The 52452-nt window shown below is 52.6% G+C and carries 47 protein-coding genes; 18 read left to right on the top strand and 29 right to left on the bottom strand.

Features of this window, described 5'->3' with window-relative positions; genetic code table 11:
• The 15 genes from tnpA (LBJ36_05970) to LBJ36_05900 form a co-directional block, all read right to left on the bottom strand.
• Positions 1 to 270, bottom strand: a 270-nt coding sequence (tnpA, locus tag LBJ36_05970) for an IS200/IS605 family transposase (GenBank protein MDR1378582.1), incomplete at its 3' end; no start/stop codon positions are given.
• A 244-nt stretch (positions 271 to 514) separates the two neighbouring features.
• Positions 515 to 1141, bottom strand: a complete 627-nt coding sequence (gene yihA / locus LBJ36_05965) for a ribosome biogenesis GTP-binding protein YihA/YsxC (GenBank protein MDR1378581.1) — start codon at positions 1139 to 1141, stop codon at positions 515 to 517.
• Positions 1142 to 1147: 6 nt separating this feature from the next.
• Entirely contained in the window at positions 1148 to 3574 is a 2427-nt protein-coding gene (gene lon / locus LBJ36_05960) for an endopeptidase La (GenBank protein MDR1378580.1), read from the bottom strand.
• A 1-nt stretch (position 3575) separates the two neighbouring features.
• Positions 3576 to 4898, bottom strand: coding sequence for an ATP-dependent Clp protease ATP-binding subunit ClpX (clpX, locus tag LBJ36_05955; protein ID MDR1378579.1), 1323 nt, complete (start codon positions 4896 to 4898; stop codon positions 3576 to 3578).
• Positions 4899 to 4978: 80 nt separating this feature from the next.
• The gene (gene clpP / locus LBJ36_05950; protein ID MDR1378578.1) at positions 4979 to 5566 is read right to left on the bottom strand and encodes an ATP-dependent Clp endopeptidase proteolytic subunit ClpP; all 588 of its coding nucleotides are present in this window, start codon (positions 5564 to 5566) and stop codon (positions 4979 to 4981) included.
• Positions 5567 to 5570: 4 nt separating this feature from the next.
• Entirely contained in the window at positions 5571 to 6947 is a 1377-nt protein-coding gene (tig, locus tag LBJ36_05945) for a trigger factor (protein ID MDR1378577.1), read from the bottom strand.
• A gap of 135 nt (positions 6948 to 7082) precedes the next feature.
• A complete protein-coding gene (locus LBJ36_05940; GenBank protein MDR1378576.1) occupies positions 7083 to 7649 on the bottom strand; it encodes a 2-oxoacid:acceptor oxidoreductase family protein in 567 nt (188 codons plus the stop codon).
• A gap of 13 nt (positions 7650 to 7662) precedes the next feature.
• Positions 7663 to 8409, bottom strand: coding sequence for a 2-oxoglutarate oxidoreductase (locus LBJ36_05935; GenBank protein ID MDR1378575.1), 747 nt, complete (start codon positions 8407 to 8409; stop codon positions 7663 to 7665).
• 12 nt (positions 8410 to 8421) lie between these two features.
• Positions 8422 to 9486 carry a 3-methyl-2-oxobutanoate dehydrogenase subunit VorB gene (vorB, locus tag LBJ36_05930; protein MDR1378574.1) on the bottom strand — a complete coding sequence of 355 codons (1065 nt, stop codon included), beginning with the start codon at positions 9484 to 9486 and terminating at the stop codon, positions 8422 to 8424.
• Positions 9487 to 9520: 34 nt separating this feature from the next.
• Complete coding sequence (locus LBJ36_05925) at positions 9521 to 9736, bottom strand: 4Fe-4S binding protein (GenBank protein ID MDR1378573.1); 216 nt, start codon at positions 9734 to 9736, stop codon at positions 9521 to 9523.
• An 82-nt stretch (positions 9737 to 9818) separates the two neighbouring features.
• Positions 9819 to 10610 carry a hypothetical protein gene (locus LBJ36_05920; protein ID MDR1378572.1) on the bottom strand — a complete coding sequence of 264 codons (792 nt, stop codon included), beginning with the start codon at positions 10608 to 10610 and terminating at the stop codon, positions 9819 to 9821.
• Positions 10610 to 11551, bottom strand: coding sequence for a methionyl-tRNA formyltransferase (fmt, locus tag LBJ36_05915; protein MDR1378571.1), 942 nt, complete (start codon positions 11549 to 11551; stop codon positions 10610 to 10612). Before fmt ends, LBJ36_05920 begins: the two co-directional genes overlap by 1 nt.
• 45 nt (positions 11552 to 11596) lie before the next feature.
• Positions 11597 to 12115, bottom strand: a complete 519-nt coding sequence (gene def, locus LBJ36_05910) for a peptide deformylase (GenBank protein ID MDR1378570.1) — start codon at positions 12113 to 12115, stop codon at positions 11597 to 11599.
• Between the two features lie 173 nt (positions 12116 to 12288).
• Positions 12289 to 13140 (bottom strand): Cof-type HAD-IIB family hydrolase, encoded by an 852-nt coding sequence (locus LBJ36_05905; protein MDR1378569.1) that lies wholly within the window; start codon positions 13138 to 13140, stop codon positions 12289 to 12291.
• Between the two features lie 110 nt (positions 13141 to 13250).
• Entirely contained in the window at positions 13251 to 13703 is a 453-nt protein-coding gene (locus tag LBJ36_05900) for an OmpH family outer membrane protein (GenBank protein ID MDR1378568.1), read from the bottom strand.
• A 534-nt stretch (positions 13704 to 14237) separates the two neighbouring features.
• On the opposite strand from LBJ36_05900, the gene LBJ36_05895 reads away from it, so the two are divergent.
• Together LBJ36_05895 and LBJ36_05890 are read left to right on the top strand one after the other, a co-directional pair.
• On the top strand, positions 14238 to 16154 hold the full coding sequence (locus LBJ36_05895) for a YgiQ family radical SAM protein (protein MDR1378567.1): 1917 nt from the start codon (positions 14238 to 14240) through the stop codon (positions 16152 to 16154).
• A gap of 740 nt (positions 16155 to 16894) precedes the next feature.
• Positions 16895 to 17641 (top strand): class I SAM-dependent methyltransferase, encoded by a 747-nt coding sequence (locus LBJ36_05890; protein MDR1378566.1) that lies wholly within the window; start codon positions 16895 to 16897, stop codon positions 17639 to 17641.
• A gap of 76 nt (positions 17642 to 17717) precedes the next feature.
• Here LBJ36_05890 and LBJ36_05885 read toward each other — a convergent pair whose 3' ends face one another.
• Both LBJ36_05885 and LBJ36_05880 read right to left on the bottom strand, forming a co-directional pair.
• On the bottom strand, positions 17718 to 18680 hold the full coding sequence (locus LBJ36_05885; protein MDR1378565.1) for a DMT family transporter: 963 nt from the start codon (positions 18678 to 18680) through the stop codon (positions 17718 to 17720).
• Between the two features lie 303 nt (positions 18681 to 18983).
• Positions 18984 to 20213 (bottom strand): serine hydroxymethyltransferase, encoded by a 1230-nt coding sequence (locus tag LBJ36_05880; GenBank protein ID MDR1378564.1) that lies wholly within the window; start codon positions 20211 to 20213, stop codon positions 18984 to 18986.
• A gap of 244 nt (positions 20214 to 20457) precedes the next feature.
• Between LBJ36_05880 and LBJ36_05875 the strand changes: the two genes are divergently transcribed.
• Positions 20458 to 21123 (top strand): type 1 glutamine amidotransferase, encoded by a 666-nt coding sequence (locus tag LBJ36_05875; protein ID MDR1378563.1) that lies wholly within the window; start codon positions 20458 to 20460, stop codon positions 21121 to 21123.
• A 45-nt stretch (positions 21124 to 21168) separates the two neighbouring features.
• On the opposite strand, the gene LBJ36_05870 is transcribed toward LBJ36_05875, so the two are convergent.
• The gene (locus LBJ36_05870) at positions 21169 to 22362 is read right to left on the bottom strand and encodes a pyridoxal phosphate-dependent aminotransferase (GenBank protein ID MDR1378562.1); all 1194 of its coding nucleotides are present in this window, start codon (positions 22360 to 22362) and stop codon (positions 21169 to 21171) included.
• Between the two features lie 230 nt (positions 22363 to 22592).
• Here LBJ36_05870 and LBJ36_05865 point away from each other — a divergent pair, with 230 nt between their 5' ends.
• Positions 22593 to 24743 (top strand): methyl-accepting chemotaxis protein, encoded by a 2151-nt coding sequence (locus LBJ36_05865; protein MDR1378561.1) that lies wholly within the window; start codon positions 22593 to 22595, stop codon positions 24741 to 24743.
• Positions 24744 to 24857: 114 nt separating this feature from the next.
• Here LBJ36_05865 and LBJ36_05860 read toward each other — a convergent pair whose 3' ends face one another.
• Positions 24858 to 25826: a Gfo/Idh/MocA family oxidoreductase gene (locus tag LBJ36_05860; protein MDR1378560.1), complete on the bottom strand. Its 969-nt coding sequence runs from the start codon at positions 25824 to 25826 to the stop codon at positions 24858 to 24860.
• 377 nt (positions 25827 to 26203) lie between these two features.
• On the opposite strand from LBJ36_05860, the gene LBJ36_05855 reads away from it, so the two are divergent.
• On the top strand, positions 26204 to 28354 hold the full coding sequence (locus tag LBJ36_05855) for a methyl-accepting chemotaxis protein (GenBank protein ID MDR1378559.1): 2151 nt from the start codon (positions 26204 to 26206) through the stop codon (positions 28352 to 28354).
• A gap of 243 nt (positions 28355 to 28597) precedes the next feature.
• On the opposite strand, the gene aroQ is transcribed toward LBJ36_05855, so the two are convergent.
• The 9 genes from aroQ to LBJ36_05810 all read right to left on the bottom strand — a co-directional run bounded on the left by aroQ (position 28598) and on the right by LBJ36_05810 (position 38963).
• Positions 28598 to 29020: a type II 3-dehydroquinate dehydratase gene (gene aroQ / locus LBJ36_05850; protein ID MDR1378558.1), complete on the bottom strand. Its 423-nt coding sequence runs from the start codon at positions 29018 to 29020 to the stop codon at positions 28598 to 28600.
• Between the two features lie 24 nt (positions 29021 to 29044).
• Entirely contained in the window at positions 29045 to 30175 is a 1131-nt protein-coding gene (locus tag LBJ36_05845) for a chorismate mutase (protein ID MDR1378557.1), read from the bottom strand.
• Between the two features lie 77 nt (positions 30176 to 30252).
• Complete coding sequence (gene aroF, locus LBJ36_05840; protein ID MDR1378556.1) at positions 30253 to 31263, bottom strand: 3-deoxy-7-phosphoheptulonate synthase; 1011 nt, start codon at positions 31261 to 31263, stop codon at positions 30253 to 30255.
• Entirely contained in the window at positions 31260 to 32642 is a 1383-nt protein-coding gene (gene aroE, locus LBJ36_05835) for a shikimate dehydrogenase (protein ID MDR1378555.1), read from the bottom strand. Before aroE ends, aroF begins: the two co-directional genes overlap by 4 nt.
• Positions 32639 to 33724 carry a chorismate synthase gene (gene aroC / locus LBJ36_05830; GenBank protein MDR1378554.1) on the bottom strand — a complete coding sequence of 362 codons (1086 nt, stop codon included), beginning with the start codon at positions 33722 to 33724 and terminating at the stop codon, positions 32639 to 32641. The genes aroE and aroC overlap by 4 nt, the downstream gene beginning before the upstream one ends.
• Entirely contained in the window at positions 33721 to 35088 is a 1368-nt protein-coding gene (aroA, locus tag LBJ36_05825) for a 3-phosphoshikimate 1-carboxyvinyltransferase (protein MDR1378553.1), read from the bottom strand. Before aroA ends, aroC begins: the two co-directional genes overlap by 4 nt.
• Positions 35089 to 35112: 24 nt before the next feature.
• Positions 35113 to 36255 (bottom strand): 3-dehydroquinate synthase, encoded by a 1143-nt coding sequence (gene aroB, locus LBJ36_05820; GenBank protein ID MDR1378552.1) that lies wholly within the window; start codon positions 36253 to 36255, stop codon positions 35113 to 35115.
• 86 nt (positions 36256 to 36341) lie between these two features.
• Positions 36342 to 38453: a DUF262 domain-containing HNH endonuclease family protein gene (locus LBJ36_05815; protein ID MDR1378551.1), complete on the bottom strand. Its 2112-nt coding sequence runs from the start codon at positions 38451 to 38453 to the stop codon at positions 36342 to 36344.
• A 354-nt stretch (positions 38454 to 38807) separates the two neighbouring features.
• Complete coding sequence (locus LBJ36_05810; GenBank protein ID MDR1378550.1) at positions 38808 to 38963, bottom strand: hypothetical protein; 156 nt, start codon at positions 38961 to 38963, stop codon at positions 38808 to 38810.
• Positions 38964 to 39037: 74 nt separating this feature from the next.
• On the opposite strand from LBJ36_05810, the gene tnpA (LBJ36_05805) reads away from it, so the two are divergent.
• Together tnpA (LBJ36_05805) and LBJ36_05800 are read left to right on the top strand one after the other, a co-directional pair.
• On the top strand, positions 39038 to 39376 hold the full coding sequence (gene tnpA / locus LBJ36_05805; protein ID MDR1378549.1) for an IS200/IS605 family transposase: 339 nt from the start codon (positions 39038 to 39040) through the stop codon (positions 39374 to 39376).
• A 60-nt stretch (positions 39377 to 39436) separates the two neighbouring features.
• Positions 39437 to 39673: a hypothetical protein gene (locus LBJ36_05800; GenBank protein ID MDR1378548.1), complete on the top strand. Its 237-nt coding sequence runs from the start codon at positions 39437 to 39439 to the stop codon at positions 39671 to 39673.
• Between the two features lie 198 nt (positions 39674 to 39871).
• Here LBJ36_05800 and LBJ36_05795 read toward each other — a convergent pair whose 3' ends face one another.
• Positions 39872 to 40693, bottom strand: coding sequence for a nucleoside phosphorylase (locus LBJ36_05795; protein MDR1378547.1), 822 nt, complete (start codon positions 40691 to 40693; stop codon positions 39872 to 39874).
• A 378-nt stretch (positions 40694 to 41071) separates the two neighbouring features.
• Between LBJ36_05795 and LBJ36_05790 the strand changes: the two genes are divergently transcribed.
• From LBJ36_05790 to LBJ36_05740, 11 genes are all read left to right on the top strand, one after another.
• Positions 41072 to 41488, top strand: coding sequence for an ABC transporter permease subunit (locus LBJ36_05790; GenBank protein ID MDR1378546.1), 417 nt, complete (start codon positions 41072 to 41074; stop codon positions 41486 to 41488).
• A gap of 189 nt (positions 41489 to 41677) precedes the next feature.
• Positions 41678 to 42568, top strand: a complete 891-nt coding sequence (gene rapZ, locus LBJ36_05785) for an RNase adapter RapZ (GenBank protein ID MDR1378545.1) — start codon at positions 41678 to 41680, stop codon at positions 42566 to 42568.
• A complete protein-coding gene (yvcK, locus tag LBJ36_05780) occupies positions 42565 to 43674 on the top strand; it encodes a uridine diphosphate-N-acetylglucosamine-binding protein YvcK (protein ID MDR1378544.1) in 1110 nt (369 codons plus the stop codon). The genes rapZ and yvcK overlap by 4 nt, the downstream gene beginning before the upstream one ends.
• A 2-nt stretch (positions 43675 to 43676) precedes the next feature.
• Entirely contained in the window at positions 43677 to 44540 is an 864-nt protein-coding gene (whiA, locus tag LBJ36_05775; protein ID MDR1378543.1) for a DNA-binding protein WhiA, read from the top strand.
• 203 nt (positions 44541 to 44743) lie between these two features.
• On the top strand, positions 44744 to 45853 hold the full coding sequence (locus tag LBJ36_05770; GenBank protein MDR1378542.1) for an asparaginase: 1110 nt from the start codon (positions 44744 to 44746) through the stop codon (positions 45851 to 45853).
• Between the two features lie 79 nt (positions 45854 to 45932).
• Positions 45933 to 46967, top strand: coding sequence for a selenide, water dikinase SelD (selD, locus tag LBJ36_05765; GenBank protein MDR1378541.1), 1035 nt, complete (start codon positions 45933 to 45935; stop codon positions 46965 to 46967).
• A gap of 275 nt (positions 46968 to 47242) precedes the next feature.
• Positions 47243 to 47947: a response regulator transcription factor gene (locus tag LBJ36_05760; protein ID MDR1378540.1), complete on the top strand. Its 705-nt coding sequence runs from the start codon at positions 47243 to 47245 to the stop codon at positions 47945 to 47947.
• A gap of 13 nt (positions 47948 to 47960) precedes the next feature.
• The gene (locus tag LBJ36_05755; protein MDR1378539.1) at positions 47961 to 49373 is read left to right on the top strand and encodes an ATP-binding protein; all 1413 of its coding nucleotides are present in this window, start codon (positions 47961 to 47963) and stop codon (positions 49371 to 49373) included.
• A 131-nt stretch (positions 49374 to 49504) separates the two neighbouring features.
• On the top strand, positions 49505 to 50944 hold the full coding sequence (locus LBJ36_05750) for a Do family serine endopeptidase (protein MDR1378538.1): 1440 nt from the start codon (positions 49505 to 49507) through the stop codon (positions 50942 to 50944).
• Between the two features lie 522 nt (positions 50945 to 51466).
• Positions 51467 to 51955, top strand: a complete 489-nt coding sequence (locus LBJ36_05745; GenBank protein ID MDR1378537.1) for a hypothetical protein — start codon at positions 51467 to 51469, stop codon at positions 51953 to 51955.
• Complete coding sequence (locus LBJ36_05740) at positions 51924 to 52409, top strand: hypothetical protein (GenBank protein ID MDR1378536.1); 486 nt, start codon at positions 51924 to 51926, stop codon at positions 52407 to 52409. The genes LBJ36_05745 and LBJ36_05740 overlap by 32 nt, the downstream gene beginning before the upstream one ends.
• The last annotated feature ends 43 nt before the right edge of the window (positions 52410 to 52452 follow it).

Raw genomic sequence — 52452 nt, 5'->3', positions numbered from 1 at the left:
TACTCTTGCCGTATAGCTCTTGAGCTGTCGGACAATATAGTGAGGAGCGTTTATAGGCCGCGTTTTGACAAAGGCGTGAATGTGATCCGGCATGATCTCAAGCTTCGCAATCTGAACATTGATCTCATCAGCTTTCTCGTATAAAAGTTCTTTGAGTCGGATTTCTACATCACCAACAAGCACCTTGCGCCGATATTTTGGACACCAGATAAGATAATAGCCAATATTGAACACAGATGTGTTCGAATGAATCCATCGTTGATAAGCCATAAAAGGAGTTTAACATAAAAATAGACATATGGCAAGAAACCAAATACAAAACAAACGCCGCCAACGGCGGCGTTATAATTCTCATCCAACGGCTGAAGCCGTTGGCTTTCTCATCGCTTTATCGTAAAACAGGACGTTGAGAAGTGGCGTTCGCGAAAGATTATGACTTGCGAGGGTGCTCGGCTGGGCCCGACAGATAATCGGAACCCAAGCCGTCGCAGTTGATAGGAAAAAAGAATGGCCGCTATCGCGGATTCTGAATTGCCATAAAAGTTTTTGCCGCCTCGGCTACGTAGCTCTCCAAAAAAGACCTCAGTTCGTTGATGCCGAATCGCTCCTCGCCGGAAGTGACGATAGGCACGTCCAGGGATTTCAAACCGTCGCGAACATACTGTCGTAGCATCGTCTGCCTTTTACCCCTCGTGATCTTGTCCCCTTTGGTGAAGACCACCAGAATTGGCCGGCCGCACTCGCAAAGCCAGTCCTGCAATATTCGGTCGTTGCCCAGAAGGCCATGACGAAAATCCGCTAGGTGGCAGACCAAGATCAGAGATTTTCGCTGTCCCACGTAAGCAGTCGTAAGCTGCGACCACTCTTTTTTCTCGGACTTGCTGCGCTCAGCGTAACCATAACCCGGCAGGTCCGTCAAACGAAAGAGACCGCTCCCCGACTCCACGGAGTAGAAGTTGACGCTCCGTGTCTTCCCCGGCGTTCCTCCCACATGAGCAAACTTTCCTCCCAAAAGGGAGTTGATTAAAGTAGACTTACCCACGTTGGAGCGCCCAGCCACGGCAATTTCCGGCACGCCCTCGGGGGGGAAACGCGAAGAGTCGAACACGGTGGCCTCGACTCCGGCCTTCCACGTCGCCATGCCCGCCTACGCGGCCAGCGCCTTTTTGAAAACCGCCTCGACCTCGGAGGCGTAGTCAAATCGCATATTACCCAGTATTTCGACTGGTATCTCCTCCACGTCCACTTTATTCGCCTCAGGCAAAATCACGTGGCTGATACCATAGCGTTTGGCGGCTAGTAGCTTTTCCCGGATGCCCCCCACGGGAAGCACGTGACCCCGCAGGGAAATCTCCCCCGTCATGGCGATGTTGGGGTTCACCTTGCGTCCACTGACGGCGGACAGAATAGCCGTCGCCATCGTCACGCCGGCGGAGGGGCCGTCTTTGGGCACAGCTCCGTCTGGAACATGAACGTGAATGTCCACGGCCTTCCAGTTGAAGTTTCCGATTCCTAGGGCTTCGCTTTCCGCCCGAAGGAAACTCACTGCCGCCCGGGCGGACTCCTGCATCACGTCTCCCAGATTCCCTGTGAGGGCCAAATCTCCCTTGCCCTTCATGGTGACGGCCTCAATCAAAAGGACGTCGCCTCCAGCCTCCGTCCAAGCCAAACCCACCACGTTACCCTTCTGGGCGTTTTTGGGGATCTTCGTATCATAGAGCTTCGGAGGCCCAAGGTAGTCCTTGAGCTGGGAGGCCTTGACACTAACCGGCAGCTTGAATTTTTCTTTTTTGTCCGCGGCCTCCACCATATTCCGAGTAATCTTGCGAGCGATGGTGGAAAGTTCCCGCTCCAGACCTCGGACCCCCGCCTCCCGTGTGTAGAGGGAAGCGATTTGCGAGACCGTCGCGGCCGAGAGTTTCACCTGAGACGTCGCTAGCCCATGCTCCTTCAATACCCTTGGAAACAAGTACTGAAGGGCGATATTGGTCTTCTCTTGGTTGGTGTATCCCGATAGCTTGATGATCTCCATACGGTCAAGAAGCGGCTTGGGGATCGTGTGGGTGACGTTGGCCGTAGTGATAAACAAAACCTCGCTGAGGTCGAAAGGAACCTCCAGGTAGTGATCCGCGAAACTGTAGTTTTGCCGGGGGTCTAAAACCTCCAAAAGCGCAGAGGCGGGGTCACCCCGAAAGTCGTTTCCCAGTTTGTCGATCTCGTCGAGGAGAATCACGGGATTACAGCTTCCCGCCCGGACCAATTTCTGGATGATGCGCCCTGGCAAGGAACCAATGTAGGTTCTGCGATGCCCACGAATCTCGGCCTCGTCCCTAACCCCGCCCAAAGATACGTTCACAAACTTGCGGTCGAGAGCACGGGCGATAGAACGACCCAAGGACGTTTTACCCACCCCCGGAGGTCCTACGAAGCAGATAATCTGGGCCTTCATTTCGTCTCCTGCCTGACGGCGTACCGCCAAAAATTCGAGGATGCGGTCCTTGACCTTGTTCAGTCCGTAGTGATCCTCTTCCAGAAGCCGAGCGGCGTGGGCGATGTCCACGTTATCCACGGTCCGCAATCCCCAAGGCAGGTCAATTAGCCAATCCAGGTAATTGCGGACCACAGCGGCCTCAGGAGACATGGAGGGCATTTTAGCGAGGCGATCCAGCTCCCTTTGGGCCCTGGATCGGGCCTCTTCGCTCATGGCGGAAGTCTCGATTTTCTTCTCGTACTGAGCGAATTCACCCCCCTCTTCACCCCGGTTCTGCCCCAGTTCATCCTGAATGATGCGCAACTGCTCCCTCAGGTAATACTCTTTTTGCTGTTTGTCCACCACGGAGCGAACCTTGTCCTGAATATCGTGTTCTAATTCCAGGATGTCAATTTCCTCCACCAGCATTTTCAGCAGGACGCTCAGGGCTTCTTCCAGGTCCGCCTTCTCCAGGAGGCGCTGCTTAAACTCCGGCTTTACCGAAAGGTGAGAACCCACCAAGTTTACCAACTGCCCCACGTCCTCGATGGCGAGGATGGAGGACATGATCTCGCCGGGAATACGAGGCTGCAAAGAGTTATAACGCTCGAACCCATCCAGAACACGGCGCTTCAGAGCCTCCACGCTAACGGCACCTGAATTGCGCCAGGGCATGGGGAGAAGATGGGCTTCCAATACGCTGTCGTTTTTGCCGTTGCTCTCCAAGTAAGACTCAATCTTCATGCGGGTGATTCCCTCTACCAGCACCTTCGTCGTGCCGTCGGGAATGCGTACCATCTGTAAGATATTGCAAAGGGTCCCCGTGTCATAAAGGTCTTCCCGGTCGGGATCCTCGATGTCGATCTTTTTCTGGGCCACCACGAAGATTTTTTTTCCGCGCAACAAGGCGTTTTCGATAGCCTTCATGGAGCGGGGCCGTCCCACGAAAAGCGGAATGATGACGCCGGGGAAAATAACCACGTCCCTGATGGGCAATATGGGGTAAACGTCGTCCTCCTGATCCATAATGATCTCAACCCCAGAGTACGGCTCCCGTTGATCTTTCAGCGGGCCTTTTCGCGGGTTTTCCAGGAAGACGTTCATCTCACGCGACCTCCTTCTCCGTACCCAAAAGCTCGTAGAGAGAGAGTTTGTGGTCTATAAAATCCGCTGTGATTTCGATGCTGTCGATTTTTTTATCGGAGGAAGGCAGCTCATACATAATGTCTAGCATCAGGTTCTCCATGATGGAGCGCAATCCCCGGGCTCCCGTTTTCTTTTTCACCGCCAGAGAGGCCACCCGGGACAGAGCCTCCGTGGTGAAGTCCAGACGCACGTTTTCCATGGCCAGAATCTTTTTGTACTGTTTGACCAAGGAGTTGCGCGGCTCCAAGAGGATGCGAACAAAAGCCTCCTCATCCAAGTCTTCCAAGGCCACCAGAATGGGGATGCGTCCAATCAGTTCGGGAATGAACCCGAAGGCCATCAGGTCTTCCGGCTGTATCTTGCTGACGATCTCGTAGCGTTTTTGGGCGTTTTGAGCGGAAAGTTCCCCCCCAAAACCGATGGTGCGTTTGCTTTCGCGTCGCGCCACAATCTCCTCGATTCCCTCGAAAGCCCCGCCGCAGATAAATAGGATGTTGCTGGTATTCATTTGAATAAACTCTTGATGGGGGTGTTTGCGCCCGCCCTTAGGGGGGATGTTGGCCACCGTTCCCTCCAAAATCTTCAAGAGGGCTTGTTGTACTCCCTCCCCTGAAACATCTCGGGTGATTGAGGTGGACTCAGACTTGCGGGCTATCTTATCCAGCTCGTCGATGTAGATGACGCCACGCTCGGCGGCAGACAGGTCGTAGTCGGCCGCCTGCAAAAGGCGCACCAAAATGTTCTCCACGTCCTCGCCCACATAACCCGCCTCGGTGAGGGTCGTGGCATCGGCGATGGCGAAAGGCACGTTCAACTTGCGGGCCAAGGTTTGAGCGATAAGGGTCTTCCCAGAGCCCGTGGGGCCCAGAAAGAGCACGTTGCTCTTTTGCAGTTCCACGTCAGGGTCCCGTGTGTCAATATTGTTCTTCACCCGCTGATAATGGTTATAGACCGCCACGGAGACTACCCGCTTAGCCCGGTCTTGCCCAATCACGTACTGGTCCAGGAAAGCGCTGAGTTCTTTAGGGGTGGACAATGTTAACTCCCGCGCACCCTTCACGTTCACAGGCTGAGGAGTAGGAGCAATGCCCTTCCCTCGAGGGTGAGGAGCGTCTGGCCCCGCTTTCTCGTCCGCCAAGATGATGTTGCACAGGTTCACGCACTCGTCGCAGATGTAAACGCCCGGTCCAGAGATCAATCGGTAGATCTCGCTCTGGCCTTTACCGCAAAACGAACAGCGAACCTCGCGTTGTCCCTTGTCGTTGTTGCTTAATTTTTTCATGTCAACCTCCAGACACGCGCATAAGGAGATTTTTTATATTCCCCTTACACTACCAATCAATGGGCTTACCACCGATGGGCTCACCGAGTTTCAAAAACTTTGTCGATGAGCCCGTAGACCAGAGCCTCGTCTGCCGTCATAAAATTGTCCCTATCCGTGTCCATTGCGATTTTTTCGACCTTCTGACCCGTATGGACGGCCAGAATTCTGTTGATCCGCTCCCGCGTCTTCAGGATGTTGCGCGCGTGGATCTCTATATCGCTGGCCTGTCCACGGGCACCACCCATAGGCTGATGGATCAGCACTTCGGCGTTAGGAAGGGCGATACGTTTGCCCGCCGCGCCCCCCGCCAGAAGAACAGCGGCCATGCTGGCGGCCATGCCCAAACAGATGGTAGAGACGGGGCTCTTGATGTAATTCATGGTGTCGTAGATGGCAAATCCGGCCGTGACGCTGCCGCCAGGGCTGTTGATGTAAAGGTGAATATCTTTATCCGGGTCCTCGCTCTCCAGGAAAAGCAACTGGGCAACGATCACGTTGGCGATGTCGTCGTTGACTTCCGTGCCCAAGAAGACGATCCTGTCTTTCAGCAGGCGGCTATAGATGTCGTAAGCCCGCTCTCCGCGCCCTGTTTGTTCGATGACGTAAGGAATGCTGAAGTAGGACATGAGATTACTCTACTCCTCCTGACACAGCCGCTTCCGGCGCGGCCGCTTCTTCTTCTATTATAGACTCTGTTATTATAGGTTCCGTGGATAAAGGCGCTTCCGGCACGGTCCCGTCCACTTCTTTTATTTTGATATTCTTCATGATCGCCTGAGTCGATTTTATGTGGCGCAGTTCAGCGGTCATTTGATTCATTCGGTTTTTGTCCTTGCGAAAAGCGGCTTGGAGTTTGTCGATATTCACTCCCTGGGTAGGGGCGAGACGTATCAGTTCCTCCTCCACGTCCTTTTGCTCCACCTCGATATCAAATTTCTTCCTCACCGCGTCCAATACTAATTCTCGGCGCAATTCCTGTGTCGCCTGAACCCGCAACTGCTGCTCGTACTGGGAAAGAGTTATGGAGGCGCCGCGAAGATAATCCTCTAAACTCATATTATAGCGATTCTTGCAGTTGGCGGTATCTCTCTGTTGCAGATACTCGATCTGCCGGTTCAGAAGATTATCTGAGATTTCCAGCTCGGATCTGGCCACGACCGCGTCGACAGCCGATCTGCTGGCGTAGGCCAGGTTGTCCCTTTCTATTTGCGTGTAAAGGAGAGCGTGTAACTTTTCTCTGAAAACCTCTTCGGTTTCCACGTCGATCCCCAATACCCGCTTGTAAAGCTCTGGGGCGAGCTCCGGTAAAATACGCTCTTTGACCTCATTAACCGTGATATTATAGCCAATTTTCTCCCCAGCGTCAGTCTCCTTTTCAAAAAAAACCTTATCTCCCTTGGATTTTCCCAAAAGGGCGTTTCGGAGTTTCTGTTCGAGAGCAGGAGCAAACAAATCCACATCGTCAGTCTGAGGAGATTCCCCTTTGGTCATGGATGTGATGGAGACCACGTCGTCTTCGCCCGACGGACGTTCCACCGGGTTCAACGTGGAAAACTGCCTTTTGATGTCCTGGATGACGTTTTCCAGCATTTCATCCGTAACATTGGGGTGGGATATTTCCACTTCGATGTCCCCGAACTCCGGCAGCTCCACCTCTGGGAGGATTTCAAAGACGACTTCACACACCAGAGGTTCACCTTCTCTCATGTTGAGTACGTTGAGAGATGGAGTGCCGACCGTATCCAGATCGTAGTCCGCCATGACCTGATCTATGGCGTGTGGGAGCATCTTTTCCAGCGCCTCGGAGTGGAGGCTGCTCTTGCCGAAACGCATCTCTATCACTTTGCGAGGAATATGGCCCTTACGAAATCCAGGAATGTTGACGCTTCTCGACATTTCTTGGACGATTTGGTTCACGCTCGCGACAAATTCCTCAGCCTCAAATTCTATTTTTATCTTAACACTGTTTTTTACCTGATTTTCCTGCTCCAACAACTCCGTCTTCATATCCCCTGCTCCTTTCGACTACTTGACCGGGCGTATTATACCTTAAAAACGGAAAGAACGGAGAAAACCTCCGCCCTTCCCGTTTTTATCGGCCATTTCGCCCTGGCGCGAGAGACGTCTTTACCTCCAGCGTTTTTAATGAACTATAGCTTTGCCTCTTTCATAGGCGGCCAAGTTCATGGGCAGATATTCGGGTTTTTTCTTGCCCAGCTTTTCCTTCAAAGTCTCCACGCAAGTTTTATCACCCACGATGCCGGAGGCCGCCACCACAGCTCCCAGCATGACGATGTTTGCGACTTTCTCGCTCCCCGCCTCCCTGGCGATGGTGTTGACGGGAACTCCGACGGTTCTAACGTTAGGTCTCACCCCATCAGCTTTGACCAGGTCGCTATTGTAGAGAAGCAGGCCTCCCTCCTTGACGTCGTTTTTGAATTTTTCGAAAGAGGGCTGGTTCATAACCACGATCACATCCGCCTCAGACACCACGGGAGCCCCGATCTCCTCGCTGGAGACGATGACGCAGCAGTTTGCCGTGCCCCCACGCATCTCCGGACCATAGGAGGGAATCCAGGAGACGAAGCGCCCTTCTTCGATTCCCGTGTAGGCCACCAGTTGCCCCAAAACCATCAGTCCTTGCCCGCCGAAACCCGCGGCGATCAAAGATTTTTCAAATTTCGTATCCCCCGTCTTCTTATTGTCCATCTTCAGCGCCCCCTCACTTGAAATCCTTGAAAACGCCCAGAGGATAGTAGGGGATCATGTTTTCCTCAAGCCACTTGCAGGCGTCCACTGGGCGCATTCCCCAGTTAGTGGGACAAGTGGAGAGGAGTTCCACGAAGGAAATGCCCTTACCCTCCACTTGGTTTTTGAAGGCTTTGAGGACGGCCTGTTTGGCCTTCATAATGTACTTGGGTTGGGTCAGGGCCACGCGCTCGATGTAGGCGGGACCTTCTAAAGTCGCCAACATCTCGCACATGCGGATGGGGTAACCGTTCTTTTTCGCATCGCGTCCGGCCGGGCTGGTTGTGGACCTTTGACCCAGCAGGGTGGTGGGGGCCATTTGCCCGCCGGTCATCCCATAGATGGCGTTGTTGATAAAAATCACGGTCAGGGGCAAATCGCGGTTTACCGCGTGGATGATCTCAGCCATACCGATGGAGGCCAAGTCCCCGTCTCCCTGGTAAGTGAAAACGATCTTATCCGGGCGCACAACCTTGACAGCGCTAGCCACGGCGGGAGCGCGTCCGTGAGCGGCCTCCAAAAAGTCCAGGTCCAGATATTGATGTATCAGCACCGCGCAACCCACAGGGGCGATCCCAATCGTTTTATTCTGAATTTCCAGCGCGTCGATGGCCTCGCAAACCAAACGATGGGCCAAGCCGTGAGTACAGCCGGGGCAATAATGGGTGTGAACGTCAGCCCTCCACACTTTCGGCATATCGAAAACTAGAGTTTCGCTCATTCAGGACACCTCCTAATGCTTAAGCAGTTCTTTGCACTTTTCCTCGACCTGGCGCACGGAGGGGGAAAACCCACCCCAGCGTCCCACAGTGGCGATGGGCAAGCTACAGGAAGTCGCCAAACGCACGTCGTCCACCATTGGGAAAGCAGGGCTCATCTCCACATCCAGAATGCACTTGACGCTGTTAGGCAAGGAGGAAAGCCCGGCGGCCGGGAACGGCCAGAGCGTCATGGGACGCATCATTCCCACCTTATACCCTTCCTCCCGGAGGTTGTTGATGGCCGAGCGACAAACGCGGCTGGTGGTTCCGTAAGAAGTGAGGAGCAGTTCCGCATCCTCGACCTTGTAACGCTCAAATCGAAACTCATTGGCCTGGAGGCGCGCGAACTTCTCTTGAAGGTACGTGTTATGTTTCTCCAGCCTGTCCGGTTCCAATTGCATACTGTAGATATTGGAGCGTCTGCTGCCTCTCTCATCCCACCAGCCCAGAGCCCAGTCCGCGTTTGAGGCTGGGTCTTCGACCTTGCGGGGCTTGATCTCCACGGCCTCCATCATCTGACCCATGAACCCGTCGGCCAGGAGCAAAACGGGAGTGCGGTATTTCTGGGAGATATCGAAGGCGTCTTGGGTGAAGTCCACGGCCTCCTGAAGATTGCCGGGCGCCAGCACCACCAGGTGATAGTCTCCATGTCCTCCCCCTCGGGTGGCTTGATTGTAGTCGCCTTGGGCCGGCAGAATGTTGCCCAAGCCAGGACCGCCCCGAGAGATGTTCACGATGACGCAGGGCAGCTCCGCCATAGCGATGTAGGAAATTCCCTCGGACATCAAAGAAATCCCCGGACTGGAGGATGTGGTCATCACTCTATAGCCCGTGGCGGCCCCTCCCATCACCATGTTGATCGAGGCGACCTCACTTTCCGCTTGAAGGTAGGTTCCTCCCACTTGGGGCAGACGAGCCGACATGTACTCTGGAATCTCATTCTGCGGTGTTATGGGATAACCGAAAAAGTACTTGCAGCCGGCCTGTATCGCCGCTTCGGCTATTGCCTCGGTTCCTTTCATCAATGCTCTTTTCATGATTTCACTCGCCTCCTGAAGCTCGAACTGTCGGTCAGTCGTCGATTCGATACACGGACAAGGCCACGTCTGGACACATTCGGGCGCACAAGGCGCAGTTCGTGCAACCTTCTTTAAATTGCTCGACCGGACGATGACCTTTCGGATTGATGCGCTCGGATATCCTCAACACCTTGGTGGGGCACGCCGCCACGCAAAGGCCGCAGCTTTTACAAAACTCCTCTCTGATCGTTACTCGTCCTTTCGCCATTCCCAAAACTCCTTTCTTACATTCAGCCCACACCCCTAAAACACGAACTTCCGCAAATACGCGAACACGCGGTACTACCGCGTTAGGACCACAATTCGGAGCCCTCCCAAGGGCGTTTCATAAAGCGGATCACCGGCCACAGGGGAATCTCGTGTCTTTTCATTTTCCCCATTCTTTCCATTTTTTTCATTCTTTCCATTTTCATATTCATTAAGGGCTTTGTCGCCTCGTAAAGGTCGTTGGCGACAGCGGCGTAAAGCACCGGCAAGTTCATTTCATCGCCGGCCTCCAGTACCACATCCAAACCTCGCGTCACATCCTCCATCGTGGTGTTTTCCATCATGTGAGAATTGCTGACCAGCGCCCCCACGTTTAGGCCGCAGAGGGCTTCCATGCGCCGAGCCATTTGAACGATGTCGGCGGGAGTTGCCGTTTTGGGGCGATAGGCGTTGACGATGAGAAGAAGTTTGTAGCCGACAGACTGAATGTCCAGCTCAAATTGTTTCAGTGCCATGACTCCGCCGGAGTCTCCGCCCACGTCGATAATCAGATGATCGGCGTGGCCGACGACGGCGTTCCCTATTTGAGGATTGATGACGGACATATCGGACCATTTTGCGGTTTCTGGCGGATTTAAAATGGAAAAGCCTTCTCGTTCGAGGGGTTCTGTTATTTGACGGATGCAAAAATAAGGATTAATAATATCGGCGTCGGCGATGGTGACGTTCTTATTGTTTTTCTTCAAACCCTTAGCTAGATTTAGAACGAACTCGGTCTTGCCGGAACCAAGAGCGCCTGTGACGGCTATCGCCTTGGGCCATTCATAATAGCGCGTAAGGTCTCCCAAAAGGTCGCCTAGAATGCCATCCTCCATTACCCCAACACCCCCCTCGCTTTCAACCTGCCTCCGCAGGCCCAATCCGCGCCGCTGACCCTACGCTTGCCCTCATTCTGAACCTCCCGCAAGCGCAGCGCCCCGCCCTCGCAAGCGATTACCGGGTCACCCTCCCAAAATCGAAGCACTTGCCCCGGCCGACCTTCTTCCTCCGCAAGCGTCTCCATAGGCGTCGTGCGCCACAGCTTCACTCTCTTGCCCTCGACAATGGCAAAAGCCCCACTCGAAGAGGCAAAAGCCCTTACGACGTTGTGGATGTAAAGATAATTCTGAGTCCACGACACCTCCGCCTCTTCTTTGGTCAACTTGGTCGCGTAGGTGACAAAATCCGAATTTTGCGCTGAAAATCGAGCGCCTCCCTCTATGAGGGACTCCACACCTTGGATTGCGATTTGGCTGCCCGCGCCGGCCAGAATCTCGAAAAGCTCTTCTGATGTGGACTCCAGGGTTACGGAAACCTCCACCTGGGTCAGAATGGGACCCGCGTCCATCTCCTCCACCAGCCGGAAAACCGTCACGCCCATTCTTTCGTCGCCGTTCATCAAAGCTCGTTGCACCGGCGCCGCTCCCCGCCACCGGGGCAACAAGGAGGGGTGTATGTTTAAACACCCGTAACGCGGCCCGTTTAAAAAAGGCTCCCGAATGATCTGTCCGAAGTCCACCACGAACATCAGATCCGGCGGATCGTCGGAGACGATCTTCGTCAACTTCTCGTTCCGGGACAGAGGCCCTGTTCTCTCGATGATTGCGGCAAACCCCAACCCCTCCGCGACCCGCTCCACTTGAGAAACCCGGTCTTTCATTCCCCTGCCGGCTTTCGTGGGGTGTCCCGTAACGATTTTCTCGAAAGACAGACTCTCGCACAACTGAACCAGACAGGAAGCAGCAAAAACCCCGCCCCCCACAAACCAAATTCTCAAACTGATTTATTCTCCTCTTTATTCTCTTCCTGTTATTTATTCTCTTTATTTATTCTCATCCTGAACGCGTTTATACATTTTCTTACGAATCATCCCTCGTTTTAGGGCCGAGAGGCGTTCGATGAAGAGCTTCCCCTCCAGATGGTCCATCTCGTGAAGAAAGGCGCGGGCCGGATACCCCTCCACCTCGTAGACGTGTTCTTCGCCCATGACATCTTGGGCGGCGACTTTGACGCGGGCTGGGCGCTTCACAGTGGCGAAAATACCAGGAAAACTGAGGCACCCTTCTTCCCCTTCCTGTTCCCCCGCCTGTTCCAAAAGCCTGGGGTTAATCAATACATAGAACGATTCCTCGCAGCCGATGACGGCTATTTTTTTTGAAACACCTACCTGAGGCGCGGCCAGTCCAGCTCCGTTGTTCATCTTCATTGTCGTAAGCATCTCCTCAACGAAGGCGGCCAATTCCGGACCGAAGCTCTCCACGGGAGTCGCGGGAGTTTTTAAAACAGGGTCGGGGTACGTTCTTATTTGCAGATCCGTCGGGTCCAAGACTTGCGAGCTCATCCTCTCCATCTCTCCTCTGTCGCTTCGCTTTTGTGCGTTCATATCGTAGCTCCTATCGCGACACCCTCCGTTTTTCAGGCTTATTATAAATCGTAGCCGACGCGGTGGGTCACGCAAAAACCATTAAATTTCAAACAGTCCAACAACTGATAAAGACAAATGAGAAAAAAGGCTTAAAGAACTAATGGGGAGCCTCTTCGGGTTTCCGATACGGAAAAACCAGGCGAAAGAAGGTACTCCGCCAGAGCGCTTATTCCGTTTTGGGCGGCCTTGGGCATGACGATATGAGCCAAGGGCAGCACCTCCTGGGAGGCATTGCTGGGGACGACGGCAACGTCCGCGTAACTCAGCATCGTCAGGTCGTTCTTGTGATCCCCCGCCGCCACGATCACCTCAGGGCGCTGGGGCAAAGTCGCGACGAATTCTTTCAGCGCACTGCCTTTAGAGACCTCTTTGGATAGGATATCCAGAAACTTCGGTCCACTGGAGATTACCTCCGCGCGAGAACCGAAGGCGGCTTTTACTTTTTTCTCGATAGCGGACAAGTTCTCGAACTTCAACCACAGGCCGATCCGATAGATGGGTTCCGAGGGCGTGGCCTCTTTCGTGACCTTTTTCATGGAAGGGGACGCGATGAAATCCACTGGAACTCCTGCCTCCCGGTAAAAGCGGATCGTTTCCCGGTCGCTCTCGCGGCAGCGCACAGTTTCGTTCCCCACCACCTGGATCTCGGCCGGAAACGTCCATAGGAAATTTAGCAGTTCCTCCGCAATGGCAAGGTCGAAAAGCGAAGAACAGACCTCCTTCCCCTCTGGAGTCATGAGGCGGGCCCCGTCATAGAGAATGGAGGGCTGAGTGACGCCTGCGGCCTCCATGTGCCCCCTAGCCGTCCCGAAGATGCGTCCTGTGGCGATCATGATCTCCCACCCGTGGGCCCTGAGACGCGCGCAGGCGTCCCGAACCTCCTGGGAAACGGTTTCGCCCACTGAAAGCGTGTCGTCGATATCCGTGATAAATAATTTCATTTCATAAAATACCCCTTATAAAAATACTTTTTTCGTAGTCTTTCTAGCTTACATAACCAAAGGGGGCCACGCCTCAAGCGCGGCCCCTCATGACGGAAAATCCACAAAAACTACTTCATCAACTGTAACTGTTGAATCACATCATCTGTGATGTCCATTCCTCCAAAATAGACGGACACTTTTTCTAAGACGACCGTCACCTTCTTTTTCTTAGCGACGATGCGCACCGCCTCCTGGCATTGTTTTAGAATGGGCTCCATCAATCGCTGTTCTTCCCTCGCCAATTCCATACGCTTGGCTTGGACGACCTGAGCCTTCTGAGCGGGTTGCTCTTCTTTGTCCGCGGCGGCTTTGGCTTCGCCTTCCTTTTGTCTGCCGATCTCCTGGAGTTGTTTCGCCGCGTTTTCAAAGGACGGGTGTTTGGAGATGATCTGTTGTGAATCAATAACCCCAATGGTGTCCGCAGTCGAGGTTGCGGCCGCCTCCGCTATACCTGCCACCCAGAACCCACCCGCTAAAAACAACGCTGTCAGTAAGCTCAATAAACTCGATTTTTTTAACATTTTTACATTGTTACCTCCCCTGGAATACTGAAAAATCCTTTTTTCCCTTTATTTTCTCCCCGATGATTCGTCTGAAAAATTGTACCACACCGCCACCCTTTGTTCATGCGCTTTGCGGTAAATTCATGCGCTTTGCGGTAAAGTTGAATAGTCATCGAAAGATCTTTTATAACGATATGCGGAAAATTTCCATTTTTTCTTATGTTCGGTTTTCTGTGTAGTAGGGTCATTGTTTACAATAAAGTGATGAGAAAGCCAAGGGCTTCAGCCGTTGAGCCGTTAGATGAAAATCGCAACGCCGCCAACGAGCGGTGTTCGTTTTTGTTTCTTGTCGTGTCTCTAAATTCATGTTAGACTTCTTTCATGATTGCGATATCAATGTGACGCTGAATATCCGCAGAGTCGGGGCATCGACTCTTAAGAGAGAAGACGTAAGGCCCACTTCGGTTGGCTGTCTTTGTCGATCTTAGAATCACACGACTTGAGTCGTGGGAGTATGTCAAAGTGGGAGTATGTCAAATAGGAGGAACATCTTTGAAGCCCAAAGAACAAATCCTGAAGCCCAAACGGCCGCGTGAATTTAAACCGGAGGTTCCTTTTGGAAACTTTTTGCCTGTGTGCCGGTCGGATATGGACACGCGGGGCTGGAAAGAGCTTGACTTCCTGTTTATCACTGGTGACGCCTATGTGGATCACCCCAGCTTCGCGATGGCGCTTATTGGTCGTTTGTTGGAACACCGCGGGTATCGAGTGGGAATCCTCGCACAGCCCGAGTGGCGGACCTCAGAGGCTCAGGAGGATTTCACTCGCATGGGACGCCCCCGTTTGGGGGTATTGGTGAGCGCTGGCAACCTGGACTCCATGCTGAATAAGCTGACGGCCAATAAGAAAACCAGAGGCACAGACGCCTATTCCCCTGGCGGGCGGATCGGCTTACGTCCCGACCGCGCCACCATCGTCTATTGTCAGAAGATCCGGGAGATCTGGGGCTCTATCCCCTTGATCATCGGAGGCATTGAGGCCAGCCTTCGACGATTCGCGCACTACGACTACTGGTCGGGTTCCCTGAGACACTCAATTTTGCTGGACAGCCAAGCTGACCTTCTGGTCTTCGGCATGGGCGAGAGGCAGATCCTTGAGATCGCGCGGCTTCTAGATGAAGGAACCCCTGTGAACGCTATATGTCAGGCGCGAGGAACATGTTATGTGACGAACGATCTGGAGAATCTGAAAAACCTGGATCCCTTCGTGGAACTTCCCTCCTGGGAGGAAGTAACACGCTGCAAAAAAAATTTCGCCGAAGCCTTTCGCCTGGCGTCGCTAGAGCAAGACCCTATACGGGGCAAAACGTTGATCCAGAGGTACGGGGAAGAGGGGAAGAGGCGAGTGTTTTTGGTGCAGTTGCCGCCCGCCTCTCCTTTGACAGAGGGAGAGATGGACGAGATCTACGATCTTCCCTACGTCCGCGAATGGCATCCCATGTATAGAACCGAGGGCATTCCTGCCTTGGCCGAGGTGAAGTTCAGCGTCACCAGCCACCGCGGATGCTTCGGTAGTTGTGCCTTTTGCGCCATCCATGCCCACCAGGGAAGGATCGTCCAGGCGCGAAGCCACGAGTCAATCCTGCAGGAGGTCAAGACCTTGACGCGAGCGAAGGACTTTAAAGGCTACATTCACGACATTGGAGGCCCCACGGCGAACTTCCGTCATCCGTCTTGCTCGGAACAGGCTGCGCGAGGCACCTGCAAAAACCGAGAATGTTTGTTTCCCGAACCCTGTAGGCGTCTGGATACGTCCCACACCGACTACCTGGAGCTGTTACGCGAGGCGCGCGGCATCAAGGGAGTGAAGAAAGTGTTCGTGCGTTCGGGCTTGCGCTACGATTATCTGATGGCGGACGGCAAAGGGGGACGGGAATTTCTAACCGAGCTGTGCCTTTATCACGTCAGCGGTCAGCTCAAAGTTGCTCCAGAACACGCGTCCCCCACGGCGCTGCGCGCAATGCGCAAGGGAGATATAACTCGTTACCGCGAATTTATGCAACTCTTCCGGGAGATCAACGAACGTTTGGGGAAAAAACAGTACCTCCTGCCTTATTTCATGACTAGCCATCCCGGCACGGGGCTTCTCCAGGCGGTGGAACTCGCCCTGTTTGCCGCGGAACTAGAGTTCTGCCCTGAGCAAGTCCAGGACTTCATCCCGACCCCCGGCAGCCTTGCGACCTGCATATACTACACGGAACTCGATCCCTTCACAGGGGAGTCCATCATCGTGCCTCGTGATTCGCAAGAGCGCAAAACGCAACGGGCGCTTCTTCAACACCGAATGCCGCAAAACCACGCCTTAACAAGAGAGGCACTTCTGAAAGCCGGTCGCAAAGACCTTATCGGTTTCGGAAAGGGGAAACTTGTTCCACCAAAAGAGGTTTATGTACTTCAATCCCCGACTTGACCCCCGACTTGATCCCCGACTTGGAAACGTTAGAAAAATACAGCGTAAGCCATTGGCTCCAACACATTCGAGGGATTCCAGCCAACCTCCGGAGGAATAGAGATTATCCGTGACTATTGTTTAGAGAAATGACGTTCACTCAGCTTATCGGCACAGGAAGATAAAGTCATGGATTTGGAGATGAGATAAAATCTTGACTTCATGCTAAAATACTTATGTATTGATTCACCGTAAATCAGGAGGAAAAAACAATATGTTTTACACTTGTTACTATGAAAATATCAGGTATAATTTGAACACAGAACACAGAACACAGAACACAGAACACAGAACACAGAACACAGAACACAGAACACAGAACACAGAACACAGAACACGCCATTCATAATTTTACGTTCTCCTCCTTGTAGTAATAATAAAGGCAGCTTATTTAGTATTATACTTTTTTCCCCAACGTGACTAAAACCTAACGAGTTATAAGTAGTTAAGTCAGAGAAAATTATAGAAATAGGGATGAACCTATTCCTGTGGGAAATTTTTATTGAATTTTCCTAGGAACTGATAACATTTCTCTTTCGACTCAAATTTGACTGAATTATTAAAAACCTTAAGAACGCAGGCAAGGCGCAAACTTTGTTGGTCGCTTTGATCTGGTTAGGTATTGTCGTCTTGTTCCACGCGATCCAGATTTTGATCGACGCGTATAGGGTCTATTGAGAGAAAATGAGAGGTGAATTTCCATGAGTTTTATAGATTTTAACAAGAAAATGTGTAAAAAAATAGAGCCGCTTTTCTCCAATATGCAATTCAGTATTAGTGGTTTTTATTTCAACGCAGTAAAGAACAAATTGAAAGACGAGCAAATCGTTGTCGATATAGGCGGTGGGAAAAAGTGTATCTATTCCGCCGAGAGGATGTCTTTTAAACAAAACAAAATTATCGTTGTCGATATATCAGAAGAAGAAATACAATACAACGAAGACGTGGATGAGAAAATTGTGGCCGATGTCACGAAATTTATCCCGTTGGATGATTGTTCAATTGATATGGTGACGTCGGCTTCCGTCCTTGAACATCTTCCGAACTTGGCTGCTTCCATTAAAGAAATCAGTCGTATCTTAAAGCCGAATGGCTATTTCATCAGCCTCTTGCCGAACAAATTCGCGCTGTTCGCGATCATAAATCAATGTCTTCCGCACAGTTTATCGAAAAAGATTCTCTACAAATTACGCCCAGAATCAAAAGGTGTTGGGGGTTTCAAAGCATATTATAACCTCTGTTTTTTCAAAGCCTTGAATAACGTACTGCGGGAAAATGGCTTTGACGTTCAATTTTGTTTTAGCTATCATCAATCGGGCTATTTTTCATTTTTTTTCCCATTTTTTCTTATCAGTGCGATATGGGACTACATGATGTGTCGTCTAAACATCAAAAATTTCTGCGCGTACATATGTTTTATCGCAAAAAAAAGTTCTCGCCAGGCTTGAATGCTATATATGGATATGAAGCTGAGGGTGTTCCGGCCAAGGAACACCCTTATCAGTTTCGGGAGGACGGAAAAGCTCATTCCACCAAAAGAGGCTCCGGGAAAATCAGCGGGGCGAGTTCAATCAGAAGAACAGCCCCGAAAATCAGCGAACAACCGACGCCCATCCTGAGGGAAAAGGCCTCGTTCAGGAGAAGGACGCCGCCCAACGCGCCAAACACCGACTCCAGCCCCAGCAATATCGACGCGTGAGCGGGAGATGTGATTTTTTGAGCGACGTTCTGTATGAGGAAGCAGAGAAAGGTGCAGAAAACCGTAACATAGACGATTTCCAGAAGCCCCCTGCTTCCCTGGAGTTCGAGAGGCCCTTCAAACAAGAGCGCTGAATAGAAGGATAAGAAGGCTACAACGGCGAACTGAACGAAAGTGAGAACCAAAGGGTTCCCCTTGGCCGCGTAATGTCCAGTGGCGATGATCTGTAGGGCAAAGAAAACGGCGGAGATCACGGTCAAAACGTCTCCTTCGTTGAGCGGTTCGACTATGTCCGAGGTGAGAAGCCCCATGCCTGCGAAACAAATGAGCGCCCCCAAGATGACGACCCAACCGGGAAAAGCTCTGCGCAACCCCCAGAGAAGCAGAGGCACCATCATGACATAACTGGCGGTGAGAAAAGCCTGCTTCCCCGCTGTGGTGTAGTTCAAGCCCCAAGTTTGCAAACTCATGCCCAAGAACAGAAAAATTCCAATAACAAGACCGCCCCTCAAATCCCTTTGGGTGGCTCCAGCAATACTTCTGAAAAAACATACTCCCGTCAGAAGAGCTCCGCCTCCAAAACGAAAAAAGAGCAGCCAACAGGTGGTGTAAACAACAAGAGCATCCTTCATTGCCACGAACCCCAGGCCCCAGAGAGCCGCGCAGGCCACCAGGCTCCCGTCCGCGATCCAGAGCCTGAGTCCAGAAAGAACTGGAAACGCCTGACGCGCTTCTTTGGAATTTTCGTGATCATTCGTCTCTTGTTTCGTTTGTTTCATTTGTTTCATTTGTTTCACTGAAAACACTGGTCTCTCCGATCCTTTTCGTGTACTAATACCTACTCATAATGAGTAAACTCTAAAGTCGAGTCGATTATAAAGCCAAAGAAAAAGTTGAATCTCGTGAAGCTCGTAGCAATAGGTAGTGGGTCCAACATGTTGATGCGCTTTCTTGAAGGCACTGATATCAAAAACTGATATCAAAAGCTGAAATTTGTTCATCAACACATATGGCCCACTATCTAGAAATATTCCGAAATATTCAGTACGTTAAACCCGCTATCAAACTATCAAAGGAATAAGGGATTACGGCTATTCGAGATCAGGGTAAACGGGAAATTCCTGGCAAAGTTCGTATATTTCGTCCTTCACCGCCCTATGCAGGTCTTTGTTCTCCACGTCCTTTGAAATGCGATCGATCCATGCGGCAATCCGCTTCATTTCCGGCTCCCGGAATCCCCGCGTCGTCACCGCTGGCGTTCCGACGCGGATTCCGCTCGTCACCATCGGCCTCTCCGTGTCGAAGGGTACCGCGTTTTTGTTCACTGTCAGGCCTGACTCATTCAACGCGTGCTCCATGACCTTCCCCGTCAAACCCTTGTTCCGCAGGTCTATCAGCATCATGTGGTTGTCCGTTCCCCCCGATACCAGATTGAAACCGTACCCCATGAGCGCTTCCGCAAGAGCCTTTGCGTTCGCCACGATCTGCTTCTGATAGTCCGCGAAAGAGGGTTCCAACGCCAGTTTGAAAGCCACGGCCTTTGCCGCGATGATATGCATCAAAGGCCCTCCCTGCATTCCAGGAAACACCGTTTTATCCAATGCCTTTGCGTATGTTTCCTTACACATAACCATGCCGCCGCGCGGCCCTCGCAACGTTTTGTGCGTTGTCGTCGTTACAAAATCGCACCAGGGCACAGGGTCCTTGTGTAGTTTCGCCGTCACCAATCCCGCAATGTGCGCGATGTCGAACATCAAAAGCGCGCCTACTTTTTCAGCCACGGCGCGAAACGCTTCCGCGTCGATTTCCCGCGGATAAGCGCTGGCTCCGCAAACGATCATCTTAGGCTTGTGCTCCAGAGCTTTTTTCTCCACATCGTTCATGTCGATCCGGCCAGTATCTTTCCCAACACCATAGTGAACGAAATTGAAGAGCTTTCCCGAAAAATTGACCCCCGACCCGTGCGTCAAATGTCCTCCATGCGCAAGGTCCATGGCGAGGACGGTATCACCGTGCTGTAGCGCAGTGAGGTAGACGGCCATGTTGGCTTGCGACCCGGAATGAGGCTGAACATTGACATGATCGCAACCGAAGAGCTTTTTGGCGCGTTCTCGCGCCAGGTCTTCCGCCTCATCGACAACCTCGCAGCCGCCGTAATAACGGGCGTGGGGATACCCCTCCGCATACTTGTTGGTCAACACCGACCCCGCGGCCGCAAGAACAGCGGGATGCACCACGTTTTCCGACGCGATGAGTTCGATTCCCTCTTCCTGTCGTTTACGCTCGCCCACGTACACTTTGTAGATTTCCGGGTCCGTCATCGCGAGAAACTGTTTTGCCGTTTTCACCGTATCGCTTCCTTTCAAGTTCTTGATTTGAGTTGCTGATTTTCTCCATTATATAAAATTATTGATAATATCGCACCTCAATATTGAAAAACGGTAACGGTTTAATTAATGTACTATAATATTTCACTAAAATATACTTCCAGTGGTTTAGTTAATGTACTATAATATTTTATCAAAATATACTTTCAAAAGTATATTTAAACAAGGAGAGACTGCTATGACATGTTTGTTATTTGTGGACAATTCCGAAACGATTCCTCATTACTCCCCACTCGAACATTGGAAGCCGTGCTTCCCGGAGGCTTTCCGCCGCGTGTACGCGCCCAGCGGGGAACTTGCCAGGCTCGACCTGAAGGACTATTCCCACATTATCCTGTCGGGGTCGGAGAGCTGTACACTCGACGAAAAGAACTGGATGCTGGAGGAAGAAAAGCTCATCTTCTCCGCGATGGCCGCGAAAATCCCGCTTCTTGGCAGTTGCTTCGGGCACCAGTTGATCGCCAAAGCGATGTTTGGACGGGAATCCGTTCGCATAAGAGAAAAGGCGGAACTGGGTTGGAAGCAAATTCGCGTTCTCGCCACCGATCCCCTATGGGGCGACAAACGTGAAACTCAGTCGGCTTTTCTCTTTCACTACGACGAAGTCGTCTTTGTTCCACCGGGTAAGGGAATGATTCTCGCGGAGTCCGACGAGTGCGCCATACAGTCTTTCAAGTTGCGTGACGCTCCGGTTTGGGGATTTCAGGCCCACTTTGAAATCGGCGTGACAGAGGGACTCTGGATTCTGCGAAAATCTGGAAACTCAGTGAGCGAAGCGCAAAAAGCCCCGCCTTTGGACACGGGATTCATTGTCCCTCTTATGGAGCGTTTTCTGGCCTTATAATGATTACGGAAAAAGGAGGCAGCTGCTGGGTTCTTAGCTGAGTTCTCAGAGGTGTTTTTTTACGACCGCCTCGATTTTATCCATTGCTTCGTGAATCTCTTCAAGCGGACGGCAATACGCCATGCGCAGAAAGTTTCCTTGAGCGTGAAAAACGTCGCCAGGAACAGCGGCAACACCGGCTTTATCGAGAAGCCACGCCGCGAATTTCGTCGTATCGAGCCCTAGGCGGGACGTCAGCTCCGATACTCGCGGCAAAACGTAAAACGCCCCAGCAGGCGCTTGGATTTCAAAACCGTCTATATTCCGCAGACGAGCGACAATCGTGTCACGGCGCTCTTTATAGCCCTCGATCATTCGTTTTACATCCTCCCCAGCATTGTACAAGGCTTCAGCCACGCCGATTTGAGCGAAAGACGTCGCGCAGCTCGTAAAGTTTTGGTGACTTTTGGCCGCGTAAGGCTTTACTTCAGGCGGCAATATGAGCCATCCCACTCGCCAACCTGTCATCGAGAAAGTTTTGGAGGCCGAGTTGATCATGATCGTCCTTTCTCGCATGTTCGGCAGCGACGCGATGGAAACGTGCTCTCCTTCGTACAAAAATTTTTCGTAACATTCATCGCTTACAACTAAGATATCGTACTTCCGGGCCAGAGCGGAAATATCCGAGAGTTCGCTTCTGGTCATCACGGCGCCTGAGGGATTGTTGGGCGAATTGATCAACAACATGCGCGTTTTGGGCGTGATTGCCGCTTCGAGGTCCGCGGGCTCCAAGCGAAAGCCGTTTTCGAACCGGCAGGGAACCTCTCGGAGAACTCCGCCGGCGAGGGCAATTTGGTCGGCATACGCTGGGAAAAAAGGCGCCGGAACAATAACCTCGTCACCAGGCTCCAAAAGCGTAAAAAACGTTACCGCCAAGGCCTCGACGGCACCGAGCGTAACCACGATTTCACGGTCCGGGTCGACGCCAATCCCCTGGTCGCGTTTCACCGCGTCCGCAATGGCGCGCCGTAGTTCTGGAGTCCCTGCCGTATCCGTGTAATGCACCCACCCTTCGTCGAGGGCTTTTTTAGCGGCTTCTTTCGCGCATAAGGGAGAATCGTAGTCTGGCCGCCCAATTTCCATATGGATCACTTTTTTCCCCGCGCGGTCAAGTACACCCGCTTTATTCATGATTTCGCGTATTCCCCCGATCTGCATAGCCGCGCGCATACGCGAAACGGGCAAACGATAACCGGCCATTTTTCAACCCCCTCTTGTGATTTTGTTTCCTTTTGGATAACGCGCGTTACAAAAGAACCATCTTCTATTATTCTAATCTAACATTAGCCTTTTTGCTTCAATATATCACTTATCCGCGGCTCAAAATCCTTAAAAACCTCGTTTTTCTTTTCCTAGATTTACCTTAACTCTTTTTTCTGGGACTCTTATAATGCAAGAGATTTTATAGACCACCAAGGAAGGTGAGAGTCATGTGGAGAAACTTAAAAATCGGTGGCAAATTATTGTTAGGATTCGGATTGGTGTTGATCGCTTTTCTGATTGCCATCCTCATAGCTTGGAAAGATATAAACGATGTTCGGAGCGACAGCAATTTCCTGGCGACCGCGGTTGTCCCCGCGATGGTGAAGACAACCAGTTTGGAACGGGATCTGTACGCGTTTTCTTTGCAGGTGATGCGAATGCGGTTCGAGGGTAGCGAGCAGTCAGTCGCGGACGTCAAAACGGGGCAGGCGAAGATACAAAAACTCCTCGATGAAATCTTCGGTTTTTCCGCTGCGCATCCGAATATCGAGGCTATGCGGCTCGTAACGGAGAAAGTTTTACCTCTTGCCGACAACTATTTGAAGATGCTCAAAAAAGCGATCTCCGCCTCAGCCAAAAAGAACGCCCTCTACTCCATCATGCAAAACTCTGGAGAAAGCATGTATGCCCTCATAAATGACGCCTTGAACGCGCTGTACACTGAAACGAGAGAAGAATTGCAGGCCCGGAACGCCGATAAGGCGGCCTCGCTTTTGGATCTGTCGCACGCGTGCGCGCAAACCATGGATAAAATTCAGAACCTACGGCGCGACATTCAGGTGGCCACGGCCACAGCGGACATTCAAAGCATAAACACGTCTATCGACACGATCAAAAGCATCACAAAAAATATCCAAACTCTGCAACTGGCCGCCCGCAGCCCTAACAGGCAGAAAATGCTGGATCAACTAAGCGCATCGGCCCAAAACTACCAGGACAGTTTACAAGTATATATAACGGCCTACACGGAGTTAATGGAACTTAATCGCGCCCGCGCGCCCCTAATGGATACCATGTACAGTGAAATGATGCAAACCACCGGCGCCGCTCGAAAGCTGGTGCAAGATATATCGAGCGCCAGCGCTAATTCTCTGAGCGCCTGCCTCATGGTCTTGCTCTCATCCGCTTGTGTAGCCGTCATCATAGGAATGCTGGCCGCGATCCTCATTTCTCGCAGCATCTCCAAGCCCTTGGACACCATCGTCAGGTTGGCGCGACGCGCTGGGGACGGTGACCTGACTATTGAAAAACAAGACTTTCAGTACAAGGGTAAGGACGAACTGGGAGGGTTAGTGGATGCTATCATTAATATGATCGCCACCCAGGAGACGAGTATGCACCAAGTGGTGGCCGTGGCGGACAGCCTTTCCCATAGCGCCAAAAACCTTTCCACCATTTCCCAGGAGACGAACGCCTCGATGGAGGAAGTTAAGGCTTCCATCGACCAAGTTTCCTCACTGGGCGAGAACAATGGAGCCGCCTTAGAGGAATGCAATGCGGGCGTTGGGGAGATGAGCGCCGGGGCCAATACCGTGGCCCAATCCGCCACCGACAGCGCCGCCTTCATCGCTCAGACCACGGACGCCTCCAACAAAGCTATCCAGACGGTGGATAACGTGATTGTAAGTATGCGTCACGTAGATGACAACTCTAAGGAGCGCGAGAAGAAGACGCGTCAATTGGTGGAGTCCGTGGAAAATGTGAGTAGCTTTGTTTCCGTCATCACCAGAATCGCGGACCAGACGAACCTGCTGGCTCTGAACGCGGCCATCGAGGCGGCACGAGTCGGTGAAATGGGGCGAGGGTTTGCCGTGGTGGCCGAGGAGGTGCGCAAGCTAGCGGAGGAGTCGGCACGGGCGGCCCAAAACGTGAACAATATCATCGTGGAACTTCAAAGCAGCGCCCAGGAGAGCATTCAAGCCACTACCGCAACGGGGCGCATGTTGGTCGAGACCCTGGTTCAGGCGGAACAAGCTCAAACAGAACTGAATGGGGCTCTCAAAGAAATGAACAAAGCCAACGACTCCATCCAAAACATCGCGGCTGTGGCAGAAGAACAGGCGGCCTCCAGTAAAGAGGTGGCCACGGCCATCGACAGCGCGACCAAGTCCACGATGGAAACGGTAGAGACGCTCTCGAATATCCGACGAGCCACGGAGGAAACGGCTCACGCTGCTCAGGGCGTAGCGGAACAATCTCAAGCCATGAGCGAGCACTCTCAGACGCTGATCGATGTTCTCTCTCGTTTCACCTTGCATACCACCCCTCCCGCTTCGGGAAAAATGGCCCTCAAAGCCCCCCAAAAGACCCTGGCGTGAACAAAACGTAACCGAATACCCCACATACATCATACATCACACATCAAGGCCTCCCGGTAAACGGAAAGCCTTGATGTGTGATGTGTGATGTGTTTTGTACGTTCGCGTCACGTTTTACGCGCAGCAGATTCGTTCCGCGCAAACATCCTCATGAATCTGACGCAACACCTCGATCGCCACTTCGAGCGCGCGCTTGCCATCCCGGATGCCCACCAAGGGCTGGCGCTTTTCGCGCACGCAGCCAATGAAGTGCGCCAACTCCAGCTTCAAGGGCTCGCTCTTGGGAAAGACGGGTCGCTCCAAAATCTCGGTGACCCCTTTACTGTCTCGGACACAACGATGGATCTGCACATCTTGAGTCTCGTAGTTGACGGTGATATGCCGTTCTCGTTCCATGATATCCAACTGACGTATGCGCCTTTCCGCCACACGGCTGACCAAAATATGAGACATTGTTCCGTTTTTGAAGGTGATCTGGGCGCTGGCCAAATCTTCGTGCTCCGTCAAAACGCGGCGCCCTGTGGCGGCGATCCGCGAGATTTCCGATGGAACCAGCGAAAGGATGATGTCGATATCGTGGATCATCAGGTCGAGGACCACGCCAACGTCGTTGATACGCGGAGAAAAAGGCCCTAGGCGCTTGGACTCCAGAAAAAGAGGATCGTGAACGGTCTGAGAGATGTGGCGGATCGCGCCATTAAAGCGCTCGATGTGCCCCACCTGCAAAACCAAATTTTTCCGCGCGGCGATGTTCAATAATTCTTCGGCCTCACTGGGGCGGGTCGTAACGGGCTTCTCGATCAGCACGTGGACTCCGCGTTCCAAAGCCTGCTTGGCGATGGCGTAATGCAGGCTTGTGGGTACCACGATAGATAGAGCGTCCGGGCTCTGCCGTTCGAGCAGCTCTTCCATTTCCGTATAAAACGGAATTCCCAGGTTCTCGCTGATGAAGTGAGCTCGGTTTTCATCCACGTCCACCACACCCACCAAGCGAGCGTCCAGAAGCTCCGTGTAGACGCGCGCGTGATGCTGCCCTAAATGCCCTACTCCCACGACCCCCACTCGCTTGATTCCTATATCCATTCCCGTCTTCACCTTTCGTTTTATATTTTTTATAAAAAGTATCCCATTGAAGATGTTTTTTTTGGCAAAACAAGGTCAAGGTAAAAAAATAAGCAAAGATAAAAAGGAAAATATGAAAGAAAAATATAAAAGGGAAATATGAAAGGGAAATATGAATTGATGTTTTTTATGTGATTTTACGCATCTTGTATTTTCAGAATCGCAGCGATGTAGTAAACTTAGCTATATTCCTATAAAGCCCGATAGCCCGATAGCGTTGATGATTGTGCAAGTAACAAGTAACAAGTAAAAATGAAAGTGGATCCGAGAATTTAAAACCATTTAAGTACGGTGATTTTATAAGTTATTTTTGGACGATATTGGGAGGAGTGGCAAACATGTGGAAAAATCTTAAAATCAGTTTCAAGTTGTTCTTAGGATTTGGGTTGCTTCTGCTGGTCTTTGTAACAGCCGGTGTCGTAACCTGGAGAAACATTTCCTCCGTCAGAGAGGGTAGCAGGGAACTGGCGCAGTCTATTGTCGTCGTCATGCAGGAGACGACGACTTTGGAACGGAACCTGTACGAATACTTGCTTGCCATACGCCGAATGCAGGCCGATCCTACGGACGCGACCTACACGGGTGTAAAGGAAAGAGAGGTGATTGTCCAGAAAAACATCGACACCATCATGGCTATGGGCATAGCCAATCCGAAACTTCAATCTCCGAAGTTCCTTCAAGAGAAGCTCTTGGAACCCTATAAAAATTTTGTAAAAATCATCGACAGAATGATAAGCGACTTTCAGAAAAAGAACGAATGCCACCTTGCCGCAAGGGATAGAGGGCGTTCGATGTACTCAAGCGCCGTAGAAATGGAGGCTTCTCACATACAAGCCACTGAGGAAGCGTTGGCGACTTTGAACCCGAACAATATCTCGGAGCGGCTTGATCGCCTTCGGAGAAGCACAGAAATTTTGGTTGAGATTCAAACCATGCGCCTCGAAGTACAGACAGCGGTGACTGCCAATGATTCCCGTCTAATGAACAACGCCATCAGGACAATTCCGATTTTGGAAAAGGACCTCATCGCTCTGCTTGATGTCGCCGTGGATACCGGTAGAAAACGCATTTTGGAGCAGACAATCAAGGACCTCCAAAATTACACGTCTAACCTGAATAACTTCGTGCAAGCCCAAGTGGATCTCGAAGAGCAACAACGCGCCAGCGTTGTTTTGGAACGGATCCTCGATGAAGAAAGCTCGAACGCCTCCAATATCGCCCGCAATCGAGTGGCGAATATCTCGATGGAAAGCGTTGTCCATTTGAATAACACTATTACGGTTTTGTTTATATCTGGGCTGGTCTCTATCATCTTAGGAATCTCGATATCAATTCTCATTTCCCACACCATCTCTAAGCCCCTCAACATCATTGTCGCTCTAGCCAAACGCGCTGGAGAGGGTGACTTGACCATCGCGCGGGAGGAATTTCAATACGTGGGCAAGGATGAATTGGCTCACTTGGCGGACGCCATTTCTAACATGATCGTCAAACAGGAAGAAAGTATGCAACAGGTCGTGAACGTAGCGGACGATCTTTCCGCCAGCGCTAACAACTTATCGGCCATTTCCGAGGAGACAAACGCCTCTATGGAAGAAGTCAAGGCATCTATCGACCATGTCTCCACTTTGAGCGAAAACAACGGAGCCGCGCTGGAGCAATGCAATGCCGGCGTCGAGGAAATGAGCTCGGGAGCCGACACCGTGGCTCAGTCCGCGACGGACAGCGCCTCGTTTATCTCTCAGACCACCAACGCCTCTAATAAAGCCATTCAAACGGTGAATAGCGTCATCGCGGGAATGCACAAAGTGAACACCAACTCCAAGGAGGGCGAAGACAAAACACGGCAGCTGGTGGCTTCCGTCGAAAACGTCAGCAGCTTTGTTTCCGTCATTACCGGCATCGCGGATCAGACAAACCTCCTGGCCCTGAACGCGGCCATTGAGGCTGCGCGAGCTGGCGAGGTGGGGCGAGGGTTTGCCGTGGTGGCCGAGGAGGTGCGCAAGCTGGCGGAGGAATCGGCCCGGGCGGCCCAAAACGTAAACGGCATTATCGTGGAGCTTCAGAACAGTGCCCAGGAGAGCATCAAAGCTACCACTGAAGCGGGCCGGATGCTGGCGGAGACCCTTTCTCAAGCGGAGCAGGCGCAGACGGACTTGAACGGAGCTCTTCAGGAGATGAACAAGGCCAATGATTCCATCCAGAACATCGCTGCCGTGGCGGAGGAGCAGGCGGCTTCCAGCAAGGAAGTGGCGACGGCCATCGACAGCGCGACCAAGGCCACGATGGAAATGGTGGAGAATGTTTCCAACATTCGCCGGGCAACGGATGAAACGGCCCAGGCCGCTCAAGGCATGGCGGAACAGTCTGAGGCCATGAACGAACACGCCCAGACCTTGATTGAGGTTCTTTCCTGCTTTATGCTTCATAATATCAACAATGCCCAAAACAACTCCGCGCCCAAAGCACTGAGAAAACCGGGCAGATAATACGAGGGCTAGCGAGGCCGTTTTAGGCAGATAAGCAGAGAACCGGTGATGAAGGAGCTGTGGGATCGGCAGATGACCGGCGAGGAATGAGTCATGTTGATCGCCGAGTGTTTTCATCAATCGTTTAGTTTCTTCACCTACGTTTAGTTTCTTCACCTAGTTTCTTCATCAAACGGGCTCTGCGTTGAGTTCGCTTGCGTGCGCTTGCGTGGTTGTTATAAATTTAAAATTTAAGTTGGCTCCTCAGCCAGCGAGAGCGTGCAGGGCGAGAATATAGCCCTTCGCGCCGAATCCGGCGATAACGCCCCGGCAGACCGGGGCGATGACTGAAACGTGGCGAAACGCTTCCCTGGCGTGGACGTTCGAGAGGTGCACCTCCACCACCGGTGGCGCGATCGCCGCGATGGCGTCCCGGATGGCTATGCTGTAATGGGTGTAGGCGGCGGCGTTGAGAATGACCCCATCCGCGCGGGCGGCCTTTTGAATAACGGAGACAAGTTCACCCTCGGAATTGCTCTGGAAGAATTCACACTCTACGCCAAGTTTCGTTGCTTCCTCCGCTATCCGCTCGTTGACGCTCTCCAAAGTCTCGCTTCCGTATCGGTCGGGTTCCCTCACGCCGAGCAGGTTCATGTTTGGGCCATTGACGACGATGATTTTCTTCATCTTTCGCTCCTTTTTCGCTCCTTTTTATGTGTTTTTGTAGCAGCCGATGACCTCGAAATACTGGCAGGCGGCAGACGCCTGTTTCAAGGTCGATAAAATGCCGGGATCCAGGATATTGCCGTCGAGTTCCACGAAGAAACGATAACTACCGCCCGACGCAGGGCGGGACTCTATCCGCACCAAGTTGATGCCCTGCGCCATGAAAGGCATCAAGGCCTCGCAAAGAGCCCCCGCTCGATGTTCCGTGGAGAATGTAACGGAGACCAGATTGGAAGTCTCGTCATATTCCGGAGCTGTGGCGATCACCACAAAAGACGTCCGATTGTCCGTGGAATCCATGATGTCGGGTACGAGCACTTCCAGGCCGTTCAGTTCGGCCGCCCGCCGGGATCCTATCGCGGCTCTCCTACCGTTGCCGCCCTTCTCCTGAGCGATCGTCTTCGCGGCAACGGCGGTGTTCCGTGAGGCGGTCAGGTCCCAGGACCGGCCGCGCAGGAAACGAGCGCATTGCTTGAAGCCTTCGGAATGAGAAAGGACCTCGCGGATATCGCTCAATGCTGTGCCGGCTGAAGCGAGCAGACATTGCCGGATATCTACCCACGTGCGCCCCACGATGAAACAGCCGTATTTGCGCAACAAGTCGTAGGTCTCCCCAATGGCTCCCGTTTGGGAGTTCTCGATGGCCACAACGCCGTAATGAACCCTGTTTTCCTTCACCGCGAGAAAAACGTCCTCGAAGAACTCCACTGGCAGGCGCGAAGCGTCTGGAAAGAGTTTGATCGACGCCTGTTCGCTCCAAGCTCCAGGCACACCCTGAAAAGCGCAGGTGACGTTTTCGCGGATGAGCTCACGGGCCGGGGGCAACATCGGTGTTTCGCCGTGGAATATTTTGGCGCGCTGATGCGTCCGCGAGAGGGCGATAATGGATCGCATCAACAGGGAAACCTCGCTTTTCAGCTCGTGATTCGCCAGAGCGAGGGCGTGCTCCACCACTTCCCGCTCGCGGGCCTCGTCTTGAATGGGCGCGTTGTTTTCGACCTTCACTTCCGCTATTTCGAGAGAAACGCCCATTCGTTCCTCGAAAAGAGGAACCAACTGCCTGTCGATCTCGTCGATTCGTTCGCGTAAAGCATTCAGTTTTGCGTTGCCGTTCATTCTATCTCTCTCCTCCGTAACTGCTTGGGGCTCTGCCCCAAACCCCGCTCAAGGGTCCAAGACCCTTGAGAATCCTGTTAAGCTGCCATTACCGCGTGTAACTTTTTCGCTTTCCGCATCAACCGGTCGAAGAGGAAGGGCGTTATGGACTGTTGCCCGTCACAAAGCGCTTTCTCCGGCCGGTTGTGCACCTCGATCATCAAACCATCCGCCCCCGCGGCGATGGCGGCCATTGCCATGGGCAAGACCAAATCCCAGTGTCCCGTTCCGTGAGAAGGATCCACCACCACCGGAAGGTGCGACCGTTTCTTGAGCACGGGCACAGCCGAGATATCCAGGGTGTTCCGGGTCGCCGTTTCGAAGGTACGGATACCCCGCTCGCAGAGGATGACCTGACTTTTGCCGCCAGCCAGCACATAATCCGCGGCCTGCAACATCTCGTCGAGCGTGGAGGACGGTCCTCGCTTCAGGAGAATCGGTTTTCCGGTGTTTCCCATCTCTCGGAGCAGCGGGAAATTCTGCATATTTCGCGCGCCGATCTGTATGACGTCCACATCCCTGGCAAACACCTCACAGTATTCCTGCGACATAATCTCACTTACGATCGGGAGTCCTGTTTTTTCGCGGGCTATCTTCAGAAGATCCAGACCGTCTAGACCCAGGCCCTGAAAAGCGTAAGGTGAACTCCGCGGCTTGAACGCCCCTCCTCTGAGAAAACTTGCCCCAGAAAGTTTTACTTCTCTGGCTATGGAGAGAATTTGTTCCTCGCTTTCGACCGAACAAGGCCCGGCAATCACCGCCAGGACTCCGCTTCCGATCTTCTGGCCTCTGGGAAAATCCACCGTGGTGTCCTGGGGGTGAAAGCGCCGGCTGGCGAGCTTGTAGGGCTCGGACACTTTCATGACGCGCTCTATGCCGTCCCGACGCGTGAGGTCCTCGGTCGAGAGCACTGCCGTGTTTCCGGCAAGGCCGAGCATGTACGTCGTCTCCCCCTGTATTTCTTGAACGATCAGGTTTTTTTGAATCATTTCATTCTTGATGGCGTCAATCTGCTCTTTCGTGACGTCCGGTTTCAGTATGACGATCATTGTTGTGTCAGTCCCTCATTCGATAATTTTGTGTAAACGGTTTGATATAAAGAAGATCTATCCAGTTGCCGCCCTAAAAAAAGCTCATCCGCCAGAATAGCTTGATGAACGAGCATCCCCAGCCCGTTTTGCACGGCGTGCCCCAAAGCCCACGCCTCGCGCAGGAGGTTGGTGAGGGGTGGGTCGTAAACCAGGTCGCAGACCAAGGCGTCGCGCGGAAGGCTGCGCAGGAACTCCAACGAGGAAAAATCCTCTCCAATACCGATCATGCCCATAGGAGTAGCGTTGATCAGAATGTCGGCCTCACCGGCGGCTTCGGCCAAGGCGTCCGGCAACAGGCGACAAGCCCGGACGTGACAGCCAGCGACAGCCCTCTCGACTTCCGACGCGATTTCCTCCGCTTTCTCCCGGCGCCGGCTCAGAATGACAATTTTAGCGGCTTTTTCCAGAGCGGCCTTGAAAACCACGCCCCGAGAAGCGCCGCCGGCCCCCAAGATCACGACGTTGCGGTTTCGATACTCGTGACCGTTGTCCCGCAGCGACGCCAAAAGCCCCTCCATGTCGGTGTTGAATCCCGAAAGCCGGCCACCGTCGACAACAACAGTGTTAACAGCGCCGCAAAGTCGGGCTTCATCGTCCACCGCATCCAAAAAAGGGATGATATCCCTCTTATGGGGCAACGTCACATTGAAGCCCCGCAGCCCGGAGACACGTGCCTTTTCCGTGAAACTACGAAGAGCGCCCCGTGGGACCCGAATGGCTGAATAGGAGGAGCTTATGCTTATGCCTATGGCATCGAAAATCGTCCCGTGAATGACCGGGGAAAGCGTATGCTCAATGGGGTACCCAATGACGGAATAGCCGCTCGAAGGCGCTTCGATTAGGACATCCGCCGCCAGTTCCACCAGCTTATCAACGCCTTCCTCCAGGTCGGCGTTGTTTCGCAACGTCGCGTGTGCGGCTTCCTGATAAAGAGCGCGCCTCTCCTGTTCCATCTCGCGTAGCTTTTCGGGAGAACTCAGGAGGGGGCGGCTCTTGTCATAACGCACGTTCTCTAGGATGCGTTCCACAGGGCGGTCCAGGAAAATGACAAACCCGTTTTGCCGCAGAGCCTGGATGTTTTCTTGCCTCAGAACGACCCCGCCTCCGGTGGCGATGATGGCCGGCCTCTCGGCAATTTCCCTCACCACACGCGTTTCCAGGTCGCGGAAAAATTCCTCACCGCGCAGCTCGAAAATACGCCGTATGGGCATTCCCGCCCGCTCCTCCACGAGAAGGTCCGTATCCAGGAAGGGCATGGAGAAGCGCTCCGCGAGAGCCTGGCCGAGGCTGGATTTGCCACTGCCGGAGAGGCCGATCAAGGCGACCAGCCTGATCATAGAGGCGCTCCGCATGTCATCAGACCATCGAGAACGCAAAAGGCGAGACACGATTCCACCACGGGCACGGCGCGGGGAACGACGCAGGGGTCGTGCCTGCCGGAGACGCGAAGAATTGTTTCCCGCTTCGTCTCGCCATCCACCGTTTCTTGAGGCCGCGAGATGGAGGGCGTTGGCTTGATTGCCGCTCTCACCAAGAGGGGCATACCGTTCGTGATCCCGCCTAAAATTCCGCCATTGTGGTTTGTTCGCGCCCGGATGCTCCCGTTTTCCGGATTTTCTGGATTGCCAATATAAAGGGCGTCGTTGGCCTCGCTGCCGCGCATGAGGGCGAGGCGGAAACCGTCGCCGAACTCCACGCCCTTTACGGCCGGTATGGAAAAAAGCAGGGAAGCGATCGCGCTCTCCATCGATCCGAAAAAAGGTTCCCCCAGTCCGCCGGGCAGTCCAAACGCGGCAGCCGCCACGACGCCGCCCACGGAATCGCCCTCCTTGAGCGCTTTTTCGATCTCTGCTTTCATCGCTTCTTCCGCAGAAGGCGACGAGGGAAATTCTCTGAAGGAAACGGCGCGGTATTCCTCAGAGGAGACAGGCACTTCGGGTTCTATCACTCTGCCGATGACATCGACGCGGGCGTAAGCCTTGATGCCTCGCCTCGACAAAATTTGCTTCGCCAGGCTCCCAGCAAAACAAAGGGGCGCGGTCAGTCTGCCGGAAAAATGCCCTCCACCTCGCATATCGGCGTGCCCGCCGTATTTCAGAAGCGCCGTCCAATCCGCGTGGCCAGGCCGCAGCTTTGAGTCGTAATCCCGCGACCGCGCGTCTTTGTTGTAAATCACACCACAGACCGGAAAACCGGTTGTCCTCCCTTTATAGAGCCCGCTGAGAATCTCAACGGAGTCTTCCTCCTGCCTTCCGGAGGAGAGCGCGTTTCTGCCGGGGGCGCGTCGACGCATTTCGCGCGCGACCTCGCCCAGATCGACGGCCTCACCAGGAGGAAGCCCGTCGATCACGATGCCGACGGATTTCCCATGAGATTCGCCGAAAATGGACAGCTTGACCCTGTTGCCCCAGACATTCATGATATTTTCGCAACCTGCTCGAAATCACGCCAAAAGTTTGGATAAGATTTCTTCACACTCCGCCAGCCCGAAAGGCATACCTGGCCGTTGCAGCGGATCGCGGTCACCGCCAGGGCCATCGCTATACGGTGGTCACCCCAGGCGTCGACCTTTCCGCCCTTTAGACGGGTTCCCGTGATGGACAGGGAGTCCTCGGCCTCCGTCACCTGGGCGCCCAGCTTTTTCAGTTCGGCCGCCAGCGCGCTTAACCTGTCGCTTTCCTTTAGCCTTAGTCGCCCCGCGCCCACGATATGACTCGTGCCTTCACAAAAACAACAGAGTGCCGCCACAGGAGGTACCAGATCTGGCGTGTCCCGAGCGTCGAACGTGATAGCCGAGAGGCGGGCTGAGGACACCGACGTCTTGCCGTCGCGCCACAAAACCTCCGCGCCCGCTTCTTTTAAGGCCGTCAAAATGGCTTTGTCGCCTTGAAGACTTTCGGGGTTCAAACTGGCCACCGTCACGTCCGAGCTCAGTGCCGCCGCGACCAGGAAGAACGCCGCCTGGGAGTAGTCCGCCTCGACTCCATAACGGGTGGGGTGATAACGTTGTCCTCCGCGGACGAAATAAAGGGAGTTTCCCGTTTCCGTCTCCGCTTCTTCCACTTTCACGCCGAAACGCCTCATGACGTCTATCGTCAGGTCCACGTACCCCCGTGACTCTAGGGGCGTCGAAAGACGGACCTCGCTGTCCTGTCCGAATTGACCAAAAACCGGCAATGCCAGCAGCAAGCCGGAGATAAACTGAGAACTCACGTCGCCAGGCAGCAGAATTTTCCTTAAATCCAAGGACTCGCGAGGCCACGGCCCTTGAGTCTGAGGCCCCTGGGTCCTGGACCCCTGAATTATCACCTGACCCGGTTCTCGTACAAAGAGCGCTCCGGCGCCGGTAAAAATTTTTTCGTAAATGTCCAGAGGTCGTTGTAGGAGCCTTCCACTTCCCCGAAAGACAGTACGGAACCCATCCAGCAGGGCGACGGGCAGCAGAAATCGCAAGGTCGATCCCGACTCGCCGCAGTCCACGACACGGACGCCATCATGTTCCACAGGAAGACCTGCAACAGTGACTCGAACTCCGTCATTTTTCGGGAGAAACTGCGCTCCCCGCAGCACTTCGAGACCTTTAAGGGTAGCGTCGAGGTCCTCGGACCCCTCGAAGTTTTCGATCAGGCTCTCACCGTCCGCCAGGGCCGCGCAGATCAGCGCGCGATGGGACAGGCTCTTGGACGGCGGGGGTGTGATGACACCCTTGGGAAAGCGGTCGATGATCTTCACGTTTTTCGTGTGGTTCGTATCGGCGTCGCTCATAACATTCGATCCGTTCATTCTCATATCACTCTCAGATCATTCTCATAGGGCCTTTAACGCCGCTTCGAGTTCGGGTAGTGTCGTGTGGCGCACGAACGCCTCGCCGATGCGGCGCAGAAAAACCATTTGTATCCCGCTGCCGAGGCTTTTTTTGTCTGCCGCCAGGGCGGGGAGCAGGGCGAGGGGATCGCCGGAGCCAGGGGTTTCAGGGAGGCCAGTAAAGTCGCTTCTGGCTGAACGTGCTCCGTCCCCCTGAGCTTGAATGTTTAAATCCGCGTCGAGCCCGTGCAAATTCAAGACGCGTCTCAGAGCGTTCACGGAGCCGGGCTCGGTGAGTCCCATTTTTTCCCCTATCGCCGCCGCCAGGGTCATGCCGAAGGCGACGGCTTCTCCGTGGCGGTATCGCTCGAAGCCGGTTTCCTTCTCTATGGCGTGTCCGAAAGTATGTCCGAAGTTGAGCAGCATCCGTTCCCCGAAGTCGCGCTCGTCGCGTTCCACGATTTCGCTTTTGACACGGCAACATTCGTGGATGACGTCGGGGTCTCCGGGTTTGCCTCCCACGCCGAGGGATTCAAACAGGGAGAGGGAACGGATCGCACCATATTTGATGACCTCCGCCGCGCCGCTTTTCTCCTCGCGTTCGGGTAAGGTTTGCAGGGTGAGGGGGTCGATGACGACGAGTTTTGGCTGGTGGAACGCGCCGACGAGGTTTTTACCCTGGGGCAGGTCAATGGCGGTCTTTCCTCCCACGCTGGAGTCTACCTGGGCGATGAGCGTGGTGGGGACTTGGACGAAGCCGACGCCGCGCATCCATGTGGCGGCCGCAAACCCGCCCAAGTCGCCGGGGACGCCACCGCCGAAGACGACGACAAGTTGTGACCGGGTCATGCCCTGTCTCGCGAAAGCGTCGTACAGGAGGGAGAGCCCATGCGGAGATTTGCTCCCCTCGCCGGCGGGTAGAACCGTGACGTGAAAGGCTATCCCGGCCTCGGTCAGCGAGAGGGAAAAGGGCTCGCGGTAAAGCGCCCAGACGTTCTCGTCCGTGACCACCGAAACGGAACCGCCGATCGCTTTCGCGCACCGGCTTTTCAAAAGGTCTCCGAGACTTTTCAGTAGCCCGTCTCCGATTAGGATGTCGTATTCGTTTCCCGATAGCCTGACGGTTAAAGTTTTTGTGGCTTCCATTAAATCGACCTCTCTTTCAGATTTTTGTGTGCTTTTTTTAATCGCTCGATAACAGGTAAGACACCCGCTTGTTAATTGAGCAATTATCATTCTTCGCCTTTCGGCAGTTCAGGTATTTCCGCGCGTCCATCGTTCACAAACTCGATGTGAAGTAGCTGCGCTTTCTGCTCATCATTAAGTGAAAATCTCCACCTCGACTCCATGAAATTCAGTAGCGACAGTCCGCGATTCAATATACTTCGCGCTGTCCAATCCTGCTCTGAAGCCACCTCAATTTCAGAATGTGAACCATTTACATAACCTCTACGCTTGGAAGAGAGGGGGGTTTTCTTATCAGGGAAACTATCGTTTTGCAATGAAGAATTAATACTCTGGGCGAGTGGAAGCAAATTGCCCAAAGAGGCCGATAGCAGTTTGACTTCATCACTGGTGTATTGTCTGAAGTGATTACGCCAATACCATTTCGCCGGTGTTCGTGGGAGAATATGCTCAATAGTCACCCTGTCCTTTTCGATATTAGTGAATAGATTCCAATTAATTTTCTGCAATTTGTTGCGAGTAGCCAAAACATACTCATACTCGTATAAGAAATAACCGAGTCCATGCCAGCTGTAGAATCCTTCCCCTGCACTGAAACGTCTGTGGGTGCGTGTAATAAATTGGGCGATGGCCTCGTCCATATTCTTATCAATATTTGCAGTTAAATCACTTACAATTGAAGGCAAGGTTGTGTTACCTCGCATAATATCTCGTGCTTTATTGTAATAATAACTGCTCTTATAACTCGCATTGAAACCGCCGACACGAAATGATATAAAGAGAAATCTTTCAATTTCCTGAAAAAGCGCAATACGTTCTGCAACAGTAGTGCTATTCGCTGTAGCGAGTACAGTAGCGACAAGCGGTCTGAAGTGCCCGATACCGACACGGTTCAGTTTGTCTATCCATACCTTTTCTTCGTCCGTAAGAGCGAATGTGTCGTCATTCGGGAAATAGCTGTAATACCAATATTCGGCTAACACTTTTAGAGCGTTCACATAATCGCGGATCTCTGTGTAGGCGAGTTTAGAACCCCGAACGGGTTTCAACTCGACTGTTTCGTCAATAATATCGTCATCGTCTTCATTCGTAGCTTCAAAGCCAAGTGCTGGTAACGCTTCAGAAATATCGACCTGCGTGGCGACGGTAAATTTCTCGAATACATTTTTTGCCGAGAATTTTCTCAGTAAAAAACTAATATAGTCATCACCACGCTTCCTTGAATACTGAAAATAAGTGATCCAGTGTGCGCGGAGGAAATCGTCATCGGATAGAGGCGTATTCTGGTTACGCCCAAGTTGGAAATACACCTCTTTCCAAGTATCGTTGATATTTTGCCGAAGTTGCTCTTTGTCTCTCGTATCGAGCTGCTTGTCATCGAAAAGGGTCGTGAGGTATATGAGGCGGTTTTTCAGCAGCTCCAAATTTGTTAGCTTTTTGCCCCGGTTGTTCATCGTTTCAAATGCAACGTAAACGTCATAATCATCTTCAATTTCGTGGAGATTGAACATGAGTTGCAGAGTTAGCTTCTTGTACAGTAGCTCGATTCCGTCCATTCCATCACTTTTATACATTACCTCAAGATTGTCGGCAAAAAATGTTTTAGCGTATTTCAGGTTCTTTGTGTAGTAACTTTCAGAAACCGTGCCTCCGAAGGGTTCTTTGAAGATCCTGTATTTGAGATAGTCGAAACTTGGATTGTCGGTTTCATATCCGAAAAGGTACGTTGTCACGATATTCTCCGGAGGTCGTTTTCGGAGGACATACTTTGCTTTAATGTCTTTCAGTGATTCTATCCCCAGAAATATCTCGCTATCCAGCTTATCACTGTTTTTATCGATGTTTTTCACAAAAACCGTTATTTCATTCATCAAAATGGAGAACGTGGTTAGACGTTGCTGTCCATCCACAACGTGAAATGGCTTAAATCCATGATCAAGCAGCCAATCGTCTTCATGCCATAAACGCCGATCTTTTCGAGTGATTGCCTTTAGTGAAAGTAACCCTGTGTAATGATATCTGTCTTTGTGCAAATTTAGCAGATCCTCCCAAAAATCCGCTAGCTGCTCATATTTCCAGGCATAACCTCGCTGATAGTCGGGTATGCGAAACAACCTATTTTGAAAAAGGACTGATAAAGATTGAAGTTCATTGGCCATTTGTGTCTCTCCTCATATAGACCACGAAAAAAACGAGACCCGTTTCCGGATCTCGGCCTCACATTTCGATACGTGCTAGTTGCTCTTGTTTTTCAGTTACCGTTTTTCAGTTACCGAAGAGAACTCCCACAGATCTCATGCAAACCGAGACCCATGCTTCTAAAGTAGAACCACGCGACATAAGAGTAGCTTCGCCTATTTCCGCTCGATATTTCAAGTATATTCTTACTTCTCATGTCTCCGTGCCTCCTTTCTTTATCTTCTCTTCATCTTCTCTATCTTCTCTTCATCTTCTCTTCGCCTTCGATTCATCACGTGAACAATTTATAACTTGGAAAGCCTCGTTTGTCAAGCTCAATTCAGCCAATTACGATAAAGCGATGAGAAAGCCAACAGCTTCAGGCGTCGGATGAGATTGGATGAGATTGGATGAGATTGGATGAGAATCGCAACACCGCCGTTGGCGGCGTTTGTTTTGTATTTGGTTTTTTGCCATATATCTACTTTCATATTAAACTCCTTTTATGGTTTATCAACGATGGATTCATTCGAACACATCTGTGTTCAATATTGGCTAGCATCTTATCTGGTGTCCAAAATATCGGCGCAAGGTGCTTGTTGGTGATGTAGAAATTCGACTCAAAGAACTTTTATACGAGAAAGCTGAGGAGATCGATGTTCAGATTGCGAAGCTTGAGATCATGCCGGATCACATTCACGCCTTTGTCAAAACACGTGTCAAAACGCGGCCTATAAACGCTCCTCACTATATCGAACCGGAAACCGAGCAGTCGGTCGCGATTGTCCGACAGCTCAAGGGCTATACCGCAAGAGTATTGCGCTTGGAATTTCCTCATCTCCTGAAAATGCCTTCCTTGTGGACACGTTCGTACTACTGTGAATCTGTTGTGAATCTGTTGTGAATCTGTAGGGCATATTTCAGAGAAAACTATCATGAAGTATATCGAGGAGCAGAAAAATAAATGAGAACCTACATTTTCAAACTCTACAAGGCCAAACGGAATAAACACCTTCACCATAAGATTAGCCTTGCCGGGTCGATCTACAATCATTTGATCGCGCTTCATCGCCGCTACTATCGGCTGTTCGGTAAAAGCCTCAATGTTATCCGTTATCCGTGTTATCCGTTTGCAACGGCATATAACCAAACTGAAGAAAACGAAACTGAAGAAAACGAAACGCTACGGACACTGGAATAATATTGGTTCTCAGGCGATACAAGATATCGCGCAACGTATTGACAAAGCGTATAAATTGTTCTTCAGCAATCTGAAACGCGGGGTTAAAATGTCCCTTCCGAGTTGCAAAAAGATGAGAAAATATCGTTCATTTAAACTTCCTTGGAATTTTAACCTGTGCCCAAGAGAGTTTTCGACTTGTTGCATTGAAGGATGGCTTCAAGAGAAAATCGAATTCCCCGCCTCGCTTTGACTTTCGCACAAAATTTTCATGGCCTCGCAGGCGACGAGGCAGGCTTTTTCTTCTCCTCCATTGTCGCCCCAACAGTCAAAAATCCGGTTGGCGATCACCGATAGCACAGCTCCCATGCGCATACCATGGAGGTATCCCACCACGTATTGGGCCGCCGTTTCCATGTCGATACTGGTTACTCGAGCCTGTATCAGATCTGGGATGATTTTTTCAGCAAAGCTGGGCCAGTAGCCGGTCCCACCGTCGCCGAGAGGACGTCCTTGCCCAATATAAAAAGACCCAGTTGTGTAGTTGAGACCTAGCCCATAGCGAAACCCCAGCTTTTCACAGGCACGAATGAGGGCTATCACGACGCGCGTATCCGCAAATGCTGGAAACTCCGGCGCAACGTAGGTGTCAGATGTTCCGTCTTTGCGCACGCACGCCACGGGAATAATCAAATCCCCCAGGTCGAACTTCGGTGTGATACACCCCGTCGTGCCCACCCTGATACAGGTGTGAACCCCAAGGACGCTCAACTCATGGATGCATATTTCGGAGCTTGGGCCACCTATGCCGGTAGACGTGGCGGCGAGTGCTACACCTTTGTACAGACCCGCTACCGTTTTATATTCCCGGTTCGACGCGATCTCCTTGACGTCGTTCCAGTTTTTCGAGATGATCTTTGTCCGTTCCGGGTCACCAGGCAGAAGAACGTATCCCGGCACGTCCCCCTGTTTCAATTGCAGATGATGAACACCTCCATGAGCGTTTTGGGGCGCAGCGGCCCGGTTCGCTGTTTCAGGCATGAAACCTTACCTCCTAGTTTATGAAGTTGTCAAATTCTTTCAATTTACCCTAATATATTGCCCTAACATAAACTAGTTTTCTTAAAAAAGCAACTCACATAATCCAAATTCGCAGAATAAACGCGCCAGAGTACAAGTTGTTGCTATAAAATATGCGAAAGCTGTATTTGCAAGATGTCTTAACAACCCTGATGCGTTTGCCCTGTCTCACATGATGATTCCCTCTATCTTGATTTCCCTAGCGATTGCTCTGACCATTGGCACAATCCTGGGCAGAAACGCGCGGCTAAGAGACACGCTTCATCCGATACTCTATACTTTCATACTCTATACTTTCAGTGTGGTTCCATCCATCATTTATTGTCGCCCTTTGTACTGTTGCTTACCCCTAATTTTTGGGTGGTGTCGGTGTTTTTGATCGTGTACAGCACCGTTTGGTCGACCCTATTCGCCACAATAACCGGCATCATGACCATCGATAAACGTTATCTGGACAAGGCGGCCACATTGGAACTGAGCGGGATAAAGAGAATGACGAAGGTGATCTTGCCGGCGGCCAGTCCATCAATTCTGTCAGGCTTCATCAATTCCCTTCGCAATATCTTCGTGATGCTGGTGTACGCGGAGATGTACGGTTCGAGATACGGCATGGGTTTCTTTGTGAAAAAATACTCCGAGTTTGGCCTATATGACTACACTTGGGGAGGTTTTATCTTCATGGTCGTCGTGCTGGTTATCGTGATGCAGTGCTTTGAGAAACTGAAAAAATCCCTGTTGAAGTGGATGATTAATTGAATTTTCCGTGATTTTTCAAGCTCAGGGTGGCGGAGCCCGTTGATATGTTGATATGCGGAGCCCGTTGATATTTTGATAAATAACTCTTTGCCCCTTATGGGCGTTTTCTCGTCTTTATGGTTTCTCCTCTTCGCTGCCGAGGGGCTATAATGTTTTTTGTACTATTACACCGGAGCGGAGGCGCGGAACGTGGAAAATCACAGGGAAAGGGTTCGGCAATGCATCATTGTGACGGGCATGTCCGGCGCGGGCAAGACAACGGCGCTAAAGATCCTGGAAGACCAAGGGTTTTTCGCGATGGACAACATTCCCCCTACGCTTTTGCCCCAATTGTTTCACATTTTGTCGAATCACAAAGCGGCTGTACAGACGGGAATAGCGGTAACCATCGACATTCGAAGCGAACGCCTCCTGGACGATTTCGTATCGGTCCTATCCCTTTTGAGGGAGTCTGCGCCCAACGTGCGAGTTCTTTTTCTGAACGCCGCCGACGAAGTTCTGCTCAGCCGGTTCGAGCAGACGCGGCGACGTCACCCTCTGGGAGAAAATCTCACTGCACAGGAGGGCATTCGCAGAGAACGCCTTTTGCTGATGCCCCTTCTTGAAGACGCCAACGTTGTGATCGACACGTCTCTGTTGGACCCGCAGCAATGCCGCAAACGCCTGATCGACGAGTTCAGCGGCGCGGCAGGCGGAGGGGTGTCGTTGTTGTTGACTTCTTTCGGATTCAAATACAGCGTACCGCAGGATAGCAACTACGTTTTCGATGTTCGGTTTCTCCCTAATCCCTTTTACGTCGCAAGTCTAAAATCGCTGTCGGGCAAGGACCAGGAGGTTCAAACCTACCTGGAGTCCTTCCCGGAGACGCTAGCTTTCATGGATGCCTGCACCCGCTTTTTGGGCTTCGTGATTCCCCGCTACTTGGAAACAGGTAAGGCACAGTTGCACGTGGCCGTTGGTTGCACGGGAGGTCGTCATCGCTCGGTAGCCTTAGCGGAATGGCTTTTCGGGTGCTACAGGGATACGCCGGGAGGCGTTGCCCTCAACCACAGAGATATCGTTAGAGTGCAGTCGTTGTGATAGACTGGGCCATCGGGTTCTCCGTGGGGATGTTCACGGCTTTGTTTTTGTTGGTAGTTTTCGACCTTCGCCTGTTGCGCGTGTCTCGTTTCAAATTCAGAGATCCTCTCAAGAACGCCATTGCCCACCGCCTCTCCGCCGGTCCGAACATCGTGGCGGTGGGAGGGGGGACTGGTCTTTCTACACTGTTGCAGGGGCTGAAGGGGTATACCCGCAACATCACTGCCGTGGTGGCGGTCACCGACGAGGGAGGAAGCTCAGGCCGTCTCCGAACCGAGTGGGGCGTGCTGCCCCCCGGAGACGTGCGCAACTGCATGGTGGCACTGGCTGAAAACGACAACGCCTTGAAGCAGCTTCTGGATTTTCGCTTCGATAGGGGAGAGCTAACCGGCCACAGCTTAGGAAACTTGCTACTGTTGGCGGTGTCGGAGTTGTGCGGCGATTTTCGCCTGGCCGTGGAACAAATGAACCACCTACTGGCGATCCGCGGAAAAGTCCTGCCAGTGACCACCGAGGCCATCACCTTGATGGGGGAGACCAAAAACGGGGAAAAAGCTCGGGGTGAGTTGGAGATTTCCCACTATGGATACAATCTGAAGAGCATCTGGCTGGAACCTGTGGGGGCAAAGCCGCTACCTGAGGTCCTGCGCGCCGTGGATGAGGCCGACCTCATTGTTCTGGGGCCGGGGAGCCTTTTCACCAGTGTCATCCCCAACCTGCTCCTGCCAGAGTTCGCGAAAAAGCTCCGGGATTCCCCTGTTCCCAAAGTGTACATCTGCAACCTCATGACCCAGCCGGAGGAGACCGAGGGCATGGACATCGTTGCGCATCTGCAATGGGTATCCGCGGCTTTGGGTGCCACCCCTGATTACATTCTCGTCAACAACGAGCACATCCCCGACGACCTGGCCACTAGTTACAACCAAGAAGGAGCAATGCCCCTTTACCTGGATAGACACCAGCGAAAAAAGATCGCCCAGCTCGGCAGCGCGGTCATCGAACTGCCCGCGATCCAGATCACGAATGAGAAGCTCCTGCGACACAACGCCTACAAGCTCGCCGAGATGTTGTTTCGTCTTTGCCGAGAGCTGAGAGTCAAGGACTGAACATGCGTTCCATCGCGGTGGAGCTTTGGGACGAATGGTCGTCGCTACCCCAGAGAGACGAAGAAGCCGACTCGGCGGAGGTGGCAGGGTTGCTCGTCGCCCTACCGTTCAAGAAAAACGAAGATAAAGGTTTGGCTACTCTCGGCAGCACCCGGTTGTGGGCTTTGCGTCGTTTGCTGAAGCTCTGGAAGAATTCCCGGTGGAGGGGTGTTCTGAATCTAGCCGCGTATATGCGTGTGCCCTCGGACATGAAAGGCCGAGTGGAGCTCGCTCTACCTCAAAAGCTGTACGAAGAAGCTGTGGCGACCGAGCGCGAAAGCTGGGACTGGGGCCGAGGTTTCTGGGGAGGTTGTGGGGCTCTTTATTCCCCAAGGTCCGGCTATTACCTCGTCATGAGGGCGAGAGCGGATGCGGCTCTCGATCAGATGGGACGGATGCTGCGCAAGTCTCGCGTCTCCTGGAGCGAACGGCCGGTTCACGGGAAGCGCGAAATCATCCTGAGAGACCAAGAGGGAATCGTCTCCTTTTTGAGCAAGATCGGACTTGTGACCGTTTCTCTTCGCGTGGAAGACAAGGCGATTCTCCGTTCCATGCGGGACCAAGCCAACCGAATGCGCAACTGCGACACGGCCAATATCAAAAAGACCCTCTCGGCCGCCGAGGAACAGCGGGAACTGGCGTTGAAGCTCTTGGAGAAAGGGCTTCTGGCGATATTGCCTGTACCCTTAAAAGCCCTCGTCGAGGCTCGCCTGGAGCACCCGGAGGAGTCTCTTTCTGATCTGGGCAACCGCCTCTCCCCGCCCGTGACGAAAAGCACGGTGAAGTACCGCTGGAAACGTCTTCAGGAACTCGCAGAGCGGGAATAAGGAGAAATAATCGGAGAGATAACCAGAGAGATAACCAGATGGAAGCGTTAAAAATAGAAACGTTAAAAATCGATATTCACGATGTTCCTCGCCAAACGATAGCAAAACACATGAAAGTCGAGTCGTCGTGATTGGATATGATTATGCCTATTATATAATATGCTCGAACTGCTGATATTATATAAATAGAAAGGGAAATTTTCATGGAGAAACGTGTAAGAGGAGCGAAAATCTTGCTGCTTACCACAGGCGGCACCATCGCCTCAACAGCATCAGAGGGGGGCTTCGTGCCCAGTTTGTCCGGTGAGGAACTGTTATCTGAGACAAATTCCTCTTTCAATGAACTGAATGAATACGAAACGGAGACCCTCTCTCTTTTTTCCAAGGACAGCAGCAACATGCACCCAAAGGACTGGCTAGTCATGGCGGAGGGCATACGGCAAAACGCGCAGGGCAAGGACGCCGTGGTCTTGCTGCACGGAACAGACACCTTGGCCTGGACCTCCTCGTCCCTTTCCTACTTGTTGCGCGACTTCCCAACCCCTGTGGTTCTCACGGGTTCTATGCTGCCTCCAGGAGAATCGGATAGCGACGCCCCCGACAACATCGCGGCGGCGTTTCGATTCGCGTCGCGTTTGGCCGCGGACAGCCGCAAGGGCGTGAGCGTCGCTTTCGACGGCCTCTTGATTCACGGCCCCAGAGCCACCAAGATCGATAGCCACCGGAAGAGGGCTTTCGTCAGCGTGGACTATCCCTTATTAGGGAAGGCGCGGGGCGAGGAACGCCGGGACGTGTTCCTCACGGGCAAGATCCCGAACTTTTCCAGCAAGTGTTTCTGGGACGAGACGCCCGTTTTTGAAACGGAGATTGCCCTTGTGCCCCTTTTCCCAGGGATGAGGGCGGCAAGCCTCGACGCCCTGGTGGCGACGGCTAGTGGGGCGAACGCTAATAGGGCGAACGCTAATAGGGCGAACGCCCCCAAGGCCGTGGTGTTGGAGGGTTACGGGCTAGGCGGCGTTCCCTACATTGGCGAAAACCTCCTGCCGTCCATCGAGAAGGGCATCCAGTCGGGCATTCCTTTTGTTCTGCGGACGCAATCGCCTTTCGGGGGAACCGACCCCTCAATTTACGAAGTGGGACGAAAGGCGTTGGACCTGGGGGTTCTGTCCGCGGGAAATATGACGCGAGAGGCGTTGATGACGAAGCTGATGCTCCTTCTTCCTCTTTTTAAAGGGCAGGAGCTGGCGGCGTCGCTAGGAACAAATTTTTGCGACGAAATTCCAGACGAAATTCCAGAGAAATCTGAAGACTGACGCCAGAAGCTCTGACGCTTCCAGAAAGGGGGGATAAAACATGACTTCTTGTCAGAATCAGGAACCGGATAAAACCCGTCTGCGATTGACGGAAATGTCTAGAACAAGTGGGTGAGCGGCAAAAATAGGTCCGGTGGACCTGGCTCAAGTTTTGGCGGAAATTCCAAATATAGAGGACGAGCGAATCCTGGCAACTTGGAGCGGCGGAGAGGATGCGGCGTTGTGGAAAATCGACGACCGGCGTCTGGGCGTTCTGACGGTGGATTTCATCACCCCCGTACTGGATGATCCCTTTTTGTGGGGACAGGTGGCCGCGGCCAATTCCATCAGCGACGTATTCGCTATGGGCGGGCGGCCGGTGCTGGCGCTGAACGTGGTGGGTTTTCCCACGAAGAAATTGGAGCTGGATGTGCTGAAAAAAATCCTGGAAGGCGGCCTTTCAAAAACCCGGGAGGCGGGGGCCTTTTTGGGGGGAGGACACAGCGTCCAGGATGACGAGCCCAAATACGGTTTGGTTGTTTACGGCGAGGTGGAAGCGGACAGAGCCTGGCGTACTGTTGGTGCTCAGCCGGGGGATCTTTTGATCCTCACCAAACCTTTGGGTACAGGTATCGCTGTTACGGGAATCAAGGCGGGTATGATTGAGGACCCTCGGACCGAAGCGGAGGCCACGCGCTGGATGACGACCCTCAACGACACTCGAAAGCTGGGGGACGACCTCTGTCGGACGGTTCACGCGGCAACCGACGTCACGGGGTTCGGGCTGGTGGGCCATGTCCTGGACATGCTAGGCGAGGGAAATCTGGACCTTCGCCTCGAACTGAAGAACATTCCTCTTTTGCCGGGCATCTTGGATCTGGCGGACACGGGCATGATTCCAGAGGGCTCCTACAGAAACCGTGTCGCTTACGAAGACAAAGCCCGAATCGAAGGAAAATTCAAGGAAGCCGAAGTGGATCTCCTTTTCGATGCCCAGACTTCCGGGGGGCTCTTGTTGGTTATGCCTCCTGAAAGAACGGGGGAGATGCTGGAATCCTGCAAGAAAGCGGGCTTTGTTTGCGCTTCGATTATCGGCGAGTTCACGGCGGGTGACGGAAAAATAAAAATCCGTTAGCCTGCTAATATCAAAAGTCAAGTATCTATGCAAATTTTTCAATTAATTTAATTTAATCAATGTTTTTCTCACCGTTCTGGCGCCTTATGGCTGTGATGGCCGATAAACCTATTTTGTTAGTGAAAGATATCGCAATGTAGGGAATTGTGGAAATCTCCAATTGCGCAAAAACCCATCGTTCTGTACCCTTTCGGGTATTATCGTTCTGGAACGTCGAGATTTTAAAATGACGAGATCCTAAGACGAGATCCTAAAATGAAAGGAATCGATTCGACATGACGGAAAAAAGACTCGGCGACTCTCTCAGCGTGTCGCGTTCATCGAAGCGCCGCCTGACGATCTTTTTGGCCGACGATCATCCTATGACGCGGGCCGGTCTCGTGGCTTGGCTGGAGCGAGAAGAAGGAATCGAACTGATAGGGCAGGCCGTCGATGGAGAAAGCGCTTGGCAAGGAATAAGGGATTCGAAGCCCGACGTGGCTATGTTAGACATCGAAATGCCCAGCGGAAACGGCATCGACATCACTAAGCGAGTGGTGAAAGAACAACCCGAAACCAACGTGTTGATCCTGACGGCTTACAACGCGCAGCAATATGTCATGGCGGCCATCCGGGCTGGAGCGAAGGGGTTTCTGCTCAAAACGGCTCCTTTCGATCAGGTGCGCAAGGCGATTTTCGACGTGGCGAAGGGCATTTTTTACTTGGACGCCGCCGTTTCCCTCAAGGACAGCCTAAAGGAGCCGGAAGAGCTTTCGCCCCGGGAAAAGGAGGTCTTGTTACTGGCCGGACAAGGAATGTCGGCGCACGAGGTGGGCGCGCGGCTCTCCATCACCGACCGAACCGTACAGGCACATCTGGCCTCAATCTACGGCAAGCTCGGCGCGAGAAACAAAACGGAAGCTATTTTAATCGCCCTGAAAAGAGGCGTCGCTCTGCTGGACGAGCTGCACATCGAGGTCCCCGCGATGGAGGATCGCTGATGGAGGATCGCTGATGAGAAAGCACTTGCTGTTTCTTCTGATGTTCTTGGTGACGCTCTTGAGTGCCGTAAACCTCTTCGTGACCGTTTACGCCTACAACAAGCAAGAGCAGGCGATGAACTCCATGATGTGCTCCTACGTCACGGAACTGGCGGATGGGTTTAACTACGCCACATCTTATGCCGTCTACAAAGAGAGCAGAAATTACTCCGGCGGACGCAAACTGATGCACTTTCGCATGTTGTCCACATCTCCCGTCACGAAAGACGCGGAAAAAGGCGGCGTGCTGATTCTGACGAAGGACAAGAGGATCCTGAGTGCCTCGCCAGGCGCCGAAAAACTGCTGGAGCTGTGGAAGGGAGATTTGGCGGTCAAGGATCCGACGGAGGTACGTAGCGACCAGGGTAACAGCTATTACATGGTGGCCCAGGAACTCGAAGGGGGGCTATACGCCCTGGCCGCCGTCTCAAAATCCCACCTTTTACAGCCCGTGACGGGCCTATGGCGGTTTGGTATGGTGGCCACGTCGGCCATCTCCGGTTTTTTGTTGATAGGGATGTTCGCTTTGTGGCGTTACTTGGTGGTTCCTCTGCGGGGAATCGCCGAGGGCATCGTCAACATGAAGTGGGGCAAAGAACTTCCGGCCTTACCTTCGGCTTCCATTTTATTCGAAATCGGCGCACTCCTGAAGGCGATCCGGGAATTGGCCTTGGGGGCTATCGCCAGAGAAGACTTGAAGGTGCGCTACATCGGCGACTTGGTGCAAGTTCAGGAAGACGCTAGCAGACGTTTGGCGCGAGACCTTCACGACGGCCCGCTTCAAGGAGTCGTGGCGGCCATTAAACGCATCCAACTGGCTCAGGAGGCCCTCGCCTCAGCGGATGCCGCGGATCACCTGGTGATGGCGGAGAGCGTCTCTCAAGAGGTCGCGGGAGAAATCCGCAACTATTGCGACGAGCTTTCTCCTTCATGGGTGAAGTTGGGCATGAGGAGCGCCATGTACGAAAACGCGGATCGCCTGGCCTCCGTCTACGGCGTGGAGATCGAGGTGGATATGGAAATTCAGGAAACGCGGGAAAATGTGTTGGAAGAACAGGTTTTGGCTTTGATCCGTATTTTGCAGGAAGCCGTCTCCAACTCAGTGCGGCACGGGAAGAGCCACAGCATCCGGGTGACTCTCAGAGAGGAAGAGGGAGAACTGCGCTTCGTTATCCGAGATGACGGCGGGGGTTTTCATAGTGAAAAAGTTTTGGACCCCACGGAGGCCGACGCGGATTACGAAAATCTTCGGACCACAGGACACCGGGGTCTCGCCAATATGCACGAAAGGGTTCAGTTGTTGCGAGGGGCCATGCGGGTGGATTCCGAGCCGGGGAAAGGCTGTCTCATCGACATTCGGTTCCCGTTGAACGCGGCGGCAACATGAGAAAAATTTCCCCATTGTCAATTTTGACAAGTGCAAAGCTGTCGATTTACACAATGCGGAAAAACGGCTAACGCAGTATCCTTAATACGTCTTGAAACTGAGGTCCACAAAATCATTCGGAGGTGTTTTTGATGCGTAATATCAAAAAATCCTGGAGGAAATATTTGGGAATCGCTCTGGTCGCGCTGACGTTGACGGGGGTGTTTTCTTTCGCCGTCAATGAAGGTACTGCCCCTACTTGGGCCGCTACAAGCGGGAACATCTACACGGACAACCCCGTCGTGCAGATCGTGAAGAACGTGTCTCCCGCGGTGGTGAATATCGACGTGGAGTCGGTGTCCAGACGTTCGGCGCTACCCGCTCCTTTCCAGAACGATCCATTCTTTAGGCGGTTCTTCGGGGAGGAGTTCCGGAGGTTCTCCCGGTCGGTGCCCATGAAGGGCAGAGGTTCCGGCTTCATCGTCTCGAAAGACGGACAAATTTTGACGAACAACCATGTGGTGGACGGGGCTGAGAAGATCACCGTCACCTTATCGGACGGTAAGACCTATGAAGCTCAGGTGTTGGGCAAGGACCCGACCTTTGACTTGGCGGTCATCAAAATCAAACCGGCGGGAAACTTGACGACCTTGGAGTTGGGAGATTCCGATTCTATTGAGGTGGGCGAGTGGGTAGTCGCCATCGGCAATCCCTACGGACTGGAACACTCGGTTACCGTGGGTGTCATCTCCGCCAAAAACCGTAGCATCCATACCCAGGGCGTCAACTTCGACGGGTTCTTACAGACCGACGCAGCGATCAACCCTGGCAACAGTGGTGGTCCCCTCCTGGGCTTGGACGGCAAAGTAATCGGGATCAACACAGCCATCATTCCCTACGCTCAGGGTCTGGGCTTCGCCATCCCCGTGGACATGGCCAAACAGATTATGGGTGATCTGGTCACTTACGGCTCGGTCAAACGCGGCTGGCTGGGGATTTCCATACAACCCCTGACCGAGGAATTTGCGGAAGCCTATGGGCTTGATGAGAAAACGGGGGTTGTAGTAGGGGATGTTTTCGCGGATTCTGCGGCAGAACGGGCGGGCCTTCAACGAGGCGACGTGATCACGTCGGTAAATCGAGAGGCGGTAAAAGATACGTCGTGGTTTGTCAACAAAATCCGCGGCTACAGCCCCAACACGGAAATCAGGTTGGAGATCATCCGTGAGGGAAAGACGACGCGAGTAACGGTAAAGTTGGGTGAAATGCCTAACGAGGAAGTGGCTTCTTCTTCCGAACGTTCTTCAGACGCTTTGGCGAGTCTGGGAATCAGAGTGACAAGGCCCACCTCCGACCTGCGCAGGCAGTATGGACTCAAGAGCAGAACGGGACTGGTGGTCGCCGAGGTCACAGAAGACTCCCCAGCTCAGGTGGCGGGGATTCAGGAAGGGGACCTATTGTTGGAGATCAACGGCAGGAAAGTCTCTGACGAGAAGCAACTGAGCGACGCAGTGAGAAGGGGCGCCAGGTCCAACGCCCTCTTGATTGAAAGAGAGGGAAGAACCTTCTTCGTCTCCCTGAAGATGAGATAACGAAAATCTAAAACGACACAAAATCACACGGTGGAGGGCGGTTATCTGTAGCTGATCGCCTTCCACCGTGTTTGTTGTGTTCGGTTGGGTTGCTCTTTTGCCGAATTCTTTGAAGATTGTCGATTTTGGTCTCATACAACAAGTTCTCGTGCTTCGTGAATGATGGGCAGAAGTTCTTCCGGAGTCACTTCGTCGAGATACAGTTCAATAGCTTCCTTCATGTTTTCCATAAGTTCTTCGGGGGTGTCGCCTTGGCTATAGATCTTCCTCTACGCTCTCCACGACGGCGAAGCCACTGTAGTTCTTCGGAGTACGCCTCTCCGAAAAAAGAAAATCGCCTGGGAATGGTCGGAGGATATGACAATCAATGAGGTGATGCTGGACGCAGGATTCGAGCGGGATCCGGCGCTATCGATTGAATCGGTGGGGACGAAACCCCTAACTATTCTTGCCCTTATCTCGGAGACGACCGTAGGCGGATAAAAAGAAGAAAGAAGGTGGATAAAAAGATGGAACAAAAAGATGAACATTGAAATCGTGAGACTCAGACCCGAACACGCCCGAATCACGCCTTATCTTCGAAGCGCGGACACGCAGGAGATCGTGGAGGGAAGCGGGATATCTCCCTCTCTCGCCGTGGCTTTCTCCATCGCTCATTCCTCACCCGGATACGCGGCGCTCCTAGACGGAGAGCTCGTGGTGGTCTTCGGGGCCTCACCTGCAGGAGCGCCCGGCGTGGGCGTCGTGTGGCTCTTGGCTACGCAGGAGATCGAGCGGCATCCGGTCCGGTTCTACCGAGAAAGCAAGAGAATGTTCGGGAATGTTGCTGAAAAGTATGAGACGCTGATCAACTGGGTGGACCAACGCAATACACTTTCGTTGCGGTGGCTGAAATGGCTGGGGTTCGAGATTGGGGAACCGGAACCCTGGGGTGTTATGGGGTTGCCGTTTTGCCGAGTTCGAAAAATGAGGAGGAAAAATGATGGAGAAAGAACACCAAGAATACGATGAGCAGGCAATGAGAGAAGTTGAATTGCAGCGAGCATATGCGTTGTCGATGCTTCCAGTATCCACTACCGGAGTATTCGGGTATGCCGCAGCAGCAATGAAGGCATTAATTCTAGTCAACTCCGGAAGCGCGGCGGCATTGTTGGCGTTGATGGGGCATCTGGTTACACAGAATCAAGGAGAAGCGGCAAAAGCATTGGGGTTTCCTTTATGTATTTTCTTGGTATCCGCTATTTTTGCGGCTGGAAGTTTTGGGTTGTCATATCTCTCTCAGCTTTACATGAATCATACGCTTGTGTATCTTTGCCTTTGGAAAGAAGAATATTCTAAAGATTATCAACGAGCTTCAAAATTCAATAGGCTTTACCAACGTTTAGCTATTTTTACGACACTCATCGCCTTCGGACTTTGTTTCTTCGGTATCTGGACGGCGTATCGGGTGTTCATGGCGTTTTGAGCGTTTTGCGGGTGAACTCACACAGCGTCATAGAGCGTCATAG

This window comes from Synergistaceae bacterium (genome assembly GCA_031267575.1).
Classification (GTDB): Bacteria; Synergistota; Synergistia; order Synergistales; family Aminobacteriaceae; genus JAIRYN01.
The sequence above is the reverse complement of the archived record's forward strand: the minus strand, read 5'-3'. Positions and strand labels throughout refer to the sequence as shown.

Excerpts from the sequence above, each read along its gene's own strand:
- LBJ36_05935 (MDR1378575.1), bottom strand. The coding sequence starts at position 8,409 with ATGAGCGAAACTCTAGTTTTCGATATGCCGAAAGTGTGGAGGGCTGAC.
- yihA (MDR1378581.1), bottom strand. The coding sequence starts at position 1,141 with ATGGCGACGTGGAAGGCCGGAGTCGAGGCCACCGTGTTCGACTCTTCG.
- LBJ36_05855 (MDR1378559.1), top strand. The coding sequence starts at position 26,204 with ATGTGGAAAAATCTTAAAATCAGTTTCAAGTTGTTCTTAGGATTTGGG.
- aroQ (MDR1378558.1), bottom strand. The coding sequence starts at position 29,020 with ATGAAGAAAATCATCGTCGTCAATGGCCCAAACATGAACCTGCTCGGC.
- lon (MDR1378580.1), bottom strand. The coding sequence starts at position 3,574 with ATGAACGTCTTCCTGGAAAACCCGCGAAAAGGCCCGCTGAAAGATCAA.
- vorB (MDR1378574.1), bottom strand. The coding sequence starts at position 9,486 with ATGAAAAGAGCATTGATGAAAGGAACCGAGGCAATAGCCGAAGCGGCG.
- aroA (MDR1378553.1), bottom strand. The coding sequence starts at position 35,088 with ATGAACGGATCGAATGTTATGAGCGACGCCGATACGAACCACACGAAA.
- clpP (MDR1378578.1), bottom strand. The coding sequence starts at position 5,566 with ATGTCCTACTTCAGCATTCCTTACGTCATCGAACAAACAGGGCGCGGA.
- aroB (MDR1378552.1), bottom strand. The coding sequence starts at position 36,255 with ATGGAAGCCACAAAAACTTTAACCGTCAGGCTATCGGGAAACGAATAC.
- def (MDR1378570.1), bottom strand. The coding sequence starts at position 12,115 with ATGAGCTCGCAAGTCTTGGACCCGACGGATCTGCAAATAAGAACGTAC.
- LBJ36_05810 (MDR1378550.1), bottom strand. The coding sequence starts at position 38,963 with ATGAAAGTAGATATATGGCAAAAAACCAAATACAAAACAAACGCCGCC.
- LBJ36_05885 (MDR1378565.1), bottom strand. The coding sequence starts at position 18,680 with ATGAAACAAATGAAACAAACGAAACAAGAGACGAATGATCACGAAAAT.
- aroE (MDR1378555.1), bottom strand. The coding sequence starts at position 32,642 with ATGATCAGGCTGGTCGCCTTGATCGGCCTCTCCGGCAGTGGCAAATCC.
- LBJ36_05870 (MDR1378562.1), bottom strand. The coding sequence starts at position 22,362 with ATGGCCGGTTATCGTTTGCCCGTTTCGCGTATGCGCGCGGCTATGCAG.
- LBJ36_05760 (MDR1378540.1), top strand. The coding sequence starts at position 47,243 with ATGACGGAAAAAAGACTCGGCGACTCTCTCAGCGTGTCGCGTTCATCG.
- LBJ36_05770 (MDR1378542.1), top strand. The coding sequence starts at position 44,744 with ATGGAGAAACGTGTAAGAGGAGCGAAAATCTTGCTGCTTACCACAGGC.
- LBJ36_05865 (MDR1378561.1), top strand. The coding sequence starts at position 22,593 with ATGTGGAGAAACTTAAAAATCGGTGGCAAATTATTGTTAGGATTCGGA.
- LBJ36_05940 (MDR1378576.1), bottom strand. The coding sequence starts at position 7,649 with ATGGACAATAAGAAGACGGGGGATACGAAATTTGAAAAATCTTTGATC.
- clpX (MDR1378579.1), bottom strand. The coding sequence starts at position 4,898 with ATGAAAAAATTAAGCAACAACGACAAGGGACAACGCGAGGTTCGCTGT.
- LBJ36_05845 (MDR1378557.1), bottom strand. The coding sequence starts at position 30,175 with ATGAACGGCAACGCAAAACTGAATGCTTTACGCGAACGAATCGACGAG.
- LBJ36_05750 (MDR1378538.1), top strand. The coding sequence starts at position 49,505 with ATGCGTAATATCAAAAAATCCTGGAGGAAATATTTGGGAATCGCTCTG.
- LBJ36_05755 (MDR1378539.1), top strand. The coding sequence starts at position 47,961 with ATGAGAAAGCACTTGCTGTTTCTTCTGATGTTCTTGGTGACGCTCTTG.
- aroC (MDR1378554.1), bottom strand. The coding sequence starts at position 33,724 with ATGAATGTCTGGGGCAACAGGGTCAAGCTGTCCATTTTCGGCGAATCT.
- tig (MDR1378577.1), bottom strand. The coding sequence starts at position 6,947 with ATGAAGACGGAGTTGTTGGAGCAGGAAAATCAGGTAAAAAACAGTGTT.
- LBJ36_05740 (MDR1378536.1), top strand. The coding sequence starts at position 51,924 with ATGATGGAGAAAGAACACCAAGAATACGATGAGCAGGCAATGAGAGAA.
- aroF (MDR1378556.1), bottom strand. The coding sequence starts at position 31,263 with ATGATCGTCATACTGAAACCGGACGTCACGAAAGAGCAGATTGACGCC.
- LBJ36_05925 (MDR1378573.1), bottom strand. The coding sequence starts at position 9,736 with ATGGCGAAAGGACGAGTAACGATCAGAGAGGAGTTTTGTAAAAGCTGC.
- LBJ36_05815 (MDR1378551.1), bottom strand. The coding sequence starts at position 38,453 with ATGGCCAATGAACTTCAATCTTTATCAGTCCTTTTTCAAAATAGGTTG.
- LBJ36_05875 (MDR1378563.1), top strand. The coding sequence starts at position 20,458 with ATGACATGTTTGTTATTTGTGGACAATTCCGAAACGATTCCTCATTAC.
- LBJ36_05880 (MDR1378564.1), bottom strand. The coding sequence starts at position 20,213 with ATGACGGACCCGGAAATCTACAAAGTGTACGTGGGCGAGCGTAAACGA.
- LBJ36_05900 (MDR1378568.1), bottom strand. The coding sequence starts at position 13,703 with ATGTTAAAAAAATCGAGTTTATTGAGCTTACTGACAGCGTTGTTTTTA.
- LBJ36_05905 (MDR1378569.1), bottom strand. The coding sequence starts at position 13,140 with ATGAAATTATTTATCACGGATATCGACGACACGCTTTCAGTGGGCGAA.
- LBJ36_05745 (MDR1378537.1), top strand. The coding sequence starts at position 51,467 with ATGAACATTGAAATCGTGAGACTCAGACCCGAACACGCCCGAATCACG.
- LBJ36_05890 (MDR1378566.1), top strand. The coding sequence starts at position 16,895 with ATGAGTTTTATAGATTTTAACAAGAAAATGTGTAAAAAAATAGAGCCG.
- LBJ36_05795 (MDR1378547.1), bottom strand. The coding sequence starts at position 40,693 with ATGCCTGAAACAGCGAACCGGGCCGCTGCGCCCCAAAACGCTCATGGA.
- LBJ36_05860 (MDR1378560.1), bottom strand. The coding sequence starts at position 25,826 with ATGGATATAGGAATCAAGCGAGTGGGGGTCGTGGGAGTAGGGCATTTA.
- whiA (MDR1378543.1), top strand. The coding sequence starts at position 43,677 with ATGCGTTCCATCGCGGTGGAGCTTTGGGACGAATGGTCGTCGCTACCC.
- LBJ36_05920 (MDR1378572.1), bottom strand. The coding sequence starts at position 10,610 with ATGGAGGATGGCATTCTAGGCGACCTTTTGGGAGACCTTACGCGCTAT.
- LBJ36_05800 (MDR1378548.1), top strand. The coding sequence starts at position 39,437 with ATGAGAACCTACATTTTCAAACTCTACAAGGCCAAACGGAATAAACAC.